The following is a 57671-nucleotide window of genomic DNA, read 5'->3' as shown; positions in this document are numbered from 1 at the left end:
CAAATTGATTTTCCAGAATAGTTTCCAGATTTTCCTGATAGAAGATTTTTCTTTTTGTGACAATATAATTAGTCTTAGAAATTTCACGTTTTTCTTCGTCGCTATTATAAGTATATATTTTTCGTTGTGGTTCCTGCAAAGCCAATAATACAGCTAATTGACCATAATCATTAGACAAATGAGCAATTTTGGCTTTCGCCGAAATGTGCTGGTTTAAGCGATAATAGTTTTCAAGATTGTTCTTTAAATCATTTTTGACACCTTTTGTGACCTCAATTTCTTTATAGTCGTAACTATGAAGAAGCATTTTTTTGAAATATTTCGGTCCCTCAATTTCCTGACGGATTTCCTGAAATTTAGATTTAAAGAAAGCACTTATTTCCTTCGTTCTTTCGGCATAATTTTTTCCGAAAGAAAGATTCTCAGGCGTAATTCTTTCTAAAATAGAAACCGTAATACTGCCATCATGAATTATAAAATCACCTTTTGGAAGTGTTTCTGAAGCACCGTGAATCAGAACCGGAAGAATGTCTAAATTAAATTCTTCGGCAAGATAAAAAGCACCTTTGTGAAAGCGTTTGATCTGATTACTTTCGGAACGCGTTCCCTCTGGAAAAATCATCAACGAATAACCTTCATTTACTTTTTGGCGTAAATGTTCAACGCCATTTTCGAGTCCTTCAGAAACGGGATAGAAACCTGCTTTTTTTACCGTTGCACCAAAAATAGGAGAATTATAAACCCAGTCATTTACCAGAAAAATGATTTTTGGGCTCAACATTCCGATTGACAAAATATCTAAAAATGAAGAATGATTGGCAATTAAAATGGCTGGTTTTTCAAAATCTTCGTTGTACTTATTGATTACTTTCTTAGTTATAAACGGATTTGTATATAATACAGATTTCATGAATTTTGAAATGCAATATCTAAATCCTTTCATTTTTGTTTTTTCACTTAGCGGAATTATCGGCATGATAATTAAACTGAAAAGAGACATTAAAATACCACCAAGTCCGTAATAAGAAAAGGATAAAACACCATGTATAAACGATCTCAATTCAAAAGGTGCATTTCCGTTTTTTGGTCGGTTCGATAAAAATAATTTAAAGAGAATCGGGTAGAAAATAAACGTAATAATCAGCGCTGCAAAAACCCCAATTAAGGAAATGGATGAAATAGATCGCAACGCTGGATGTCTCGCAAAAATCATGGCACCAATTCCTAAAATGGTCGTAATTACTGCCAGAATAATTGAAGTTCTGTAAATGGCAATTTCGTTTTTTCCGGTGGTATATTCTTTTTGAAGCGCACTTGTCATGAAAATACTAAAATCGACACCGTGACCAAAAATCAAAGTGCAGACAATCATGCTGAAAATATTCAATTGAATACCAAAGATTCCCATAATTCCTGCCGTAACAATTCCGGTTAAAGCAATCGGAATACAACTGACAATAACTAATTCTACTCTTCTAAAAAAGAAGAATAAAATGAGAATTACAGCCACAAAAGAATAATTGACAAGCGAATTGAAATCAGTTTTTAAAGTGCTGAAAAAGGTTTCATTCATTTGCTGACGGTCAATTGCAATCAGATTATTTTTGGCTGAAGCCGATTTTACAAAAGAATCACGTTGTTGCGGCGTAACTTTTACTAAAGTCGAAATCGTGAAAAAGCCATTTTTTTCGGTTACAAATTCTTTCAGTTGCAAAGCCTGGATTTTTAGATAATCTTCTGCATTAATCGGTTTAAAATTAAAATCCAGATGATCAAAAAAAATTGAATATGTTGTTGGTTTAAAACCGAGTTTGGAGCCTTCAGCAATTAATTCAGATTTTAAAAGATGTTTTTTATTAGCATCCCAAAACGAATTCCATCTGTCAATTTTCTGTTTTTGTTCCTTCTGCGAAAGCATAATTCCACCAACAGAACTGAAGTTTAATATTTTATTTTGTTGTTTTTCTTTTGATAAATCGGTAAAAAGCTGACTATTATTTTGTAAAACTTCCTCCATAGTATTTCCGTATGAAGCAACATAAATAGTTTTTGAGGTTAAACTCGTGCTTTCTTCCAGTTCTTTTTCGGCGGCTTTGATTTCTTTTGGAACAAAATTCAATTGCGATAAATCATTATTGAAGCCAACATTATTATAAGTAAAACAACAAATAATCGTGATTAAAACACAAAATCCAATTAAGAATTTATTGTTGTGAAAAGAGAAATGAGCCAGTTTATCAATGACATTTTTCTTATGTTCAAAATTATTTTCTTTTGGTTTGTACAAATGCGGAACAATCAAAAGTGAGAAAAATGCCGAAGCCATCACAATTACAGCAGCAAAAATCCCTAAATCGTTCAACGCATCAGATTTCACAAAAAGCAAACACAAAAAGGCAACAGCAGTTGTTGAGCTGCTCATAATTACCGGCATTGTAATGTCTTTGTACAACGTTTTTACATCGCTGTTGTGTTTGTAATGCGTGAGGATATGTATGGAATAATCGATTGTGATTCCTAATAAAATAGAACCAATCCCTAATGAAATGGCTGAAATTTGTTCTTTCACAAAATATAAAAACGCCACGGCAAACAAAGCGCCAAATACTGTTGGGAGAAAAATAATAAGCGGAATCAATACTTTTCGATAGAACAAAATCAGGATCAACATCAGCGTAATCATCGCAATTGTTGTTGTTAAAATAATATCGCTTTTAATTTGATTGGCATTTGCAACGGCAATCAAAGCAGAACCAAAATAACTAATCGAAGTTTTGGCTTTAAATTTCTGATTTAGATTATCTTGAATCGATTTAAGTTTTTGGGCAAAAAGGGTATTTTTTGCGGTTTCACTCGATGGAAGATTTGAGGTAATAAAAAGCAATAATTTCTTTTTGTCTTTGGTCATTACAAAACCGTTATCCAGCGTAAAATCGTCACCTATATTTAATTGCTGTAATTTTTTTAAAGCGATAAAAGAAATTCCAAGTGGATCTTGCAGAATAAAATCTTTGGTGATAAATCCTGATGGCGAAATAATCGATTTGTAATTCCCCTGAACGGTTGCGGCAATACTATCTTTTTGAAGTTTATCCTGAATGACAGCATAATCTTTGTTTTCCAGAAAAAGAGGTAGATTATTGTAAACAAAATCAATCGTTTCCTGAATGTTTTCTTCGTCAACTTTTCCCTGAATTCCAGTTACGTAAGGTTTGCAGGATTTGGCAACACTGTCAGAAAAAGCAGTTGCCATTTCTTTTAAATCTTCGTCAGTTCCGTTTTTTTCGAGTTTGAAAATAACGGTTATTTTATCGGCAAAATTTAGTTGTTTGAGCACTTTTGCCGTGACGTCACTTTTATCGTTTGTTGGAATAAGTTTGGTTATGTCTTCTTCAAACTTAATTTGCGAAGCAAAGAATCCAAACACAAAAAGCATCAGAATAGCCAACGCAACCGAAAGAGATTTTCTGCGGTTTACAAATAAGTGAATGGCATAGAAATATTGATGCATGCTTATGTTTTTTTGCCACGAATTACACGAATTTTCACGAATTTTATTTCAAATTAGGTAAAACTTTCTATTCTGTGGTAGATTTAAATTTAATTATTTTAACAATACTCAACGATGAACTTACCCCAATTAATTAGTGAAAATTCGTGTAATTCGTGGCGAAAAATATTTAGTTTGTTTTGTTTTTATTGGACGTAAAAGCGGTTAAAAGCAAATAACTTAATAGACCAACTGATAGCGCTAAAACGGATGCTAAAATAAGACTTCCCACGATATATTGTGTTGCATTTTTTTGAATATCGTCGAGCGTAATCGAACTGTCTAAAATCAAAGGCGCTTCGTTGGACACAAAATAGCTTCCCATTTTTAAAGAACCATAAATTACAAACGGAATAAAAGGAGGAAAGCTCACATTTGACGCCAGATAAGCAATGACTTTATTGAGTTTGAACAAAGCAGCAAAAGTAAAAAGTAATATTGTTTGAAATCCCCAAAACGGAGAAATTCCGATGAAAATTCCTAAAGCAATTGCGGCTGATTTTTTGAAATTAGAATCACTGCTTTCTAAAATATCCTCGAGAAAGAATTTCTTAAATCCTTTTTTTTTTGCTTTTCTAAGATAATCTCTAGGCTTGATATATAATAAGGCATTAATGACCAAAACGGTATTTAGAATACTGATTCGCGTAAAATCTTTAAACGGACGAAAATGAGAAATGCGTTCTACAGGATCATATAAAATTTGAATCGGAATGTTTTTAACGACAATTCCTTTCCAGGCAGAACGAACAATTACTTCAATTTCAAATTCAAATTTGTTCGTATAAAATTGCTTCGGAATCAAATTTAGAGGATATAATCTAAATCCTGATTGTGTATCATCCAGTTTAATTCCGGTTTCGAACTTGAACCAAAAGTTTGAAAATTTATTTCCAAAACTGCTTTTCTTTGGCACATTTTCCTGTGTCATATTACGGCTTCCAATCAATAAAGAATTTGGTTCTTTTTGAATTTCGGCAATAAAGCTTGGAATATCAGAAGCAAAATGTTGTCCGTCAGAATCAATTGTGATCGCATATTCAAAATGCATTTCGATTGCTTTTCTAAAACCATTTCTAAGCGCTCGCCCTTTTCCTAAGTTTTTAGGATGATGAATTTGTGTGAGTTGCGAATATTGCTGCAAAATCTCAAAAGTTTCATCGGTCGATCCATCATTGACTATAATGACATTTGTAGTGAAATCTAAAATAGAATCCAGCACTTTTTTTAGCGTTTTGTGATTGTTGTATGTGGGAACAATTACGCAAAAATGGGTCGAATCGAGCAATTCCTGCTGTGATAAAATAGGTTTCATTTGGAGTTTTTCTACCTTACTTTACGAATTGTTTCTCTTTTTCAGAGAAGCTTTTCGATTGTAAAATAAAGTCTTTTAAGTATTCTTTTAAACTAGCATTTTGTTCATCATAATGTTCTGTAATATATTTTTTGTCTTCTTTGATGTTCTTTTTATAACCTGTAATTCCGGGAACATTTTCCTGAATACTTAACCGGATCATTCTAATTTCGATATTGTTAGGCTCACTTTTTATGGTCGATTCCAGAAGAGTTGCACCTTCTTTAAAACGATCCATTTTATCTTTTAACTTTTTCTCAAACTTCGAATTCAATAGAATCGAAGCAGCTTTGTAAGCCACTAAAACTTTTGCATCATTGTCTGAAACATCAGCCAGTTTTGCCGAAAATTCTTTAGCATTACTTTCTGATTTTGTAACGCTCGAATACATTTTTCTGACGGTCGCCAAATCCGGAGATCCTCCAAAATTAATCCACAAGAATAATGATAGTAGCAATTTCATAATTATATTTTTTTGTACACATTGCTTAATTTCAAAGCAACCGTGTCGTTAAAATAAGTTGTGTTTTTTACTTTAACCAAATCATCTTCGGTAATTGTTATATCCAATTCTAAACGCAATTCCGGAGTAGCTTCGGGATTAATCAGCGCCATAAATTTTACATTGGCAAGGGTTTGAATCATCAAAGTACTTTTGGTAATTGCTTCTGTAAGTTCTTTAATAATCTGAATCATGCAAACTCCCGGCATAATAGGATTTCCCGGAAAATGACCTTTGAAAACTTCATGTTTTTCATTGATCAAAATCGTGATGTTATATTTAGAATCTCCCGTTTTTTCTTCCGAAAGGACTTTATAGAAATCTTTTAAAACCATATTTTTTATTTTTTTTCTCCAAAAGAATAAGAAAGCCCTACCTGAAAATTGACATTGGTATTATAATCTCCAAATAAGTAATGATCATTACGATCATTGTAATAATAATCACTGTCCAGTATATCAAATAAACCCTTTTTTAATCGGGCTTCAATGGTGAGACCTGACGGCAACTTATAAGCAATACCAGTAATAAACGCTAAATCATTATATTCTTTTCTTTTGACTAGATTGTCGCCTACCAAGACATCTAAAGCAGGTCCAAACTGTATTTGAATACCAGGTCCAAATGTAAATTTGTTAATAAGCGCAAATGACAAATAATCCAAATGCAGATCCCGAATTTCCATTCTTTCTGTTCCTGTATTTGGGTCGGAATAATTTCTTCTTACATTATTAGAGCCTTGTCTGGTATATGTTATTTCAGGCTGCAACGCATAATGTTTCTTTATATTTATTTCTCCAAAACCACCAACATAGAAATCAGTTTTATAAGAAGCGTGCATTTCTGAGATTGTAGAAAAATTAAAACCTCCTCTCAAACCAGGCTTAAAACTAACTTGTGCTTGTACTTGATGTAGCATGAAAAACACTACTATGGCGATGTATATTTTTTTTGAATTCAATCTATTTTATTTTACTTTAAAAGTATAACTGATACCAATTTGAAAAACCTGATTTAGAATAACGTCATTATAGTAATAACCGTTATTATCATTGTTAATTCCATCGTAACCATAGATGTCAATTAAACCTTGTTTAATTCTGGCTTCAAATGTTAATCCGTTTGGCAATGTATAACCAACACCTCCAACAAAGGCAAGATCAAAATCTTCAGGATTGCTGTTGATATAATTATCAGAAATTTTTAAATCTACAGATGGACCTCCTAAAATGTGAAAACCTTTACCGCCAATATTAAATTTTGCTACTGCACCAAGTGTCAGGTAGTTTAATTCATAATTTACATAACGATAATTAAAGCCGTTTCCAAGATATTCCCTTCCTTGATCACCTTGTCTTGAATACGTTATCTCAGGCTGTAACGAAAAATATTTATTAAATTTAATGTTTACTAATCCACCAATATAAAAATCTGTTTTAGATTTATTATCATCAATATTGGTTAATGTTGAAACGTTTAAACCTCCACGAATTCCAGGGCTTACTCTTACTTGTGCATTTGATGTTATAATTCCGATAAATAATATAAAGGCAATTACGGTTAATTTTTTCATTTTTAATTTGATTTAAGTTTAGCTTTAGATTAAGTTTTACTCTGATTTAAAATAATTTAACTCAATTTTTAACTTGATATTCTGATGAATAATCTGAATTTTATCGGCAAAAATATTGTTTTCTGAACTAAAAAGCAGTGTTATTTTTTCTTTTGTTTTAGATGCATTAACAACCTTCTCTAATTTCGATCCGTTTTTAGAAATAAAAAGATAATTATCACGGTTTCCATCTTTCGATTTGTAAATGTTATCAGATTCATTTTCAAATTGTTCCTGAATCAAATATTCTTTTTTAAGAAGCAAGCGAAAATCTTCTGTTAATGTATTAATCAAAATCTTCCGATCTAATTCTGACACGATCGAGTTGACTTTAAAAGTTTTTTCAGAAATTTCAAAATCTAACAATTTGTTACCAAATTCGGTTGTAAAAACAACGCGATGTGTGGTATCATTTATTTTCTTGGCGATAAAAATTCCGGATATTTCGTGACCATAAACCGTGATATTTGTTTTATAAACATAATCCGTTTTTGAATCTGTAAAATAGGGAACCTGATAAGACGTTTTGTCTAGTTTTTTAAGAGTATAATTTTTTGTGACCGAGCCACAAGAAACTAAAACGAATGCCAAAAGGCAATTAATTAGTAAAAACTGAATCGTCGATTTTTGCATTGATCACTTTATTTTTAAGTACAATTCTGGTATAATCTTCAGATGATTCCAGTAGTTTAACCTGTACAACTGTAGCTTCTTCTTTATCAAAAGTCAGTTCTATTTGTTTGATGTATTTTTTCAGAGTAGCATCTTTTGGAACAAATTTTGCCAGATTTTGACCTTTCAATTTAAAGTACGAAATCGTAAATTCTTTATCGTCAAACATATTTCCGCTTACACTGCCAACGATCAATTTATTAATGCGGCCAAAGATTTTACTGTTTCCAATATCAACCGCACTTTTCTTTCCTTCGTCGTTAATCAGGATTTTTCCGTTTTTAAAAACAATACTATAATTGTATGGTTTCTTGTATTGCCATTGCAATAAATTTGGTTCTTTAAAAATCATTTTACCCGAAGTTTCAATGTCTTTCGATAAAAAATCTAAATGTTTGTATTGAACAAAATCAGTACTTAAGGTTTTGATTTTTTTGGAAACCACATTTACATCTTGTTTGAAAGCAGCAATTTCTGCATCAGACATTTTTTGTTCCTGAGCAAACAAGTTGCCTGAAATAAATAGAATTAGTAAGGCTATTTTAGTTTTCATAGATTGTTAAAAGTTGTTTAGCAAGACCTAACAGATTTTAAAACCTGTTAGGTCTAACCAGATGAATTTCTGTTTGATCAGCGTTCAATTTCATAAGCTTTAAGATTCAAAAGTTCTTCAATCGAAATCACTTCATAATTGTTTTGCTGTAAAAATTGCAAAAACTGTTCCAATACTAAAACCGAGTGTAATCCCGTATCGTGCAAAAGTACAATTCCACCTGGAGAAACATGTTTTATAATTCGATTGAAAATTAAATTTTGATTTCTTGTTCCGCCGTCAAGCGAACGAATATTCCAGCCAATAACTTTGTGACCGGTGATTTTTAAAGCTCTACGAATCGATGGCGTCGTAACTCCGTAAGGCGGACGAAAAAAGTTGACTTTTTTTGAGGTGAATTTTTCTAAAAGAAGATCTGTTTTTTGAAGTTCTTCGGTAATTTTTTTGGCATTATAAAAATCAAAAAACTTAGAATGATTATAAGAATGATTTCCAACCAAATGATCTTCGGCAATAATTTTTTGAACAATTTCAGGATGCGTTTCAATGTTTTTTCCAATGCAGAAAAAAGTAGCTTTTGCATTGTATTTTTTTAGTAATTCTAAAACCTCCAAAGTATAAACGCTCGGACCGTCATCAAAAGTAATGGCAATTCTTTTTGCTGTTTCTAAGGGATTATTGCTGTAAGCTTTGACATGATAATTAGAAGAAATTAAGGACGAACCTATAGCGTTAATTCCCAACCAAATCAAAATAACCGCTACAAACCACCAAATATTTATCGCGATATAAAAGTTCAGAAGAAGTAATAAAAGCAATAAAAAGATAAAAAAAAGTGATATGTTTTTATGCGTTATCATTTTGAAAGTAACGTAAAACTATGATTTTTCCCATTTAATTGATTGTACAATAAAATGGTATTGTAAGCTGGTTTTTCAACCGAATTTACTTTTATGATTTCTGGAATTTCCTGAGTCCTGATTACTTTTGAAGCCATCCATAAAGCAAAAGCTGAAGCCGTATCATATTCGCCACTCAAATGTTTGTAATACAACTGAGGCGTTTTTGCAAAAGCATTTTCAGCCAAAGAGGTATAATAAGAATCAAAAGTGATGTTTCCATTTAAACCAAAAACCACAGCGTCAACATCTGAAATTTGTAAATTATTGGCGTTTAAAAAAGTAATTATCTCCGTTTCAATTTCGTTTTCTTCTAAAGTGTTTTTAATTTCAACATCTAAAATCTGCGCATAAGTAGTGTCTTTTTTTTCATTTTCTAAAACAAAAAAACTGGCACCTTCACCAAAAACAGTTCCAGTTGAAGTTGGATTTAAAACATCATAAGGCTGTTCACCATCTTGTTTGATACGTCCTGCCAATTTAAAAAGCGATGTCGTATAATCACCATTTTCATCAATTCCGCCAACTAAAATAGAATTGGCTTCGTTTTCTTCGATTTGCATTTTAGCATCCAAAATCGCCGATTCAAAAGAAACAGCTCCGTTGACATACGTAAAATTATAGCCTTTGCATTGTAATGATAAGGCAATTTGAGCGCCAACAGTATTATGAGTGGACTGAATAAAAGAAGTTGGCGTTAAGAACTCTTCGTTGTTATCAAGAATATTTTTTAGGAATTTTTCAGAATCTTCAATACACCCCAAACCGGTTCCGGTAATGATCGCATCTACATTTTCAAGACGAGCATCTTTTAAGGCTAATGCCGAAGCTACAATTCCGTTTTTCACTCCTTTTGCCATTCTTCGAATTGCAGTGGGCGTAATAAAATCTTTGTAAACCGGAGCAAGTACTGAAAGAATAGTTTCATTTTGATTGTACACCGCTTCTTCCAAAAAAACAGTATCAAATGTTTTTTGAGCCGAAATACAACCTACTCCATTTATATATGTTTTTTTCATTCTAGCTTTTCGAAAATATAAGTGTCGAACAATTTCCTCCAAAACCAAAAGAGTTGGATAAAACGTGTTCGATATTTTTCATTTTTAAAGAAGTTTGTGGCTTCAGATCAAATTCTTCCATTGGTGTTTCAAAATTCAGATTGGGATAAACCACACTATTCTGAATTGCCAAGACACTGTAAATGGCTTCAATTGCTGCTGCCGCTGCCAAAGTGTGTCCCGTATAAGGTTTGGTCGAACTAAAATCGGGAACTTTTAAATCTTCATAAATTCGGAGTAAAGCTCTTCCTTCAGATAAATCATTGTTGGGAGTTGCCGTTCCGTGAACGTTGATATAATCGATTTCATTTGGTTTTAAACCCGAAACTTCAAAGGCTTTTTTCATTGCCAAATAAGCGCCATCACCATTCTCTGAAGAGGCAGTTTGATGAAAAGCATCATTTGCATTTCCATAACCGGAAACGCGAGCCAAAACTTTTTTGTTTTGTTTTTCAACGATTTCATCAGATTCTAAAACCAAATATGCAGCAGCTTCGCCAAGGTTAAGACCTTTTCGGTTATTGTCAAAAGGTTTGTTGTAATCGTCAGATAAAATCATCAAAGTCTTGAATCCGTTGATCGTAAATTTTGCCAAAGCATCCGTTCCGCCCACGATAACGCGATCCAGTTTTCCGTTTTTAATCAGTCGCGCGCCCAACATAATCGAGTTCGCTGCCGATGAACAAGCAGTGCTTATAGTCGTAACCATTCCTTTTAAACCCAATTCTTCAGCAATCTTGTCGGCAACATCGCCGCCGTCATGACAACTAATATATTTGGTGAGTTCAGGATCTTTAAAATAATCGTAATAATGCTTTTCGGTCATGTCCATTCCGCCAACGCTTGTTGCCGAGATAAGCCCGGTTCTAAATTCGTTTATCGATGTAATTCCGGCATTTTTCACAGCTTGTTTGGCTGCAAAAGCACCAATCATAGCTGTTCTCGAAAAGTTATTGTCTTCAGGAAGTTCCAATTCATTAACTAATTCAGCATTGGTTTTTTTAATTTCACCAACCTTAATAACATCCGCATGAACGGTCGAAATGTTTTCGATACGGGTTATACCAATTTTATTTTCGATTAACGAAATAAAATTTTCCTCGACTGAATTTCCAATCGAAGAGATAATTCCCATTCCCGTTATTGCAACACCTTTCATTTTTAGACTTCTTAGATTATTAGACTTGCTTAGATTTTAGACTTCTTAGATTGTTGGACTTTTTAATTCTTGTCTAAGAAGTCTAAAATCTAAGCAAGTCTAAGGCAGTCTTACTTTGTTCTGTTTGCGCTAATATAAGCAGCCATAGTTTCAATAGATTGAAAAATGGATTTTCCTTCTTTTGGGTCAACCAGTTTAATTCCGTAATCTTTATCAAGAATCACGATCAATTCAAGTGCATCAATCGAGTCTAAACCCAAACCGTCTCCAAATAAAGGATCGTTATCAGCAATGTCTTCGATTGCGATATCTTCAAGATTTAGAGTGGTAATGATTTTGTTTTTTAATTCTTCTTTTAATGCTTCCATGATTATTTATTATATAATGTATTGATATTCTCGTTTGTATATTTTGCGCTTTCTTCTCTGCTAATAGTGCAAAGAAACGCTTTGTAATTGTCATTAAAAAATTCTACCCAACCACAAAGAACCGTATCTGCTTTGTTTGAATTCAGCAAAATATTAGAATAATTTGACATGAATTCCGTGTTGAAAGCATCAAATATAAAGAAAGAATTTTCACTTTTCAGCTGATGACGAATACTTATTTCGCCCAAACAAATATTTGGCAATGTATAAACGAAAACTGCCGGACTTGGATAATAGTTTTCTTTGTCCGAAATAGATTCCTGATACTTAACATCAGTATCTAAACTTGATGATTTATTGGCCAAAACCAAAGCAATATTATTTTCTTGTTCAGTCGAAGTTATCGGACTCAAAAGTAATTCAGATCCCAAAAAAGCCAATTTGCTCAAAGCGTCCATTTTAAAAAACTTCGGATATTGAATGTCAAAACTACGATACGCTTGTTTGGAGAAATCACCAAAATCGGTTGGTTCAATTTTGAATACAGAAGTTCCGTTCAAAACAATTTCGTTGTTTTGAATGGTAATGTAATCTTGTATGTATGTTTTTTGAGTCATTGTTTTAACGTTCTCGATAATATTTTACAATTCTAAAGAATAATAATATGATAGATATTGGAATTAATAGCATTACCATTAAAAAACCTCCACCAGGATTACATATATCGCCTGGAAATAATTCATTTACAAGAAAGACAGATAAAATATATATTATAAAAAATAAAATTGTCGTTTTTATTTTGTTGAAAGGATTTCCCATTTGTCAATTTATTTTTTTGAACTTGTAAATTTTCCTTACAAGTAGGTTTTATGAAACCCAAGTATTTTCAATTTTTATAATATGCCATTTTCCAGATCTGTTTTCAATTATAATTAAAAAACCTCTTCCGCACTTTCCTCCTCCGCAAGAAGCATCGGCAGATAAAACCCCTAAAGTTTTGGTTTTATTAAACTGAATTCTCGAAACTCCAATAGAGCCAACTGGCATAGAACTTTTTGTGTCATTTAAATCCCAAAGATCTACAGGAGGAAATTTTGATAGATATTGGAAATTAAATTTTTTATTGTTTTTAAAAGGAATTAAGTCAAATTTAAAACCTTCAACTTCTTTTGATTTATCATAAACACATTTTAATTTTTTACAATCTTCGATGAATTGTTCTTTATCAAATCCGCTTATTTTTTCAACTAAATTATCTACACCAAGTAAAATTTTAGCGGTATCTTTTTTGATACTATCTTGCTCACGCCAATATTTTTTTAATTCAGCATGATGACCAATTGTATCTTCTTTATTGGTTTTAAAATCAAGTCTTGGAGGCGGAGGACCAAGAATTATTCTTCGATCCATATATATAGAATCTACAATTTCTACAAAAACATTGTTTAACACGTTTTTTTCAAATCGTAGTTCATCTGCTTTCTCAGTTTCCTTTTGTTTGCATCCAAAAAGAGAAAGAAAAATTATGGTTATGAATATGAATTTTGATAATTTATAAGTAAAATTTGTTGATTTTATTTTGAATACAGAGGATCCGTTCAAAACAATTTCGTTGTTTTGGATGGTGATATAGGATTGTATGTATGTTTTTTGAGTCATTTTTTTTATAACTTTGTCAAGATATGAAATTTTACGAAAAATATCCGCAATTGAAACAGAAGAGCTTTTTATCAAAAGTGCTTGCTGATACCGTATTTTCTACAATGTCATTAGAGGATCAACAAGTTCCAAAAACTAAAGTTGTAAAAATTGTTGAAGGAGTTTTAAAAGAAAAAGAATTAAAAGGAAATCAGTTCTTCACTAATTAATTCTGTTAACATTTTAAAATTTCCATTATCTGCTGCTTTCATTGCACTGATATAAAATTTTCTACTTTCACCTTCTCTGTAGTGTAATTGCAGAGGCTGATAACCAAATTTCAAGGCAACAATATTCATTAAGATTCTTCCTGTTCTTCCATTCCCATTATTAAATGGATGAATTTTTATGAATTCGTAATGAGCATAAACAAGACAATCTATTTGTTCGTTACGAGTTTTAGATATAGATAATTTAAAGTTTAAATTGTCCAGAAACTGATACATTGCCTGTAATATCATAGTTGGTTTGGGAGGCAAAAGTTGACCTACTGAAACTTCAGTTTTTCGCCATTTTCCAGCCCAATCATAAAGTTTGCCAAAAGCGATTTTATGGATTTCTAAAATGAGCATTGTTGAAATTTCAATGTCGATATCTAGCTCGAAAACATAAAGTTCAGCATTGGTAATACCCGTTGCTTCACATTCATTGATTTGATTTTTGTCAGTCAAACCAAGTAAATTATCATCAGGAAATGGTGTCCAGTTTGTTTGATTGTCCATATTACTTTATTTTTTCAAAAATAACAGCCGTATTACAACCTCCAAAACCAGAAGCCGTTTTCAGGAAATAATTAATAGTTGCCTCTTCATTTTTCTCAATAACATTAATCGTTTCGCTTACGCCAATTTCATCAAAACCTTTTGATTCAAAAAGCATATTTTGATTTGCGGATTCAATTGCAATTACGGTTTCTAATAATCCCGAAGCGCCCAATGTATGACCGTAAAAACCTTTTAAACTATTTACGGGAACGTTTTGTAAATCTAAACGATTTAGAGCAATTGCTTCCATTTCGTCATTGAATGGAGTTGCGGTTCCGTGAGCTGAAATATAATCGATTTGATCTGAATTTATTTGCGCTTCTTTCATCGCATTTTGAATACTTCTAAACAAACCTTCGCCTGTTCTTGAAGGTCCGGAAATATGATTGGCGTCGTTTATCGAACTATCTCCAATTACTTTTATTTTAGCGTTTTTGGCTTCCGCCGAAACTAAAACGGCTGCTGTGGCTTCGCCCAAACTTACACCGGTTCTGTTTTTAGAATACGGTTTACACGGTAAATCACTCATCGCTTGAAAAGCATTAAATCCAGACAAAACAAACTCAGAAACTTCGTCACCCGCAATTACAAAAACATCATCACAAAGTTCCGACTGAATTATTCTTTTGGCTACTGAAATTGCTAAAATTCCGGAAACGCAAGCATTTGAAACTACAATTGGCTGTGTTTTGAATCCGAAGAAATCAGAAATATTTTGAGCCAAAACATCTAAATGTGCATTATTAAAACTTTCCTCTGAAGTATTTTTTAATGCTGTAACATTTCCTTTTGTGGTCGAAAGTATAAAAGCAGTTTTTGAATTTAATTCAATTTGGGGTTTTTTGATAATTGGCTCTAAAGCCAAAATCATCATTTTTTCTAAACGGGAATAGTTGCCGTCAGTGCTGATTTTCTCAAAAGCACTGTTTATTTTTTCATCATTAATAATTGAAGCATAAAAGGGCATTGGCATCAAAGAAAGGTCTTCATGCAATTGAATACCGGATTCACCACGAACAATGGAGTCGATGTTTGTTTCAACATCAAAACCTAAAGGCGTGATACAATTGGTTTCATTTATGTATACTTCTCTTGTCATTTTATCTTTTTTACTCCTAATGCTTAATCTGAAAAAAAAGAGCACGCAGATTTTGCAGATTTAAGCGGATTTATGCAGATTTTTTTTATTCCTGCAAGGTTTTCAAAACCTTGTAGACATGTCTTTTATTTTCTAATTCGTGAAAATTGGTGTAATTCGTGTTTTACATTAATAACCCCACTTTTCGTTTCCATTCTTCATAGAAAGGAGGATTTGTTAGCATTAGATTTCCTTCTTTATCCAGAAATACCTGAACTGTTTCGCCAGTACAGGCAACTTCGCCTTTTTCGTCAATTATTCTAAAACGATAAATCATTTTGGCAGCGGGAGTATCAACAACTGTTGTTTCGATTGTTACAACATCGCCATAGCGCAAAGACAGTTTATGTTCGCATTTTGATTTTACGATTGGCGTTGTAAATCCGGTTTTTGCAATATCCAGATAGGTAAGTCCGTGTTGACGGCCAAACGCTTCTCGTCCATCTTCAAAATAGGTAATATAGTAGCCGTGCCAAACAATCCCAAGTGGATCAGTTTCGTTAAAACGAATTCTGATTTCATGCGTGACCGTTAATTCAGTTGCTTCGTTAAACTGTTCTTTTCTTTTTGTCATAGAATAATGCAATGCAGGTTGTAATTATAAAGAACAAAAATAGCAAACTTATTTTTGGGATGATTTCCAGGAAAGAAACGTTACGTAATAAAACATCGTAAAAAGCTTCTAAGGCCCAATTCATAGGCGATGATTTTGCGATGAGTTGCATGATCTTTGGCATTGCAAAAACGGGAACCCAAACTCCACCAATTGCTGCTAAGATGATTACGCTTGTCGCACCAAAAGGAGCTGATTGTTCTTGTGTACTTGCAATAGTTCCCAATAAAATTCCGAAGCCTATAGCTGCAAATCCTGAAAATAGAGCGACAACACTCATTAGAAATAAATGACCTTCGACATTTAAGGAAGGCAAACCAATATGTGGAAATAAAAATATCGCAACTGCAACCATCATATAAAACTGAATCATACAAATAGCTGAATAGGTAACGGTTTTCCCGATAATGACAACCAGATTTGAAACCGGATTGGTCAATAATCGAACAAATGTTCCTTGCGATTTTTCTTTTACAATATTAATGGACAAAGGAATCACGATAAAAAATATTGCAAAAAGTGTCCACGCCGGAACGTTATGCTGTACCGAATTTGGTAAGACTTCTTTGTTGTTTACTTTCGGAATAATTTCTTTGAAAGTAATAAAACTCTTTTGTTCGAATTTGGTATTTTCTTCGCCTAATTGATTTTGAAAAGTGGTATAAATTGACTTTGTTTCGATTTGCGAAATCATTTTGTCAATCGAACTCATTACGGAGCTTTTGAAACTAAGCTGTACTGCCGGATCAAAATATAATTTCACCTCTTTTTGCTGAATTATTTTTGAAGTTTCCGGTTTTGCAATAGTATCAGAAAAGCCCATTTTGCTTACAATGTTTTCTACATTCTGATCAATTTTAGCTTGTAAATCGGTACTTAGATTTTTTGGGATTACGATTGCCAGTTGAAATTTTCCTTTGTAAACATTTTCTCTGGCAACTTCTTCTGTAATGGGTTTGCCGTCAATTTGTGTGACAACGGTAAATAACTGACTTTTTTCTAAATTATCAAAAACAGTTTTAGAAACAGAACCTTTGTCATTATCGACCAATAGAATCTGAATTTTATTTTCGCTAACGGCTTTAAAAGTGCTGTCTTGTATCAATGTTACGGTGATAACCAGAACCAAAGGCATTATAAATAAAATGACTAAACCTCCTAAATCTCGTTTGAGCAGGAGAAATTCTTTTACGATCGACATCCAAATTTTATATATCATCTCTCAGGTCTTTACCGGTTAATGAAATAAAAACATCTTCAAGATTTCTCGCTTTTTCGGTAGAAGCGATTAAACCTGATGGAGTGCCTTGCGCATAAATTTTACCTTGATCAAGAATAGCAATTGTGGTACAGAAATCTTCGGCTTCAGCCAAATGATGTGAGGTATAAATAATAGTAGTTCCGTTTTGATTTAGAAGTTTAAGATAATCTATAATAGCATTTTTAGATTGTACGTCAACACCAACGGTTGGTTCGTCCAGAAACAAAACTTTTGGATTGTGCAGGATTCCGGCAATCAAATTTACTCTGCGTTTCATTCCGCCGGAGAAAGTTTCAATGCGTTTGTCAGCAAATTTTAATAAACCCAAAAGATCCAAAGTTTCAATTACTTTGTCTTTTAACTCAGAACCTTTTAATCCGTACATACTTCCAAAGTAATGCAAATTTTCGCGGGCAGTCAACGTAGGATATAAGGCATATTCCTGAGGAACAACTCCTATAATTTTTTTGATTTTTGAAGAATGGCCGGCATAGTTCAAACCATCAATGGTGAAATGTCCTGAACTTGGTTTTATCAATCCACACAACATGGAAATCAGAGTGGTTTTTCCGGCACCATTTGGACCTAATAAACCAAAAATTTCACCTTGATTTATATCCAACGAAACATCATTCAAAGAATACATTTCTGCATTTTTGTACTTTTTCGAAAGGGATTCTATTTTTATAACAGTTTGCAAAATATGTTTAGCTAATTGCTTTTTTTAGTTTTTTGAAAAAGATTTCTTCACGATTGGCAATGTCCAGAAGTTCATCGGCAATGGAATTGTAAGCATCTTCTTTGGCACTTCGGTTTTTATAGATACGGGAAGCTTCAACGGCAAAATCTCTCCAGGAATCTCCAATTTGAGTCATTTCTTTAGAAAGAGTTTTCAATTCTTCATTATTCAGAATAACCGAAGCTTCTTGTAAAAAGGCGGCATATATAAAACGGAAACCTCCGCCACCAGTTCCTATTTCTTCCTGCATACGAACCATTTGTGCGAGGTAATGATTGGCTTTTCTAACACCGTGTTTTAGTGGCCATTTTCTAATTTGTCGGGATACGAATTTAATTCCGCGAACGCCAACAATCGGCATTGGCGCAAGCATATCGCGACACGTATTTTTGATTCCTTTAATAATGGCACTTTTAAAATCAACGTCTTTTGGAATCTGAATCGGATAATACATTTGACCTCTTGGCGCAAACGCACCTTTGGCAAAACGAACTTTATCTAATTCGTCATGTGTCAATGTCGTAACGGTTTCCATCACCGGATCGCTGATTAAATAATCGGTTTCGGTTTTTCCGTAAACGACTAAATTGTGCGCGTTGAAATGGAAACGATATTCATCCGGAAAATAACTTAAATGGTAAACACCAACTTGTAATCCGGTTGGAATATTATTTTTTAAATTTTCATCCAGCGCTTTATTTGCATTTACGGTCGAAGAAAATTTTTGTCTTTTTATTTTTAAATTTAAACGATTGGCAACTTTATTAAAAATTTGTCCAGGCAAAGTTCTATAACTGATTGCCGGCGCATGATTTACTTTTATAAAGGGCAAATACACGAAAAAAAGCCCGGAACCAATACCAAAAACCATTGGTTCGCTGATATTCAATCCGTTGTTTTTTAGCAGATTTGAAGCCACTCCGTTTTCACAATGAGCAGATTGATGGTGTGTAAAACTAGTTTGCATTAATCGTTTTTAATATTTTTTAATTCGGCTATTGAAATCTCAAAAGCGTCGGCATATTTCTGTAAAATTTTGTCGCTCAATTTAGCAAAAACGGTTGGTTTAAAATGTCTTTTTACGCGCCATTTCCACATCTCAACATAACCGGCAAGAATGGTAAGATCCATTTTATTGAGTTCCATATAATAACAAATCGGACTTAATTCACCAATCTGAACTTTAAGTTTGGCTTCTTCGGCACGTTCTTTTATATCATCAATTGCGTTGGAGAGTGCAATGGCTTTAGGTTCCCAACCCGTACTTAAAGCGGTTGTGTAATCGCCATTTTCATCAGTAGCATAAACAAGTTCTTTGAGGTTCTTTTTGCTTAAATTTCCATCGTGCTGAGGTACATTTTCTTTTTCCATGACGGTTTTATTTTCGATCAGAATTATGTTATCGTCGAAATTGTTTTCTGAATGAACAAATTAATTTCGCATTCTAAAAGTATTTTGTCTTCGAGTAAGCTTTGGCAGCTCATCGTGCATAAAGTATAATCATCGCCAATAAATTTCGAAACCAAATTTGCTTTGGTTGTAATTGTATCGCCGGTTTTTGGCAGCGAATGTATTTTCAGATTTTTTAAAGCACTGATAAAACCAATTACATTTACGTTTTCATTTTCTGTTCCGTCTTCTTCAAAAAAATACTTTTTGGCTACAATTGCAGAGCAGGTTTGTGCTGTATTTTCGATTAAACCGGCTTCGATAAAAATGTTATCGTCAACAAAAATATTGTCTTCTTTTATCAGGAACGTCGTTTCTACAAAATTCGAATCTATATCCAAAATTAAATTTACCATGAGCATTGGTGCTCGGTGCGGAAGATAATTTTGTATGTCAACTCCGATTTTCATATGTATATTATTTTGCCAAAACGGTTTTCATTTGTCCGCGGGCAATTTCTTCATTATTTAAAGTAGTCACAATATCAACCAAAGTTATTCCGGCAAATTCCTGCAGGATTGTCACGGCTGATCGAATGGTATCGTCGACTTTTGGAAACTTTTTTATTTCAATATCTTTAAGAGAACCAATATAACCTGTTGGAGCTGTTTCGTTTTTCAAAAAAAACTCATATCCGGTATGCAACGCCACAGATTGTGCCATGTGCTCAATTATTCCTGCTTCTAAAAAAGAATTATGATCAACAAAGATATTGTCGTTCTGGATTTTTAAACCTGAAACCAATGATGTTTCGGTATAAGAATACATTTTATCTACCATAACAAAAGGAAACTTTTGCGGCAATAAATTTTCGACTGCTTCTTTATTTAAAAGAGGTATTGTTTCCATTAGCAAACGGTTAAATAAGCATAGGCAAAAGAGAATCTTCCACTTTCCGGAACTGATAATAAAATGTGGTCTCCTTTTTTTAATTTACCTGAATACATTAATTCTTCAAGTGCGATATATATAGAAGCTGAACCAACATTACCAACACTTAAAAGGTTCATAAACCATTTTTCGTCGGTAATTACGATTCCTTTTTCGTTTAATCCATTTTTTAGTCCTTCTACAAAAAAGTTAGAAGAAACGTGTGGTAAAAAATAATCAACCTCTTCTGCCGTAATATTGTGCTTTGCCATCGCATCGCTCATACTTTCGACACCTTTAGGCAGAATAAATTCGTCTAATATTTTTACATCCTGCTTTACAGCAAATACAGATTCGTTTAACCATTGCTCCGGATTGTAATCGCTCCAGGCTTTGATTTCACCATTTTCTAATTTATCTCCACCTGCATACATACAAGTTTCTAATTCAAATGCATAGGAATAGGCTTCCATCCACTCGATTTTTAATGAAATTTCGCCGCTTGGTTTGTTTTCCAATAAAAAGGCTCCGGCTCCATCAGATAACATCCAACGTAAAAAATCTTTTTTGAAGGCGATTATAGGCTGCTCTTCAAGATTTTTTAAATTGATTACTTCGTGATTGTATTTTGGAGAAGAAAGCCAGGTCGAAACTTTTTCTGATCCTGTGCAAATAGCGTTTTTTGAGTTTCCTGATTTTATAGAAAGAAAGCCATATTTCAGCGCATTCATTCCGGAACAGCAAATTCCCATCGAAGAATTTAATTCTACGGATCTATTTTTTAGTAAACCGTGAACCATTGCGGCATGTGACGGTGCCAAAACATCAGGCGATGAGGTTCCGCAGGAAAGTACTTCGAGATCCTGATCTGTAAAATTCTCATCAAATAATTGTGCAACGGCATTGCGTGTTAACTCAGCGTTACTATGTGTGCTTTTTCCGTTTTTATCTACGGCGTAATATCGGCTTGTAATTTTATTATTACGCAAAATAATACGTCTCGCCTTTGAGGCAGTATCATTTATCAGGCCTAAATAGTTTTCCATTTCATCATTTGAAACGGCTTCATTTGGCAAATATTTTGCGGCTTTGGTAATATATACGTCAAACATAATTAAATTTCGTCTTCTAAACTCCTTGATAATATTGAGTTTCTTTTTTTATGGTTTTGAACTTGAATGGATAGGTAATAAGATGCAATATATATACTATTGGCGAGATTAGCCATATAGCGAGGAATAAATAAACATAAAATATTTTAAGAAGCGTTTTCCTGTTTTTTTGATTTTTATGAATGATATTAGACCATTTATCAAAAATTTTGTTCGCTGTTTTATCTACGGTAACTAAATATGGGCTGATTTTTACGGCGCCTATCTCTGCTAATTTTGGCTGTAAATCGTCTAATTTGTTCTGTTTAAATTGAGAAAGGATGATTTCTCCAAATTTATCTGATTCCTGAATGTCTTTGTCAGAAACTCCGGGTAATGGAAAAAATCCGAGATATCTTTTCTTTACTCCGGAAAACATCCAGTTTACAATTGTGATTACGCTGATTAAATTTCCAACACGATCAACCAATGCGACATTTCCAACCAGTTTTGCATTAGCTTCACGCAATAAAACTTTAATCTTTTCCTGCGCCATAATCCACATATTGCGAGAACCATTTATAGTTATAACAGGTGTGTTGTTTAATATTGTTTTGGCTTCGGTACTTTTTAGAAATGAATTGATTGGAATTGAAGGAGATAAAAACCAAACTTGATAATGAAACAGAATTAAGTCAAATTTCGTATTTAAAATTTCGTCAGAAATGGGTTTAAGCTTTGTCGGAATCTGTAAAAAAGATTCAGGAAAAGCATCAAAAAAAGAATCCTTATTCCATGGAAATGGGAATGGTTTTTCTAATTGTATTTCATGAAAAGTTACATTTATATCCTCTGAATTTAAGAATGGTTTTGCGACATTTTCCGCAATCGATTCTAATTGTCCCGATTGGGAATAAAAAATAACGAGAACATTTTTCATTGGGTTTGATGGCTTTGGTTGCAAACAAAAATAAGTAAATTTATTTAAACGAATTTTCTTGTTTAAGATAAGTTATAAAGCTGTAACAAGGGTTGGTTTTTTTGCCACGAATTACACGAATTTCCACTAATTTTTTTAATCTGTATAGTATTTCCAAAAAAAATTAAACGCAAACCAATTAGTGAAAATTAGTGTAATTCGTGGCGAACTTTTTTATACTTTTAAATCATTCCAGAAGTCGAAATAATTGAACCATTGTAAGGGATATTTTTGCAGAATACTTTCTACACTTTTTACATATTCTTTCAGTAGAGCTTTTTCGTCACGATGCTTTACGGTTGCTTCTCTGGCGTATAGATGATAATGTAAGTTGGGTTCTTTCATTACATACACAAAAACAACAGGAACTTTTAGGCGCGATGCAATTAGAAACGGACCTGCGGGAAAGTTAGCTTCTTTACCCAGAATTTCTTCAGAAAGAGATTTTGTTCCTTCAAAATAACGATCTCCGGTAAAACAAACCAATTCATTATTGGTCAAAGCTGCATTGATCTCAAAAATATGGGAGAGATCATCTCTGATAATTATAAATTTTACGGTTGGTTTTTGGGTAACGGTTTCCAGATAATTTTTTATAGCAGAATGTTCGAGATCTGTAGTAACCAAATTGATTTGAAAATCGAGATCGATATCGCCCAAAAAGTGTTCAGCGATTTCAAAATTTCCCATGTGAGCGCTAATTAAAACGCCACCCTTTTTTTCGGCTAAAAGGTTTTTCAGAATATCAATTCCGTCAAACTCATAGGTGAATTTATTTCGCATTCCTGCCGAAATGGAAACTTTATCAATGATGGTTTGTCCAAAAGTGTAATAACTTTTGAAGACCATTTTTTTTGATTTAAACCAGGAGTAGTTCAGTCTTTCTTTAAAATAATAAAAAATAGCCTGCTTGCTTTTCTTGAGAAATAAAAAGTAATAGGTAGCGACAAAATAAAGTAAGGCATAAGCAGACTTGACACCCGCTTTTTGTATTAAAAAAACGAATATTCTATAGCCTAAAACTGTACCTTTTGATTTGCCATCCCATTGACTCATTAAGCAGCTTTAGCTTTTAGTTTGGTTTCGATCAGGTCATAAAAATTTTGAAAAGTAGCAATGCCAACAAAATCAGCTTCAACTAGTTTTACACCAAAGTTAGATTCAATAGAAACTACTAAATCAACATAATCTAAACTATCTAATCCAAGCGTGTCTTTTAAATTAGCATCTGGTTCAATATCATCATTGTCTACTTCAAATTCATCAACCAAAAAACCATTAATTCTTGCTATAATCTCTTCTTTATTCATCGTTCAATTTAAACTTTTTAACCACCAACGCCGAGTTGGTTCCTCCGAACCCGAAGGAATTGGACAAAAATATGTCAAATTTTTTGTTTAAAGTAGTTTTGACCAAATTTAATTTAGAAGCATCTTCATCAGGATTTTCTAAATTGATGTTTGGAGCAATGAAATCGTTCTGCATCATTAAGATAGAATAGATTACCTCGCTCGCACCTGCCATCCAACATTCGTGGCCTGTCATTGATTTTGTAGAACTTACATAAGGGTTTTTCTCACCAAAAACTTCAAAAATAGCTTTTGCTTCATTTTCGTCACCAACCGGAGTTGAAGTTGCGTGCGCATTTATGTAATCAATGTCGGTTGCTTTTAATTGTGCGTCGTCAAGCGCCCGTTGCATGGCTATAGACGGACCTTCGACATTTGGCGTTGAGATATGACCTCCGTTTGAAGAGAATCCATAACCTACAACTTCGGCAATAATATTGGCGCCTCTTGCAATTGCTGATTCATAGCTTTCCAAAATTAACGTCGCACCGCCACCACTCGGAATTAATCCGTCGCGATCAGCATCAAATGGACGTGAGGCTTTTTCAGGTTCGTTTTCTCTATTCGAAAAAACGCCTAAGCCATCAAAACTGCTCATCGCATATTTGTTGATTTCCTGAGCTCCGCCGGTAATTACAATATCCTGAAATCCGCTTTTTATTAAAAAATAAGCTAATCCAATAGAATGTGAACCACTTGCACAAGCGGCACTTATGGTAAGATTGATTCCGCGAAGCTTAAAAATCGTAGATAAATTCATCGTTACCGTAGAATTCATTGATTTAAAAATCGCTCCCGAACCTATTAATGCAGTGTCTTTTTTCTCCCTTACAATATCTGTAGCGTCAATAATAGCTTTTGAAACACTATCATTTCCGTACATGATTCCCACTTCGCGATTGTCAAAAAAAGCATCGTCGATATTGGCATTTTTCAATGCTTCGATCGTTGCCATATAAGCATATTCGGTTTCTTCACCAATGCTCATACGTTGTCTGCGGGTCAGTAAGTTTTTTAAATCAGCTTTCGGAACCATTCCTGTTAAGGCTGATTGGAAACCAAATTCTTTTCTTTCGGCGTCAAACTTAATACCGGATTTTCCGTTGTATAACGATTCTTTTACTTCATCTAAAGAAGTTCCGATGCAAGAATAAATTCCCATTCCAGTAATTACAACTCTCTTATTCATCATCTTTCAAAGTAATTTTAGTTCGTTGTGTATTTTGTAAAACATTTAAACGAAGTGACAAAGTTTTTTTAAATCTATTCTTTTATTTTTTAATCTCGCAAAGACGCAAAGTCGCTAAGTTTTTTTCTTCCTAAGTCTTTTAATAAAACTTTGCGACTTTGCGTCTTTGCGTGCAATTTTAGACGTTTTAAAAAAAAAACTTAAAATAGTCTCGCAAACATAGAAACTATTAAGAATATATTCCTCCGTTTATGTTGATAATCTCTCCTGTAATATAGCTTGATTTTTTAGAAATCAAAAAGCTTACCAAATCTGCTACTTCCTCGGCTTCGCCAAAACGATTTACCGGAATTAGTTTTAGTAATTCTTTTTCGTCCAATTGGCTGGTCATATCCGTTCTGATAAAACCCGGAGCAACAGCGTTTACAGTAATATTTCTTTTGGCAACTTCTTGTGCCAATGCTTTTGTAGCAGCAACAATCGCGCCTTTTGCTGCCGAATAATTCGTTTGTCCAGCCGTTCCTTTTACTCCGGAAACGGAAACCATATTTACGATTCGGCCATACTTATTGCGTAACATTTTTTGAATAAAAAATTGTGTCACATTAAAAAATCCGTTCAGACTTGTATTTACAACTCCGTTCCAGTCTTCGGGAGTCATCCACATAAAAAGACCGTCTTTTGTAATTCCGGCATTGTTTACAATAGCTTCAACGATGGCTTCAGGATTGGCCTCCTGCCATTTTGTTAAAGTTGCTTGTACTTCTTCATAATTAGACACATCAAAACCTAAAATTTCTCCGGTTCCTCCTAATTTTTGTACTTCCTGAAGTGTTGCTTCGGCAGCTGTTTTATTCGAATGATAATTAATCAGAATATGATAATTGGCTTCAATGGCTAATTTTTTACAAATAGCACTTCCAATTCCTCTTGAACCGCCTGTTACTAATACACATTTCATTTATGTAGATTTTGTTTTTTTTTAGATAAATAAATGTTTATTTCTTCTTTTTAGTTACTGTTTTTGTTGCAGGTTTAGCTTCTGTTTTTGGTTTTTCAGCAGCGATTTCAGTTGTCTGAGTTTTTTCAGTTTTCGAAAATAATTCAGCGTTTTCAAACCATTGATTGCTTAATACTGTTCCGTCTGGTTTAAGAAATCCCCATTTTCCTTCATTTTTTACTCTTGCAACACCACCAATAAAACCTTTATCTTGTTGAATAAACATGGCAATAATTCCGTTTGCTGTAATTCCGTATTGAGTTGGAATTATTAACTTTCCTGATTCATTGATGAATCCCCAGTTTTTTTCTTTTACAGGAGCTAATCCGTTTGTACTAAAAACTTCGGCATCACTATAAGTTGGTTCAATTACAAATTCTGCTTTTGGATTAATATATCCCCATTTAGATCCAACGCAAACCGGCGCTAAATTTTTCGAGAAAGCTTTTGCTTTATCATATATAGGAGTAATTATCCAGTTTCCTTTTAAGTCAATGAATCCAATTTTTCCATTCTTTTTGGCAAATGTCAAATCCTGTGTATCAAAATCCCAGATTTTTTCGGCACCATCAACCGGAATAAAACTACCTGCGCTTACAATTCCAAACGTTTTATCTTTTCTTGCCCAAGATGTGTTTTTAAAATAATTTCCTATTTCGTCATACGCAGGTTCTATTAATTCTTTTCCCGAAGTATTAATAATTCCCCATTTTTTATTGCTTCCTACTCTTGCAAAACCATTTTCAAAAGGTTTGATTACGTCGTATTTTGGTTCTAAAACAACTTCCATTTTGGAGTTGATTAATCCAATTTTGTTGTTTTGTTTTATGAAAGCAACGCCGTTATCAAAATCATATAATTTTTCAGAAGTCGGTGCTTTCTGAATTTCCCCTTTAGTATTGATATAAACCCACTCTTTATCGTTTTTTACAATTGCAATTCCACTGTTAAACTCTTTAGCATCAGTAAAAGTTGCCGGAATTACCCAGCTTCCTTTTGTATCAATAAAACCCCATTTTCCACCATTTTCTACAGCAGCTAATCCTTCAGAAAAGCTTTTGGCAGATTTATATTGAGGCTCAATTTTAAAGTTTCCGTCTTTGGAAATATATCCAATTTTTGAATCCTTTTTAACTAACGCCAATTCTTGACTATTAACAAATTGAATACAGAATACTAATAAAAAAATAAGTGGTTTTTTCATGATTTTAAGGTTCAATATTAATAATGTGAAATAAAGTCTTAACTATTAATCAGATAATCTTTTACTTTTTGAACAAACGGATACATTACCTGATCTTCTTTAAATTCCGGAATTATGTTTCTAATATCATCATACCAGTTTTTGGTTACTGACGAAACTTTGTCTTTTTGTTGTAAATAATCAATTGCCTGAACAATTGTGATCATTTCGATGCTTAAAACTTCAAATGCATTTTCGATAACTTTTGAGGTAATTACCGCTGCATTTGTTCCCATGCTTACAATATCCTGATTGTCATTGTTGTTCGGGATACTATGAACATACATTGGGTTTGATAACATCTGACTTTCGGCAGTTGTTGAGGTTGCAGTAAACTGAACGCCCTGCATTCCGAAATTAAATCCTAATGTTCCTAAATTTACAAATGGAGGAAGTATTTCGTTGATTTTTGAATTCAATAAATAATTCAATTGACGTTCTGCCAACATGGTTAATTTGGTAATAACAATTTTCAGCTTATCCATTTCAAGCGAAATATAATCACCGTGGAAGTTACCTCCGTGATAAACGTGTTTGTTTTTTACATCTATAATAGGATTGTCGTTTGCCGAGTTAAATTCGTCTTCCAGAATAGAAGCAACATTGTTTATGGTCTCTAAAACCGGACCTAAAATTTGAGGCACGCAACGTAACGAATAATATTCCTGAACTTTTTCTTTAAAGATTTCTTCAGTGTTTTCACCGGAATATAAATGGTCTTCTCTTTTACGGATCAACGTACTGTCCGAAAGATTTTGTCTCATTCTTGCAGCTACTTCGCGTTGACCTTTATGACGTTTGGTTTGGTTTAATTCTTCAGAGAAATGATCGTCATAAGCCTGAACTAATTCGTTGATGGCACAAGAACATTTTAGCGACCAATCCAGTAATTTATTAGCGTGATGAACATTTACAACTCCAATTCCGGTCATTACAGACGTACCGTTTATTAAAGCCAGTCCTTCTCTGATTTCTACCTGAATTGGTTTTAAACCTTCGATTTCAAAAACTTCGGGAGTTGGTCTTCGGTCTCCTTTATAAAAAACTTCGCCTTCGCCAATTAAGACTAAAGCCAGGTGTGATAATTGTACTAAATCTCCGCTGGCTCCAACGCCGCCGTGCTCAAAAATAAGAGGTGTAATATCTCTGTTGATCAATTCTGCCATCAGGTGAATTACAGAAGGATGAACTCCTGAATGGCCTAATGACAAAGTATTTAAACGAGCCAAAATTGCTGCTTTTGCACAAACTGCACTTAATGGTTTTCCGGTTCCTGAAGAGTGGCTTCTGATTAAATTATATTGTAGTTGAATTTGATCAGATTCTTTAATTCTATATTGAGCCATTGGCCCAAAACCTGTGTTTACGCCATATATAATTTTGTTTCCTGAAAATTCCTTCAGGAAATTAAAGCTTTCATTTACTCGATTTAGGACTACATCGCTGATTGCAACTTTGTTATTTCCAAAAATAATGGATTCGAATTCTCCTAAACTTAAATATTCATTAATTGTATTCATTAAATCGGTTTTGATTGTGCTAATTTAATTTTATTAATCAAAATARATGTAGTTATTTTGATGAACGCAAATGTAAGTTAATAATCAATAACATTCTTATTATGACAAAGGAGTTTGTGGATGTTTTAGTGATAGGTGCAGGACCTTCGGGATGCGTTTCGGCATCGTATCTTCATAACAATAATGTTAAGATTAAAGTAGTAGAGAAGACAAAATTTCCAAGACTTGTAGTCGGCGAAAGCCTTATACCGCGAGTTATGGATCATTTTGCTGAGGCTGAACTTTTTGAGAGTCTTGATGCAATGAATTTTGAGAAAAAACTTGGAGCACGTTTTATCAGAGGAGAAGAAATCTGTGTTTTTGATTTTAGTCAGAAATTTGGAGAAGGCTGGGATTGGACGTGGCAGGTCCCGCGCGCTGATTTTGACAACACAATGGCGCAGGAAGTGATTAGAAAAGGTATTGATCTGGAATTTGAATCAGAGGTTGTGGAAGTTTCCTTTGAAGGCAAAAACTCTAAAACTATCGTAAAAGATAAGGATGGAAATTTAAAAGAAATCCACGCCAAGTTTATAATTGATTCCAGCGGATATGGCAGAGTTTTGCCAAGACTTTTAGATCTTGATACGCCGTCAAAATTGGATCCACATTCGTCGATATTCACACATGTAAAAGATATAAACAGAGAAGAAGGTGAAGAAGGAACCCAGATTTCATTTGATATTCTGGAAACCGAAGTTTGGTTATGGGTAATTCCATTTTCGAACGGAAATACTAGTTTAGGAGTTGTAGGTCCAACGGATTTTATTAATTCACTTTCTGAAAATAAAGACAATGCTGAAGCTCTAAGAAATGCCATTCAAATGTCGGATTATTATATAAAAAGATTCAAAGGAACTGAGTTTTTGTTTGAACCTGTAAAACTGGAAAACTACTCAAGAGCTGTAAAAAGAATGTATGGTGATGGTTTTGCTCTAACAGGAAATAGCTCTGAATTCTTAGATCCTGTTTTTTCATCCGGAGTTGCTTTTGCTACAGAATCAGGAATGCTGGCAGCTAAACTATATATTAAGGAGTCACAAGGAATCGAAGTAGATTGGGAAGTTGAATTTACAGAATACATGAAACGCGGAATTGCTGTTTTTACCACTTACGTGAAAGAATGGTACACAGGAAACCTTCAAACCTTGTTTTTTCATCAACCCGAAAATCCGGATGTAAAAGAAAAAATATGCTCGGTTTTGGCGGGTTATGTCTGGAATGAAGAAAATCCGTTTGTCAAGAAACACGATCATGTGATAAAGAATATGGCGTATTTGCTAAATATGCAAAAAGAACAAAGCCCTGAATAATCAGGGCTTTATTTTTAAATATTATTATAATAATTTTAAAAAAAAATATTCTATAGGAATGTCTGCTTGGTAGAATTGAATTTGAATTGCGGTTATACATCGTTCCGTAGGAACGTTTGATTTATGCAAATGTGTTATTTCTACCGATGAGATATTCCTATGGAATATTAAATAATTTTTATTTGAATGCTTTTTTAATAATCATTTTTGATAATGTTTTGGCTGTTTTAGCATATCCTTCTCCAATTCTTGTTTCATTGCTAAAGGTATTTCCCCATTGATCTCCGGGAGCTTCTTCGCTGTTAATTTCTAATAATACTTTTGATTTGTCAGTTGAATCAACAAATTTTAAATTGGTAGTAACTTTTGCTTCTTGTTTCATGATTCCGGCATCCCAACCCGGATAATTCCAAATGGTTTTTACAATTAATTTATAAGGTGTATTTAATCATGTTAACTTTTTCGTTTTTTTTTAACATGAGAATTTTAACATGTTAAGTTTTTTGAGTTTTTTTTACATGACTCTAAAAACGTGTTATAAATATTTAATTATTTAAACTTGAACTCTTGCGGCGCATTATGCAGAAAATCATATAAGGCTGTATTAATGTAAAAATTTTCTTTTCCTATTTTATGTAGTGTTACTAATTTAAGTTCTATAAGTTGGTCTAAATATCTTGACGCTGTTTGTCTGGTAACATTCAAATCTTGTACTAGAAAATCAATTTTAGTATAAGGATGTTTAAATAAATTATTAATTAAATCCTGAGAATATATTTTTGGTAAATTGTTTCGGATTTTTTGTTTGTAATCCATCATTAGTTTTTTAATTCCTCTGATTATACCAGTAGTTTGAATAGATGTCTGTTCTATAGCCTCGAGCATAAATAAAATCCATGGTTCCCAATTCTGAGTAATTCGAGTTTCTTGTAATAAATGATAGTAACTTCCTTTGTTTTGATTTATATATCTGCTTAAATAAAGAATAGGTAAGTGGAGTAAATCTTCTTTTACGAGATATAAAATATTGATTATTCTTCCGGTCCTTCCGTTACCATCATAAAATGGATGAATACTTTCAAACTGATGATGGATTATTGCCATTTTTACTAATGGATCAATATCAGTCAAACTATTATCATTTATAAAGTTTTCTAAATTACCCATTAATAAAATAATCTCATCATGACCTTGAGGTGGAGTATAAACAGTTTCACCAGTTTCGCCATTTTTAAGTGCAGTGCCAGGAAGTTTCCTAAAACCTGATTTAGTTTTTTCAAGGATGCTTTGTATTTCTATAATTTGGTTGCAGGTAATAAGTTGTTTTTCACGAACAATAGCGAATCCTTCTTTTAAAGCTGTGGCATAATTATAAACTTCTTTGGCTGCTGAACTAGCAAATTGTTGTGCTATGTTGTCACTACTGAATAATTCATCGTCTGTTGTAATGATATTTTCAATGGCGGAACTGTCCTTCGCTTCTTGTAAAGAAAGTGTATTTAAGATAATAACTTCATTTGGAATAGTTTCAGCAACTCCATTGAGTTCCGCAAGTGCCTTGTGTGCCAATGCTAATTTTTTAAGTACTACCTTACTTTCTACTTCTTGTTGTAAAGGCAATGATGGAAGGGTATACTCGCTCATTTAGCTTAATTTTTTATTATGAATTTTAAGTTGATTCTTACTTAATATTGTTGAAATCAATTTTTAAAACAGATTTTTTTTAGAGTTGTAAATCTAAGTAAATTTTTACAATATTGGCTTTGCCTTCCAAGGTCTTCCATTTGAAATAATGAAATTTTATGTGTTATGGCTTTAAATATATTTTTCGGGTATTAAACTCTAAAATTAAGTAAGTCTTTCCTCCAGTAGATCTTTCCAAGTTATAAAACCTTTCTTTTGATCTGAATAGTCATGAAGAATTCGACTAAAATTATCTGATGGATTTTCCATAAAAGCTTGACGTCCTTTATTTCTTATGATATTTAAGTATTTGTCAACTTGCTTTAATTTATCAGGCAGTGATTTTTTATCATTGTCAAAATGCCAAATATAAGTTGCTTCCTCAGTGTTTAATGTTTCTAAAACAATGTGAAAACCTGTTTTTCCTGCGAGAAGAAATACAAATGAAAAAGGACTTAATACGAATCGAATTTTGAGGATAGTCCGTTGGTGATGATCGGCTAAATATTGTAAATGTTTCTGATGTTTGTATTTTTGATTCTGTAAAAAATCATTTAATAATTCGTCTCCGGAATCATAAAGATTTATGTTGCTTTTATTTTGTAATTCGTTTATATCTAATAAGGAATTCTCTTCTTCTACAGAATTTGTCTTATTTAGGAAAACCTTTGAAACAAATTTAAATATTACACTTTCAATCAACTCTTTATTTATCTTTTTTAAATCATTGGAAAATGCTGACTGTGAAATTAGTTTTCCGTCTTCGAATTCCGCATGAATCGTAACTGTAATATTTTTAGTTTTAAGAGTTTTAGAAAAGTAGGATTTCAAAACTTCAAATTCAGGTCTGATTTCAAGATTTTCAATATCAAATACAAGTTCAGTTTTCATTTCCGGAACATTATATTTAAAAATGATGCTTCCGTATCGGAATTCAAGGTTTTCAAAGCCAATTTTTACTTTTCTATCAATAATAAAATTACTTTCCGAAAGAGTTTCTTCGTCAGGTTCATCAAATAGGGTTGCCTGCTTATCAATCTTCCTGTAATATACATTTCTTTTTAGAAACATTTTATTTAGATAATCGATCTTAATATCACGATAATCATAAATAGTTGGAATAATTTCAGAACGCTGTACTCTGCCAATATATTGAATCAATTTTCCTTCAAAGGAAAAAGGATAAACTAAAAAGAGACAATTGGCATTTTGCAAATCACTTCCCTCTCCAAAGAATTGTCCTGTCGTAATTAATATTTGGTAATTTTCTTCTTTCAGCAATTTCCATTTAGAGTTTCTGCTGCTTTCAGAATCTTCTCCACTTAACGTAACCACTTCGTAAGATTGTTTTAAGTATTGATACATAGAGTCAATATGTTCTTTACGCTCTGTGATAATAACAATTTTCTTGTCTGATTTTAATTCATTTGTAATATCGTGAAGAATTATTTTGTTTCTGGTAGAATCATGAGTTAGAATTTTTGATAATGTTTCAAATTTGTCTGTTTTTGAATTAAAGGGCACATCAAGGTCTGTATTTCTAATAACGATTTTTGGCTTTTTAGCAGTACTTATTTCGTTGAGCTTTATTTCAGCAATTACTTCGCCCATATGGATAGAAATCAATTTGCTGTCGTTGTACTTTCTGAAAGGAGTTGCTGTTAAACCATAAAAATAAAATGAATGAAGTTTTGAAACTGTATTCCTAAATGTTTCAGCAGGAATATGATGGCATTCATCTATAATAATAGTTCCAAAAGAATTTAAAAGTTTTTCACCATTAGTTTTTTCTAATTCTTTTGATAAACTTTGAATCATGGCAACTGTTATTTGTTTTCCAACTTTGACTTTGCCCTGTCCGATTTTTCCAATTTCATTTTTTGGAATTCCTAAAAAAGTCTCTATTCTCTCTATCCATTGGTCAGCAATTTGTTTGCGATGTGTAATAATTAAGGATGGTTGTTTTTTATCGGCAATAATTTTTAGTCCAAGAATTGTTTTTCCAGAACCTGGTGGAGCAACAATAACACCGAGATCTTTTTTTGCAATAGTATTAATTGCTATTTGTTGGTGTTCTCGGAGTTGTGCATTGAATAAAAAAGAAACTTCGTTTAGTTTTTTTCTTTCATCTTTAAAATCGAATTCGATTTTATTTTCTCGGCAAAATCGAATTATTTTTCCAATAAACCCTTTCGGAATTGTTACTTCATTTTCATTTTCTTCAATCAGTTTGAAATAACGTTCTTTCCCGAAAGTACTTTTACCCATTTTCTTTTTTATGATAAATTCAGAATTCAAGAAGTTTAATTCTTCTTTAAGAAAATTTATAAGTAAAGTTGGAATAGCGTTGCGATTCATTTTCACAACATTGTTCCATCGTATGGTTAATCCTTTATTATATAATGCAGGTACAATGGAATCTGGAATGTTCTGTGATATATTTTGAGTATTGTATAATTCATTAAGTTGTATTGTGGAAATCTTTCGGATATTTTGAAAAAAATCCCATTGATCTGGTATTGGTTCTAGGTTTTCAATATTAATAAAACAACTATTCCCGTTTTCAAATGTTCTCTTATAAAGAGGAAGTGCTATTAGGTTTCCAAATCCTTTACCAGACAGGAAATCTTGATTAGGAAACATTCTGTCAAAGCTTGAACTTTTATCAAATAAAGAAAAGACACCGGTTTCTAATAATATAGAAATAAATATTTGCCTGCTTTTTAGGGCAGGATAAGGCTGTTCAAAAAATATCCAAACATGCCCTCCTTTTCCTGATCGAGAACGTTCTAAATATGCAGGTATGTCTTTTTCATTACAAGCACTTATAAATTTTTTACAGTCATTGATCCAGTCGACTTTATCAAAATCAGCAACAATAAACCAAGATGTATTGTCTTTGAGTAAAGGATAAACTCCAATATGTTGTTCTCCGTTTAAATGTTTTTCAATTTCTTTTTCTGTAAAAGGTAAGTATTCTTTATCTGTATAGGTTTGAAAAGAACCTCCCTTAATTTTATGAGCTCTGTACTGATATGGATCATAAAAATACGCAGGCATATAGCCATTTTTATTTCCTTTTTCCCATCTAACAGCAAATACATCTTCTCTTCCTTTGAAAAGAGATTTGAAAAGTTGAATGTTATTTATTGAAACTAGAGACATAGTTTTATTGTTGGGTTAAACTATTTAAGTCAATTACAAATATATTAAAGGTAAAGTGAGAATTTTATTTCTCTCCTTTTAATTTAATATACATTCTAAATCTCAAAGGAATAATAATTTTTAAATAAATTGAATATTTAATTTTATCTTAGAATGGGAGATATTTTTTTGTTTAAATATGATGGAAATATAGTACTAACCTGTGACATTTTTTATTTGCTTTAGTAACTGGAATAAAACTTGAAACTGTTTCTGCTGTAGCGAATATGTAGTGTTTCGATTATTTACTAAATAAAAGGAGGATACCAATTTGATATCCTCCTTTTTTATAAACCGGTCTTTTAAGAATATTATTTTTCTTTTAATAATTTTTCTAAATATTCATTCTTCTCTTTTTCGGCTTGAACTAAACGTTCGAACAACTCAACTACTTTATCCAAAGGATTAAAAGTGCAACCATAATTTACTGCTGAAGAATTATCTACGTGATACGTATTACCTATAATATTTAAAACAGCTTCTTCTGAAAAATTCTTAATTCCTTCAACAGAAACGCCTAATACTTTAGCAATTGCCTGAAGTTTTTCTTCATCTATAGTTTCACTATTTTCAATAGCGGATATAGCTTGCTGGTTTGTTCCTAAAGCTTGTGCCAAAGCTTCTTGTTTCATGTCTCGAAGTTCACGAATACGGCTAATTTTTCGCCCTATATGATTTGGTTTTGTTGCTGTGCTCATAATTCAAAGGTATTTAAAATTCTTTTACAAAATAGAAATTAGTAAAAAACAAGACTTTTTGGTGAGCTACTGTTTCTGTTTAAATCGCGATAATTTCTTTGGATAAATGTAAGTCTAATCTTCGGAAACAAAAAAAAAGACTATCAAAAAAATGATAGTCTTTAATTCTTCAAAAAATATATAGTAAAAAATTATACTACCAGAATTTAACGTATAAAGCCACAATTACCAATAATGTAATTACGATTAAAACTGTAGTTTGTGGTTTTACTTTAAACATTTCAGAGTCTATTTCAAACGCTTTAGGATTTACTTTTGGTCCTGCAAAACTGATTCCAATCATCGCCAACATTGTAAAGAAGAATGATAATCCCATACAAATATGGAAAGGAATTTCGAATGCCCCTTTTCCGTTAGGATAAGCTGTGTATAATAAAGTTTCGTTTCCGAATAACATTGGAGCATATTCGTTGAATAATACAGATAAAACAAATCCTAAAATTACACCCACAATAGCTGCAGTTCCAGTTGTTCTTTTCCAGAACATACCAAGGAAGAACATGGCAAAAACCCCAGGGCTTATAAATCCTGTATATTTTTGGATGTATGTAAATCCACCAACTCCACCAATTCCTAAAATATCATTCCATGTAAATAAAACAGCTAAAAGCATTGCAGCAAAAACGGCAATTCTACCAATGTTTACTTGTTGTTTTTCGCCCGCTTCTTTCTGGATGTATTTTTTATGAATATCTAAAGTATAAATTGTAGAAATACTGTTTACTTTTCCGGCTAATGAAGCCACAATTGCAGCAGTTAAAGCTGCTACAGAAAGTCCTTTTAATCCTGTTGGCAAGAAAGTCAATACAGCTGAATAAGCTCCGTCTTTTCCTCCAACCAATTGAGGTAAATGTCCGTTTTGGTATAAAACATACGCAGCAATACCAGGTAACATTACGATTAATGGCATTAATAATTTAAGCATACCAGCAAACAAAATACCAGTACGAGCTGTTTGTAAATCAGCACCTAAAGCTCTTTGTGTAATGTATTGGTTACAACCCCAGTAGTTTAAGTTAATGATCCATATACCTGCAAGGTAAGACATTAAACCCGGGAAAGTTAAATATTTATCGATATCAAGTTGAGATGAAGTTGCAGTAGGTTTTGGAATAATCATTTTGAAATGCTCAGGAGCTTCTCTCATTAAAACTTTAAAACCTTCAATTGCATTTTCGCCTACTCCAAAATATTGTCCAACAGTTGTTAGTGCGATGTATGAAGTTACCAAACCTCCAATAATCAAAACGGCAACCTGAATAACGTCAGTATAAGCCACAACTTTCATTCCTCCAAGAGAAATAAACAAAGCAAAAACAGCCAATCCAATCATGATAACGTGCAGATATTCTCCACCTGCTAAACCATTAATAGCAACCGCTCCTAAATATAAAATAGAAGTTAAGTTTACAAAAACATATAAAAACAACCAGAAAACTGCCATAATCAATGCAGTCGATTCATTATAACGTGTTTTTAAGAATTGCGGCATTGTATAAATCTTATTTTTAAGATATACAGGAATGAACCAAACTGCTACAATAATAAGGGCAATTGCAGCCAACCACTCATAAGCAGCAACAGCGATTCCTAAAAAGAAACCTTCACCACTCATTCCGATAAATTGTTCAGCTGAAATATTTGATGCAATCAGAGAAGCTCCAATAGCCCACCAGGTTAAATTTCCTTCAGCCAAAAAGTAAGCTTTAGCATCGTGTTCGTCTTTTTTACGTTTACGGTAGATTGAGTAACCGTAGGCAGAAACTACGATAAAATAAATAATAAAAACCGCATAATCTGCGAAAGCGAGGTTCTGGTTCATTGTTAGTAGTATTTTAAAAATTAGTATAGATGATAGTTTTTCTTAATTGTGGTTTTTAAATTATTTGATTAGTAAAATTCCGAAACCATGTTTTTGTTATTCACTGGTGGTTTTAAATGTGATATGTGTTTTTATTCTGTTATTTTTTTATGAAAAGAAGAACGAAAAGTCAAAAGTAAAATAAAAAATGAGAACTACACTATTTACAAATGTGTTTTTTACATTTATAATTGAATTATTCTGTTAAATTTTAAAATACCTTTCGGGAAAGCCTTTTTTTATTTGATTTTGCCTTCCTTTTTATAATGAACGTCTGATTGTTGTCTCAAAATTTCGGCACTTTTTTCAGGAGTGATATCTCTCTGCGATTCTCCTAACATTTCGTAACCAACCATAAATTTTTTAACCGTTGCAGATCGCAATAATGGCGGATAAAAATGCATGTGAAAGTGCCATTCCGGATGTTCTAACCCATCTGTTGGAGACTGGTGAATTCCTGATGAATACGGGAACGAAGTACTAAATAAGTTATCGTATTTTGTCGTTAATTGCTTTAATATTTTAGCATAAGCGGTAACTTCTTCAGCATTAAAATCAGTGATTTTGCTGATCGCTTTTTTGCTTACAATCATAGTTTCGTAAGGCCAGATTGCCCAAAAAGGAACCAATGCTACAAAATGATCGTTTTCGATTACAATACGGTCTCCAACTTTTAATTCTGCTTTTAAATAGTCTTCAAGAAGCGTTTTGTTGTTTTTATCGAAATAATATTTTAAGCTATTTTGTGTTTTTTCTACCTGAGTTGGCAATGATGATTGTGCCCAGATTTGTCCATGCGGATGTGGATTACTACAACCCATAACGCTTCCTTTGTTTTCAAAAATCTGAACGTGATTGATATATTTGATATTTCCTAAATCAGTATATTCTTTTTGCCAGGTTCTGATAATATTTTCAATTCCGTCGATATCCATTTCCGGTAATGTAAGATCATGTCTTGGAGAAAAACAAACTACTCTTGAAATTCCCTGTTCCGGTTTTGCTTTAAAAAAAGTATGTTTGATATCTTCTTCAAAAATAATTTCGTCCTGCTTCATGGCAGCAAAGTCATTTTCAAAAACAAAGCTGCTATCATAATTAGGATTGTTTACGCCATTGGCGCGCACATTTCCCGGACACAGATAACAAGTTGCATCGTATTTTGGTAAAGATTCAGTTGAAATTGTTTCGTTTTGTCCTTGCCATGGACGTTTCGCGCGATGAGGTGATACTAAAACCCATTCGTTTAGTAGTGGATTAAAACGTCTGTGAGGATCCTCGTTAATGTCAAAGTTTTTCATTTTTGTTCTGGTGGTTTTTAAAGTAGTGTTGTTCCGTTTGAGATTTTTACATCATAAAATTTTAATTCAATCCCAAATGTATCTAAATAAAGATTTGAAAACTTACTTTTTACCTCATTTTCATGCCCTTTTTTTATTAAATTGATGGTGCATCCGCCAAAACCTCCGCCCATCAAACGCGAACCGATAATCTTATCGTCAGATTTTGCGGTATCTACAAGCATATCCAGCTCCTCACAGCTTACTTCATACTCTTGTGATAATCCATAATGTGTCTCAAAAAGCAATTGTCCTAAAATTTCTATATTTCCGTTGTCCAAAGCCTCACATGCTTTAGTTACGCGGCTAATTTCTTTTACAACATAGTGTACTCTTTTAAATACAGTTGCATTAAATTTATCCTGAATGCTCAAAAGTTGTTCTTCTGTACAATCTCTAAAACTCTTTACTTCAGGAAAGTGATTTTTAATAATCGACAATCCTTCTTCACACTCAATTCTTCTCGTATTATATTCAGATGTAAAAAGAGAATGTTTTACATTACTGTCAAATAAAACCAAAGAATAATCTTTAAAATCAGCATTGTGATATTCAAATTCAAGCGTGTTACAATCTAGTTTTATTACCTTATTATCCAGACCATGAACACTTGAAAACTGGTCCATAATACCGCAATTAATACCAACCCAATGTTCTGCTTTTTGTCCTAATAAAGCAATATCAACTTTTTCAATTGTTAAATCAAAAAGCTCTTTTATGCCGAAAATTGTTCCGCACTCCAAAGCTGCCGAAGAGGACAACCCGGAACCAACCGGAATATTACTGCTAAAAACACAATTGAAACCTTCAAAAGAAAATCCATTATCCTGTAATTGTTTTATAACGCCACGGATATAATTTGTCCAGACAACATCGCTTAATTGAATTTCCTGTGTTAAGTCGATTTCGAATTCTTCATTTAAATCAATAGCGATTATTTTAGATTTTTTGGTTTCGTTTTTCTCAAAAGCAAAACAAATTACTTTGTCAATTGCCGCCGGTAAAACATAACCATCATTATAATCAATATGCTCTCCAATAATATTAATTCTTCCGGGAGAAAGTACAATTTTTTGAGGAGCAGATCCAAATGATTTCTCAAAAAATGCTGTTGTGTTTTGTATTAAAATATCATTCATTATAGTCTAATTGTAATAGTGTTGTCTGGTCGTTTTTGCAAACCGTTTTTTAGAATTACTACTTTATATTTTCGAATTTATAAACTGTTTTTTGGTTGTATTCAGCTCCTTTTTTCAAAACTGAATTCGGAAAATGAGCATGATTTGGTGCATCTGGAAAATTTTGTGTTTCAAAACAAATTCCGCTTGACGCGTGATACGTTACATTTTCTTTTCCTTTCAGAACATCAAAACAATTTCCACCTACATATATGTGTACACTTGGCTGATCAGTGTAAACACTCATTTGTAAATTATTTTTGATGCTGAATAATTTTGCAACAACTTCATTTGAAGGCTCAATTACAAAAGAATTATCGATAGAAACGGGACATTTTTTTGCAGTTCTAAAATCAAAATCATGATTAGAAAGAGCCGTGAAATTTCCAGTTGGAATATTCTCCTTATTCGTTTCTAAAACCTTATCAGAATTGATAAACATTTCCTGATCTAAAACAGAACCATCGTGACCATCAAGATTAAAATAACTGTGATGTGTCAAATTAACCACCGTATCTTCTGTAGAAGTTGCTTTATAATTAAGTTGCAATTCGTTTTCTTCAGTAAGTGTATAAGTTAAATCTACTTGTAATTCTCCAGGGTAATTTTCGTCCAAATTAGGACTTAAAAGGCTGAATGTTATCGACGGGTTTTCATCAGAAGTTATATTGGTAACATTCCATATTTTTTGTCCAAACCCAGCATTTCCACCATGTAAAGCATTACCATTAGTATTGGTGTTTAACTGAAATGTTTTACCATTTAAAGAAAAAACACCTTTATTTATTCTTCCCGCATAACGACCAACAGTTGTCCCTAAATAAGGAGCACTTGGCAAATTATAAGAAGCCAGATAAGAAGTTCCTGAATCAAATCCTAAAACAACATCTACCAGTTTTCCACTAGCAACAGGAATTTGTAACGAAGTAACAGTTGCTCCAAAATTGGTAATTTGAACTTTCATTCCGTTTTTGTTCGATAATTCAAAAGCGAGAATTTCTTTGTTATCAGATGATAAACCAAATGATTTAGAAATAGTTTTCTCTTGAAAATGCGATATATGTTTTATTTCCATGCTATTTTTGCAAAAAATGAAATCCAAAAGTAGAAACATTATTCGCATTAGCATACCAGTACCTACCAGTTTTTTGTATATTGCGTCAAAATCTATTTTTTTATGAATATTATTTCTATTCAAAACAACATTGGATTGCCAAAATATAAGCAGATAATTCTCTCAATAGAAAAGGCAATCGAAGAAGAAAAACTAGTTAAGGGAGATCGGCTTCCGTCTGTGAATAAAGTCTGTTTGGCTTTTTCATTATCTCGTGATACCGTTTTGTTAGGTTATGATGAGCTCAAAAAACGCGGAATTATTTATGCCATTCCAGGCAAAGGATATTACGTTAAAAGCGTTGAAATCACCATAAAACAAAAGATTTTTTTACTTTTTGATGAGTTAAATATTTTTAAGGAAGACATTTATAATTCGTTTTTAAAAAATATTGGAAAAAATGTACAAGTCGATATTTTCTTTCATCACTTCAATGTTCAGGTATTTCAAAAACTAATAAATGACAGTAACGGAAATTATACCAAATACATAATTATGCCAACCAATTTGGCTGGTGTGGCTGATATTTTAAAAACCCTACCAGTAAACGAGGTAATTATTTTAGATCAGACCAATCCTGATTTAAAATTATATCCCGCTATTTATCAAAATCACCAGAAAGATATTTTTGAAGGTTTGTATAAAGGAAAAACGAAACTGAACAAATACGAAAAACTAATTTTAATCTTTCCCGGCTTTAGAGAACCTCTTGGAATGAAACTGGGATTTGAGAATTTTTGCACCGAAAATAATTTTGAATATGAAATCATAACGGAGTTTGCAGATCGTGAAATTACGTTAGGAGATCTTTATATTATTCCGAATGACAGAGATTTGGTCCGCGTAATTGAAAGCGCCAGAGATCAACATTTAAAACTTGGTGTTGATTTTGGAATTATCTCGTATAATGAAACTCCACTTAAAAAAATCGTAGCAAACGGAATTACAACAATTTCTACGCATTTTGAAACGATGGGAAAAATTTTGGCCGAGATGGTTCTTAAAGGAAATAAAGAACAAATCGAAAATAAGTTTTCTTTGATTATTCGAAATTCATTGTAAAAAGACGTACTGCTGTGTGTGTCTACAATTTCCTTTATGTTAAAATATTTTGGTTTTTTACCAACGAAATATATGCGCAATATTTATCTGTAGAGACGCACAGCAGTGCGTCTAACCCAAGGATTGTATCATTGCAGATTTTCAATTGGAACGTGAGACGCAGTGCTGTGCGTCTCTACAATCTCCTTTATGTTAATTTTTTTGTTTTTGTGGAATTATTTTACATACATTTGTAAATGTAAATTTTACACTTATTATTTAATTTGTTTCTGATTTGAATTTATAGAATTGTTTCTATTTGAAATTCAGGGCAAACAAATAAAATTACGCTATTAAACCAACCAAAAGATTTCAAATTTTTACTTAGAAATGAACAACAAAATAGACCAATTATCTGCAGATAATATACGTGCTTTAGCCATTTCGATGGTCGAAAAAGCAAATTCAGGCCATCCGGGAGGATCAATGGGTGGCGCCGATTTCATGCATATTTTATATTCTGAATATCTAAAATATGATCCAACAGATATGCATTGGATTTTTAGAGACCGATTTTTTATGGATGCCGGACATCTTTCGGCTTTAATGTATGCCCAATATTATTTGTTGGGAAATTACGAAAAATCAGATTTAAAGAATTTCAGACAATGGGGTTCAGTAACGCCGGGACATCCTGAAATTGATGTAAAAAGAGGGGTCGAAAATACTTCAGGACCATTAGGGCAAGGACACGCAATGGGTGTTGGAGCAGCAATTGCTGCCAAATTTTTATCAGCAAGATTTGAGAATTTATTCGATCATAAAATTTACGGATTTATAACTGATGGCGGAGTTCAGGAAGAAATCTCGCAAGGTGCCGGACGTATTGCAGGACATTTAGGATTGAACAATTTTATCATGTTTTATGATTCTAATGATGTTCAGCTTTCGTCAATGACAGATGAGGTTACGACTGAAAATACTGCCATGAAATACGAATCATGGGGATGGAAAGTAATCACTATTGACGGACATAATCATACCCATATTCGTTCGGCGTTAAACGCAGCACATGCCGAATTAGAACGACCGACCCTGATTATTGGAAGAACTATTATGGGAAAAGGCTGCGTTACCGCCGATGGAACGATGTATGAAGGGCAATGCGAATTGCACGGAAAACCTATCGGAGCAACAAAAGCAGATTTTAAAAAAACATTATTAAATCTTGGAGCAAATCCCGAAGATTCATTTGCAATTTATGAAGAAGTTGCAACACATTATAAAACTATTTTAGAACAAAAAACAAAAGAAGCATCAGAAAGAAAAGTGCAGATTTTGGCTTGGGAAAATCAAAATCCAAAATTGGCCGAAAAGATAAAGCAGTTTTTTAGTGGAGATTTACCAGCTTTAGACTTCAGTTCAATTGTTCAAAAAGCAAATGCGGCAACACGCGATGCTTCGGCGGCAGTTTTAGGATATTTGGCGGAAAATGTAGAGAACATGATTGTTTCTTCTGCTGATTTATCCAATAGTGATAAAACAGATGGTTTCCTGAAAAAATCATCTGTTTTGCAAAAGAATAATTTCAACGGTGGTTTTCTACAAGCAGGTGTTGCCGAATTAACAATGGCAGCAATCGCCAATGGAATCGCTCTTCACGGTGGCGTAATTCCGGTTGTAGCAACATTTTTTGTGTTTTCAGATTATATGAAACCAGCCATTCGTTTGGCAGCAATTCAGGAATTACCGGTAAAATATGTCTGGACGCATGATTCTTTCCGCGTAGGCGAAGATGGACCAACGCACCAACCAATTGAGCAGGAAGCTCAGATAAGATTACTGGAAAAAATCAAAAACCATTCAGGTGATCAAAGTTTATTGGCTTTGCGTCCGGCCGATGCTGTTGAAACTTCTGTAGCCTGGCAAATGGCATTAGAAAACAAAAAAACTCCAACTGGATTAATTCTTTCCAGACAAGATATCAAGGATCTTCCAACAAAAGGGAGTTCTAGATTTGTTGAAGCGACTCAGGCTAAAAAAGGAGGTTATCTGGTAAAAGAAACTCAAAATCCAAACATTACTTTGATTGCAAACGGATCTGAAGTGGCAACTCTGATTGAAGCTGCAAATGAATTGGAACAAATTGTTAAGATTAAAATAAATGTAGCTTCCATTATTTCTGAAGGACTTTTCAGATCGCAGCCAAAAGAATATCAGGAAAGTATTATTCCAAATGATGCATTGGTTTTTGGACTTACGGCGGGACTTCCTGTTAATTTTGAAAGTCTGGTTGGAAGCAGAGGTGAAGTATTTGGATTGGATCATTTTGGATATTCTGCTCCTGCTTCGGTTTTAGATCAGAAATTTGGATTTACCAGTAAAAATGCCTGTGAGGAAATCCTTAAATATTTAGAAAAAAATAATTATAACATATCAAAATAATAGAAAGAATGAAATTTTTTATAGATACAGCAAACTTAAAAGATATTAAAGAAGCCAATGATTTAGGGGTTTTAGATGGAGTAACCACAAACCCCTCATTGATGGCAAAAGAAGGAATTACAGGAGCACAAAATATTTTAGATCATTATATTAAAATTTGCGAATTGGTAGAAGGCGATGTAAGTGCTGAGGTGATTTCCACAGATTTTGAAGGAATGGTTGCCGAAGGTGAAAAATTGGCAGCATTGCATCCGCAGATTGTGGTGAAAATCCCGATGATAAAAGACGGTGTAAAAGCAATCAGATATTTTTCAAATAAAGGAATCAGAACCAATTGTACGCTTGTGTTTTCTGTTGGTCAGGCTTTATTGGCAGCAAAAGCGGGAGCAACTTATGTATCGCCATTTATTGGTCGTTTGGATGATGTTTCGACAGACGGAATGGTTTTGATTGAAGATATCAGACTGATTTACGACAATTATGGTTTCGAAACTCAGATTTTGGCTGCTTCAGTTCGTAATGTTATGCACATTATTAATTGTGCCAAAACTGGATCTGATGTTATCACCGGACCATTGAGCGCAATCGAAGGTTTATTAAAACATCCTTTAACGGATATTGGTTTAGCTACATTTCTTGCTGATTACCAAAAAGGAAATAGTTAGCTTTTTTGGCCCACGGATTAAACGGATTTGCCCAGTTTTTTTTCACGCAGATTTTGCAGATTGTTGCAGATTTTTTAATAATTAGATGTGCTCAAATCAGTAAAATCTGCGTGAAAAACTTTATAGGTTTTTCAATTAACATAAAATCTGTGTTAACCTGTAACCCGCCAAATCCTTGGGCAATCTGAATATTTTTTTAGTTTTTTAATAGTAGTTTTATTGAAGAAAAAACCCTGAAAGTTTGTGGCTTTCAGGGTTTTGTTTTTTTATTGTTGAGCAGTTTTCTCTCGCAGATTTTGCAGATTCAGCAGATCTTTTTTTTAACTTTTAAATCTGCCTGATCTGCAAAATCTGCGAGAAAATATTATAGAGTTTTCCAGTTAAAAAGAAAATCTGTGTTAACCTGTAACCCCCCAAATCTGTGGGCAATGTGAATGTTTTTTTAGTTTTTTAATAGTAGTTTTATTGAAGAAAAAACCCTGAGAGTTTGTGGCTTTCAGGGTTTGTTTTTTTATTGTTGAGCAGTTTTCTCTCGCAGATTTTGCAGATTCAGCTGATCTTTTTTTTAACTTTTAAATCCGCACAATCTGCTAAATCTGCGAGAGAAAATTATAGAGTTTTCCAGTTAAAAGAAAATCTGTGTCAACCTGTTTAATCCGTAAAACCCGTGGGCTAAAACTTTCTTTATAGATTTAGAACAAAATCATTTAGTAATTTTTCTTCGTATTTTTCTTTGTTGAAGGTGTACAAATAAGACCCTTTTCGAGAAGACTGCATGTCTTTTTCCTCCAGTTTATTCAGAATTTCTAATGAATTGATTTTACTGATGAAGTTTCTTTTGTCTAATTCCTTGCTTAAAATTGCTTCATATAATTCTAACAATTGACGCATAGTGAATTTTTCAGGCAGCAATTCAAATCCAATAGGTTTTATTGAAGTTCTGTAGCGCAATCTTCTAATGGCATGTTCTACCATTTCGTTATGGTCAAAGATTAAATTTGGAGCATCGGCAACACTAAACCATTGCGCATGGTAATTTTTGATTAGTTCGGCATTATGGTTTTCGATATTAATCAAAGCATAATAAGAAACTGAAATGGTTCTTTCGACAGGATCACGATCAATTTCACTATAAGCATATAACTGCTCCATATAAATATCGTTCAACCCGGTATAGGTATTCAAAATTCTGATAGCAGCGTTATCTAATACTTCGTCTCGTTTTAAGAAGCCACCAATTAAGGACCATTTTCCTTTTTCGGGTTCAAAATCTCTTTTGATCAAAAGTATTTTTAATCCTTCATTGTCGAATCCAAAAATGATGCAATCTACTGCTAATAAAGCTTTGTCTGCAGAGCTATAACTGTTTAGCATATGTTTGTTTTTATTGGTAAATATATAAACTTCCTAATTCGTTTCATAATTTTATTAATGTATATTATACACTTAAGTTAATAAGGAGATAAATTAGTGTTAAAGAAAACAGGTTTTTATTTGGGAAAAAATTTCAAGTTTCCCTTTTTCAATCGTTTTCGTGACGAAATTAAGTTGTTTTTTATAATAAAAGGTTAAAGGAAAGCGAAAATTTATCGAAGTAAACAAGATTTTTTTTACAATAATATTCTTTTTTTGGTAGTGAAACAGTTATTAAAGTCTTCATTTCTACCTTTTTTGATTTTTTTTCTAAAGTTCCAATTTTTGATTAAAAAGTTGCTTTTTAGCTAAAAGTGTTGATTTTACACAAATTACATTCAAAAAAGACTATTTTTTTGAAAAAACATTAAACTTTAAATGTTGTTTTTACACTTAATTTACAGGATACGTTTTTTTTGACACTTTTTTTTGCTATATTAATTTGTTTTTAAGGTTTTTTTTTAGTTAAATTTACAAATGTAAAATTAACACTTATAATTATACACTAACTAACTTAAATAAACCAGTATGATAACAAACCAACGATTATTTTTTTATTGCAATTTTTTATTGCCAAAAAAAGAATGGCTTTTAGCATTACTAATGCTATTATTTTCTGCTAATCAAATGTCGGCTCAAGGCAAAGTGATTAGTGGAGTTGTTACCTCGGCATCAGACAAATTGCCTTTGCCGGGAGTGAATATTATGATAAAGGGAACAAAAACAGTTGCAGTAACTGGTTTTGATGGAGAATATTCGATTAAAGCATCCCCAAACGATGTTTTAGTTTTTTCATTTATAGGATTTCAAAATAAAGAATTAGCAGTAGGAAATCAATCGAAGGTAGACGCTACATTAAGTGAAGATACCAATAAACTGAACGAAGTAGTAGTTATTGGTTACGGTACACAAAAGAAATCTGATTTAACAGGATCTGTAAGTGTCGTAAACATGGAATCTGCCAAAAAAACAGTTACCTATGATGCTGCAAAAATGCTTCAGGGGCAAGTTCCCGGAGTAACGGTACAATCATCAGGAGAACCTGGAGGTTTTGTAAATATCAAAATTAGAGGTATAACTTCATTTACAAATAACAATCCTCTTTTTGTTATTGACGGTATTATGGTTGATGCTCCTTACGATTTTGCACCGGGAGAAATTGAATCTATGCAGGTTTTAAAAGATGCATCTTCGGCAGCTATTTACGGTGTTCGTGGAGCAAATGGAGTTGTAATCATTACGACCAAAAAAGGAAAAGCAGGTAAAACAGAAGTTAAATTCAAATCAATTGTAGGACTTCAGAATGTAGCTAAAAAATGGGATGTAACAGACCGTTTGGGTTATCAGCAAATTACTAGCGAAGCAGAAAGAAACAGAGATATCAGAGCTGGTGTTCCGGTAAGTATCGCTCCGGGTAATGATCCTACAAGCTCATCTTATATTACAAATGTAAATACAGACTGGCAAAAAGAGGCACTGCAAACTGGTGTTGTACAAAATCAGGCATTGACATTTACAGGTGGCGCAGAAAGTATTGCTTATAGCTTTAATATTGATTATTTCAAGAATACAAGTTATGTAAAAACGCCGCAAGATTATGAGAGATTATCAACGAATTTGAATCTGAATGGTAAAAAAGGAAAATTCAAATATGGAGCAAAAATCGCTTATACACAATCAGACAAAGAGATTTTTAACGAATACAATGCAGGACAAACTGTAATTAGTGACATTTTGGGCGCTGTACCAACCATGCCTGTTTATGATTCTAACAGACTTGGAGGCTATGGCGGTACAGATAACCTGACACAAAGAGCAATTTCGATGAACCCAATTGGGTACAACAATTTGATTACTAACAACGGAAAAAGAAACCGTTTTATTGGAGATGTATGGGGAGAAATTGAGATTGTAAAAGGTCTTAAATATAAATTGGATGTGAGTTATGACAGAACAGACTGGACTAACAGAAAATTTATTCCGCCAAGTGATTTAGGATGGTATTATATTACGACAAATGATGAAGCTTCTTTAGATGTAGAAAATGGAAATGAGTTAAGAACATTCTTGAATAATTTATTGACTTATGAAATTTCATTTGGAAAACATAAAATTGATGCTCTTGCAGGTTGGATTCAGGAAAAGAGAGATTATCACAGATATAACTCAAGAGGCGTAGGTTATACACCGGGAGAAATTCCGATGTTACAATATGCTGATGCAAGAAATGCAAGCGAATATAAATTTACGATTACAGGAATATCATACATCAGCAGATTAAATTATGCTTATGATGACAGATATTTATTGCAGGCTAATTTCAGACAAGACAGAACGTCTCTTTTTAGTGAAATTAATAATTCTGCAAATTTCTACTCCTTCTCAGGAGGTTGGAAGATTAGCAACGAAAAGTTCCTGCATTTGCCATCATGGGTAAGCAATATTAAACTTAGAGGTGGTTACGGTACAATAGGTAATAATACAATTCCACAGTACTTTTTTGCTTCCACAGTAAACAGTTTTGCCGGATATGATTTTAATAATGAGCTTGCTTCAGGAACAACGGTGGTTGCGGCACTTGACCCAAATGTACATTGGGAAAAAACAACCAGTAAAAACATCGCATTGGAGTTAGGATTTTTTAATAATGACTTACAATTTACGGCAGAGTATTTTAGAAAAAAAGTTACAGATATGTTGGTAGGAGTTCCATTGCCATTTTCTACAGGAGCTTTTCCGGCAAATATTACGACAAATGCGGGAGATATGGAAAATCATGGTTTTGAATTTACGGCATCTTATAGCAATCACCATAATAAATTCAAATATGATATCTCAGGAAACTTTGGAACGCTAAAAAATGAGGTGACAAGAATTGGAGCTACAGGAAACCCTCTTTATGATGCGGTATCAAAAACACAAGTAGGAAGATCTGTAGGAGAACTTTTTGCTTGGGAAGCTGTTGGAATTTTTCAAAACGCAGCCGAAGTTGCAGCTTCTCCAAAACAAACAGGAGCAGCTCCTGGAGACGTAAAATTTAAAGATGTAAATGGTGACGGAATCATTACAGATGCTGACAGAACTTTTCAAGGGGTAACAATTCCTAAATATGGTTTCGGAATGAATTTTAGTGCTTCTTATGAGAATTTTGATTTCTCAATGTTCTGGCAAGGTAGCGGTGGAAATAAAGTTTTCAATGCCATGTACCGCAATTTGATGGCTGGACAATACGGAAATCACAGTACGGATGAACTTAATTACTGGACTCCAACAAATACAAATACAAATGTTCCGGCACCGGTTATTGGTGATCCTAACGGAAATGGCAGAGATTCAAACAGATTCATTCAAAGCGGTGATTATGTGAGATTGCAAACCATGGAAATTGGTTTCAATATTCCGATGAAAGATAAATTTATCCAAAAAGCAAGAGTATATCTTAATGGTCAAAACTTATGGACTATTACTAAATATACTGGATATGATCCTGACTTTAATAGCAACGGATTATTAGCAAGAGGATATGATGCAGGATCTTTTCCAAATCCAAGAACTATTTCTTTAGGAGTAGAGGTAAATTTCTAAACCGGTTTAACCAACAAAAAACGTATTAAAATGAAATATAAAATATTTAACTATATAGCAGTTTTCTTTTCACTGGCTGTTGCAACAACAAGCTGTGTTGATAATGAAGATTTGACTCAGATTGACCCAAATAATAATGCAGTTGATTCATTTTGGAAAACAGATGAAGATGCACTTCAAGGTGTAAATGCTGCTTACGGAAGTTTATTGACTGATGGAACGTACATGAGAAGTACACCATTATTATTAGACGCAAGATCTGATGACGCACGTACAAACAGCCCTTGGGGTTCCATGTACAATGCAGGACATTTTAACTCAAATGTGGCCGATGCTTCGATTTACGGATGGGCTTTTGAAACTTATTACCAAGGAATTTATCGCGCTAATCAGGTTTTAACAAACGTACCAAATATTGAATTTGCAGATCAGGCACTTAAAAACAGAATATTAGGACAAGCATATTTCTTAAGAGGATTGTATTTATTTCATGCCGTGAACATGTTCAAAAATGTTCCTTTACCTACAGAATTAGCCGTTTATTATCCTCAAAAAACACAAGCAGAAGGTTGGGCACAAGTCATTGCTGATTTTAAAGCTGCAGCCGAATTATTGCCAGTTTCTTATAGTGGTGTTTCAGGTCTTGATGCAGGTCAAAAAGGGCGTGCTACAAAAGGTGCAGCATTAGGATACTTAGGAAAATCGTATTTGTTTACCAAAGATTTTACGAATGCAAAAACGACATTCAAACAAGTTATCGATTTAGGAGTTTACTCTTTAGTTTCTAATTATCGTGACAATTTTACCACAGCAAACGAAAACAATTCAGAATCTCTTTTTGAAGTACAATTTAGCAGAGATGCAGGTGGAGTTGATTTAGGTTGGGGAGGAGCTCCTGCTTCAGGTTGGGGAAAAACTTCGGCAAGAGCAATTACGTATGCGCCAAGAGCTTTTGGATGGACAGATGTTCAGCCTTCATGGGCATTATTTAATGAATTTCATGATGAAAAAACTAAAACAGGAACTCTTGATCCTCGTTTAGATGCTACAATATTTTATAACAAACCAGGCGGAATGAAATTATACGGACAAGATTTCGCGACTTTTTATGCTTCAAGTCCGGGAGATTTAAATGATATATTCTGTAGAAAATACCAAAATTCTGATGGAGAATTTGCAAACGAATACGATTGGCGTTCTGGTATCAACGAACGTTTATTAAGATACGCAGATGTTCTTTTAATGTATGCCGAAACTTTAAACGAAACAGGTGATACTCCGGGAGCATACGGATACATTCAAATGGTAAGAAACAGAGTTGGATTACCGGATTTAGCAACAACAAAACCGGGAATGACCCAAGATCAAATGAGAGAACAAATTGGTCACGAAAGATTCTTGGAATTCCCACTTGAAGGTCACCGTTTTGATGATATTCGTCGTTGGGGATGGTTGCAGGATGCTACAAAATTAGCTTGGCTAAAAGCAAGAGATGCAGAGTTTAATTCTTATACACCAGGAAGAGAATATTACCCAATTCCGCAATTAGAAATGGATAATAATCCGGGAACAGTACAGAATGACAGTTATTAAGTTTTCAGTCCCAGTCTGCAGTTTTCAGTCCCAGTCGCAGTTGCGGTGTAGACTGAAAACTGCGACTGAAAACTGAAAGCAAGAGCAGTAATTTAAACAGTAACTAAAAATTATAACAAATGAAAACAATTACAAATTTGGTTTTATTAGCAGTATTATTAGTAAGTTGTCAAAATGAAGATGTAGTTACTCCAAGCGGAGAAACTAATGCTGTCACTCAAAATTCTCAGGTTAAAGTTTCAACAGCCAAAACAGTTACAGGAACAGTTGCGTCACACGATCCAAGTACGATTGTAAAAAGCGGCGTCAATTATTATGTCTTTACAACAGGAGATAATATCCCGATGACCTATTCAACAAATTTAACAACTTGGACATGGGGAACATCAGTATTTACATCTACTCCAAGTTGGATCACAGGATATGTACCAGGTTTTGTAAAAACTTTCTGGGCACCAGATGTAGCGTGGTTCAACAATAGATGGAATATGTATTATTCTTGTTCAACTTTTGGTTCTGCCACATCAGCGATAGGATTAGTAACAGCGCCTTCAATTTCGCAGAGTGCAGGAACAACATGGACAGACAGAGGTGTTGTGGTTTCATCATCTTCTTCATCAGATGTAAATGCAATTGATCCGTCCATATTAGTAGACGGAAGCAACGTTTATATGGCTTACGGTTCGTGGCATGCCGGAATTGGAGTAATCCAAATTAATCCTTCAACAGGAAAAACAACAGGAAGCAAAACCATCGTAGCAGGCGGAAGCAGTGCAAGTTGGGAAGCTCCTTGTTTAATCAAAGAAGGAAGTTATTATTATATGTTCGTCAACCGAGGCAATTGCTGCAACGGAGTAAACAGCACTTATTATATTGTAGTAGGTCGTTCAACAAGTTCGTTTGGGCCATTTGTGGATAAAAACGGAACATCCTTAACAAGTGGAGGCGGAACAACAGTTTTGGCAACACAAGGAAATTATATTGGACCAGGGCATTTGTCCAGAATTGTAGGAACTCAAAAAGGATCTGTTCATTATTATGATGGAGCCGATAACGGAAATCCAAAACTTGAAATTGTATATTTTACATGGTCATCAGGATGGCCAACATTATCTTATTAAAATTACTATTCAGAGGAAAGTTTTATGAAACTTTCCTCTTTATCACTTATAAATATATTATGAAAAAAGCACTTTTAATCACCTTTCTTATTACCATTTGTAGTCAGGTAAATTTCGCTCAAGGCGGAGTTACTGTAGTTACCGTAAAAAATAATGCAGACGCTCCAATAATCAACAAAAACATCTACGGACATTTTGCAGAACATTTAGGACGTTCTATTTATGGAGGTTTTTTTGTGGGAGATACATCAAAAATACCCAATACAAAAGGAGTTAGAAATGATATTATTAAAGCTTTAAAAGAATTAAAAATTCCAAATTTAAGATGGCCTGGCGGATGTTTTGCAGATACCTATCATTGGAAAGACGGAATTGGACCACAACCGGAAAGACCAACAATTGTAAACAAATGGTGGGGCGGTACAACAGAAGATAATAGTTTCGGGACACATGATTTCCTGAATATGTGTGAGCTTCTTGGAGCCGAACCTTATTTGTCAGGAAACGTAGGAAGCGGAACCGTTCAGGAATTGGCAGATTGGGTTCAATACACCAATTTCAGCGGAAAAAGCCCAATGAGTGATTTGCGTAAAAAAAACGGAAGAAAAGAACCTTGGAAAGTTAAATTCTGGGGAATTGGAAATGAAGCCTGGGGTTGCGGAGGAAATATGACAGCAGAATATTATGCTAATGAATACCGTAAATACGCCACTTTTATGTCGGATTGGGAAAATACAGGTGGAATCACTCGTATTGCATCCGGATCAAATAGTGCCGATTATAATTGGACGGAAGTCTTAATGAAAAACATTCCAATCAATATGTTAGGCGGATTAGGCGTTCACCATTATGCCGTAATTGATTGGGGTAAAAAAGGTGATGGAGTAAACTTTACAGAAGACGGATATTTCCATACGATGCAATCCGCTTTAAAAATGGAAGAATTGGTTACCAAACATTCTGCTATCATGGATAAATATGATCCGGAGAAAAAAGTAGCCATGATTGTAGACGAATGGGGAGCTTGGTATGAAGTAGAACAAGGAACAAATCCAGGATTTCTATACCAACAAAATACAATGAGAGATGCAGTATTAGCAGGAGCAACATTGAATATCTTCAACAATCACGCTGACAGAGTTCGTATGGCAAATTTGGCGCAATGTGTAAATGTTTTGCAAGCTGTAATCCTTACGGATAAAGCAAAAATGATTACAACGCCAACGTATCACGTAATGAAATTGTACAGCGTTCATCAGGATGCTAAATTATTGCCAATAAGTTTTCAATCGCCATTGTACACCTTTAATGGAGAAACACTTCCTGCAATCTCAGCTTCGGCATCAAAAGATAAAAACGGAGCAGTTCATATTTCATTAGTAAATGTGGATGCAAAGAATAAAAACAAAATAGAAATTGATGTAAATGATTTGGGCGTTAAAAACTTCACAGGAACAATTATCACATCGGCAAAATTGCAGGATTACAATTCATTCGATACACCAAATAAAATTGTGCCAACAGTTTTTAAAGGTTTCGAAAACAAAAAAGGAAAACTTGAAATCACGATCCCTCCTTTCTCAGTAGTAGTATTAGAAGGAAAATAAAAGACAAGAAAAATGAAAAAATCAAATTCCATTTTAAAAATAGCTTCGTACATCGGACTTTTTTTAGTTGTAATTACAGCCGTAAGTTGTTCGAAAGATGATCCGGCAACAAAAGAAACTACTACTCCGCCAGTAGTAGTAGTTCCGCCAGTAGTCACGCCCGTTTTTCCCGGACCAACTTACGCAGATAATTATACGGCAATATCGGGTTGGGGAAGTCGGGCACAATGGAATTTAGCCAATGTGCACGATCCATCTGTCGAAAAATGTGGCGAATACTATTATATGTATCAAACCGATGCCTCTTATGGAAATGCAACTGATGGACACGGACATTTTTTTTACAGAAGATCAAAAGATTTAGTCAATTGGGAATTTATGGGATCATCAATGACCGAAGCTCCGGCTTGGGTAAAAGATTCCTTGAATAATAAAAGAGCCAGAATGTCTCCGGCTTTAGCACCAATTACAAATCCCAATTATGGATATTGGGCGCCTTGCGTTCGTAAAGTTGGTAACATTTACAGAATGTATTACAGCATCGTGGTGACAAACCCAATTGTAGGAACAGATACCAATACTTCATGGACAGAACGCGCTTTCATTGGCTTAGCCGAAACAGATGATTTGGCTTCAAATAATTGGACAGACAAAGGAATGGTAGTTTGCTCTGAACCGGATGGTGTAAAAAGTTATGTTAGAAACGGAGGAAATGATTGGGATGCTTATTTTAAATTCAACGCGATTGATCCAAGTTTTATTCAGACTCCAGAAGGTGACCAATACCTAATTTATGGTTCATGGCATTCCGGAATCGCAGCTTTAAAACTGAATCCAACAACTGGAAAACCGGATAAATTAAAAACGATTGACGATTATGGAGTACGAATTGCAGGACGCGGAAACGTAAATACAAACCGTTGGCAAGCACTCGAAGGACCGGAAATTATCTACAATCCGGATACACAATATTACTATTTGTTTCTGGCTTACGATGAATTATCAGTTGCATACAATACACGTGTAGCACGTTCAAAAAGTATTTTAGGACCTTATCAAACCATAAGTGGAATGAGTATTACAAGCGGAGCAGAGTGTTTCCCAATGGTAACACATCCATATTCGTTTAAAAATCACACGGGTTGGGTTGGAATTTCGCATTGCGGTATATTTCAAAATCCCGAAACCAAGCAATGGTATTACTCTTCTCAGGCTCGTTTGCCGGAAGGGGTTGCCGGAATTGCGGTTTCAAATGCTGTAATGATGGGACACGTTCGTGCCATTCAATGGACAGAAGATGGATGGCCGGTTATTGATCCTGAACGTTATGCAGCCGTACCAGCCACAACAATTGTCGAAGGAAGTTTTGTTGGAACCTGGGAACAAATCACAATGAACTATCAATACAAAACCATTCAAAAATCAGTAACACTTTATTTAACTGCAGATAAAAAAGTGAGCGGAGATGCAAACGGTACCTGGTCATACGACAGCACCAAAAAAATCCTGACCATAAACGGAGTAAAGTGCAATGTGTCTGATGCCTGGGATTGGGAATTAGCAACGAGAAAAGTAACGCTGAGTTATTCAGGTTTAACGTCAGGAGGATTACCAGTTTGGGGCAAGAAGGTGAATTAAATTTCAATTTTTTAAATCCCAAATTCCAAACATTAAATAATAGCCGCAGATTAAAGTGTTAAAAAGATTAAAAATCTGCCTGATCTGCAAAATCTGCGAGAAAAAATATTTTAACACATAGAAACATAGCTTAACAAATCGTAAAAGACGTTTCACTCCAAATAAAACACATAGCTATGTGTATTAATGCTAAGTGAAACGCCTTTTTTCAACATCAAAAAAATCTATGTTTCTATGTGTTAAAATAATTACCACTCCCGATAGCTATCGGGATAAAAGATTAAAATCTGCTTAAATCAGCAAAATCTGCGTGGAAAAATATTTAACGCATAGAAACTATGTTTTAAAAATAAATCATAATGAAAAATATAATTACGACCGTATCACTTTTAGTTTTGTTTGCATGCTGTCAAACAGTTCATAGCCAAATTGATCCCACGAAATTCAATAACCCGATCATCAAAGATCAATATACAGGTGATCCTGCAGCATTGGTTTATAAAGACAAAGTCTATTTATACGCTGGTCATGACGAAGCACCAAAAGATTTCAACTTCTATAAAATGAATGAATGGGTCGTGTATTCTTCATCAGATATGAAAAAATGGGAATCGCATCCGGTGCCGTTAAAAGTAACCGATTTTAAATGGGCAAAAGGCGATGCATGGGCTTCGCAGGTAATTGAAAGAAACGGAAAATTCTATTGGTATGTAACCGTTCATCACGGAACAATTGATGGAAAATCAATTGGAATTGCAGTTTCTAATAGTCCAACCGGACCTTTTAAAGATGCTTTAGGAAAAGCCCTGATCACAAATGACATGACAAAATTTACCGATATAAGCTGGGACGATATCGATCCAACAGTTTATATCGATACGAATGGACAAGCGTATTTGTTTTGGGGAAATACCTCTTGTCATTATGCCAAATTAAAAGAAAATATGATTGAAATTGACGGTCCAATTCAGCATATCGATTTACCACATTATACAGAAGCACCGTGGATTCACAAACACAAAAACTGGTATTATTTATCATACGCCTATGAGTTTCCTGAAAAAATTGCCTATGCCATGAGTAAATCAATTACAGGTCCTTGGGAATTCAAAGGAATCTTAAATGAATTAGCCGGAAACAGCAACACAAACCATCAATCGATAATTGATTTTAAAGGACAATCGTATTTTATTTATCACAATGGAGCATCAATTCCAAACGGAGGAAGTTTCAGAAGATCAGTTTGTGTAGACAAATTATATTATAACAAAGATGGAACTATGAAACGAGTGGTTATGACGTCTGAAGGGATTCAGTAGTTTTTTAGTTTGCAGTCACAGTTTTCAGTTTACAACTTATATGATTTAGAAAAGGCACAGTTTTCAGCCCAAAACTTAAATTACTTACATCACTTATATGGTAAAAAAAACATTCAATTATGAA

At 33.5% G+C, this 57671-nt stretch carries 52 protein-coding genes (2 of these 52 only partly in view); 12 read left to right on the top strand and 40 right to left on the bottom strand.

The features are described 5' to 3' along the window. The 14 genes from EAH81_RS03825 to EAH81_RS27805 form a co-directional block, all read right to left on the bottom strand. Positions 1-3511 carry the 5' portion of a 1-acyl-sn-glycerol-3-phosphate acyltransferase gene (locus tag EAH81_RS03825; protein ID WP_140503939.1) on the bottom strand. 170 nt of this gene lie to the left of the window's left edge, so the window shows 3511 of its 3681 coding nt (coding positions 1-3511); it begins with the start codon at positions 3509-3511; the stop codon falls past the left edge of the window. Positions 3512-3680: 169 nt separating this feature from the next. Beyond that, the gene (locus EAH81_RS03820) at positions 3681-4865 is read right to left on the bottom strand and encodes a DUF2062 domain-containing protein (protein ID WP_140503937.1); all 1185 of its coding nucleotides are present in this window, start codon (positions 4863-4865) and stop codon (positions 3681-3683) included. A 16-nt stretch (positions 4866-4881) separates the two neighbouring features. Next, a complete protein-coding gene (locus tag EAH81_RS03815) occupies positions 4882-5367 on the bottom strand; it encodes a hypothetical protein (RefSeq protein ID WP_140503935.1) in 486 nt (161 codons plus the stop codon). A gap of 2 nt (positions 5368-5369) precedes the next feature. After that, complete coding sequence (locus tag EAH81_RS03810) at positions 5370-5741, bottom strand: 3-hydroxyacyl-ACP dehydratase (RefSeq protein WP_099710183.1); 372 nt, start codon at positions 5739-5741, stop codon at positions 5370-5372. 5 nt (positions 5742-5746) lie between these two features. After that, positions 5747-6334 carry an outer membrane beta-barrel protein gene (locus tag EAH81_RS03805; protein ID WP_410501097.1) on the bottom strand — a complete coding sequence of 196 codons (588 nt, stop codon included), beginning with the start codon at positions 6332-6334 and terminating at the stop codon, positions 5747-5749. A 39-nt stretch (positions 6335-6373) separates the two neighbouring features. After that, complete coding sequence (locus tag EAH81_RS03800) at positions 6374-6979, bottom strand: porin family protein (protein WP_140503931.1); 606 nt, start codon at positions 6977-6979, stop codon at positions 6374-6376. A gap of 36 nt (positions 6980-7015) precedes the next feature. Further along, positions 7016-7651, bottom strand: a complete 636-nt coding sequence (locus tag EAH81_RS03795) for a hypothetical protein (RefSeq protein ID WP_140503929.1) — start codon at positions 7649-7651, stop codon at positions 7016-7018. Beyond that, positions 7617-8243, bottom strand: a complete 627-nt coding sequence (locus EAH81_RS03790; protein WP_140503927.1) for an outer membrane lipoprotein carrier protein LolA — start codon at positions 8241-8243, stop codon at positions 7617-7619. The genes EAH81_RS03795 and EAH81_RS03790 overlap by 35 nt, the downstream gene beginning before the upstream one ends. A 77-nt stretch (positions 8244-8320) precedes the next feature. Continuing rightward, positions 8321-9103: a polysaccharide deacetylase family protein gene (locus EAH81_RS03785; RefSeq protein ID WP_140503925.1), complete on the bottom strand. Its 783-nt coding sequence runs from the start codon at positions 9101-9103 to the stop codon at positions 8321-8323. Beyond that, entirely contained in the window at positions 9100-10161 is a 1062-nt protein-coding gene (locus EAH81_RS03780) for a beta-ketoacyl synthase N-terminal-like domain-containing protein (RefSeq protein ID WP_140503923.1), read from the bottom strand. The genes EAH81_RS03785 and EAH81_RS03780 overlap by 4 nt, the downstream gene beginning before the upstream one ends. A 1-nt stretch (position 10162) precedes the next feature. Next, positions 10163-11359 carry a beta-ketoacyl-[acyl-carrier-protein] synthase family protein gene (locus tag EAH81_RS03775; RefSeq protein ID WP_140503920.1) on the bottom strand — a complete coding sequence of 399 codons (1197 nt, stop codon included), beginning with the start codon at positions 11357-11359 and terminating at the stop codon, positions 10163-10165. 110 nt (positions 11360-11469) lie between these two features. Beyond that, positions 11470-11727 carry a phosphopantetheine-binding protein gene (locus tag EAH81_RS03770; RefSeq protein ID WP_026727250.1) on the bottom strand — a complete coding sequence of 86 codons (258 nt, stop codon included), beginning with the start codon at positions 11725-11727 and terminating at the stop codon, positions 11470-11472. Between the two features lie 2 nt (positions 11728-11729). After that, on the bottom strand, positions 11730-12344 hold the full coding sequence (locus EAH81_RS03765; protein WP_140503918.1) for a 3-oxoacyl-ACP synthase: 615 nt from the start codon (positions 12342-12344) through the stop codon (positions 11730-11732). Positions 12345-12594: 250 nt separating this feature from the next. Beyond that, the gene (locus EAH81_RS27805; RefSeq protein WP_241676502.1) at positions 12595-13386 is read right to left on the bottom strand and encodes a hypothetical protein; all 792 of its coding nucleotides are present in this window, start codon (positions 13384-13386) and stop codon (positions 12595-12597) included. A gap of 23 nt (positions 13387-13409) precedes the next feature. On the opposite strand from EAH81_RS27805, the gene EAH81_RS03755 reads away from it, so the two are divergent. Further along, positions 13410-13595 carry a hypothetical protein gene (locus EAH81_RS03755; RefSeq protein WP_140503916.1) on the top strand — a complete coding sequence of 62 codons (186 nt, stop codon included), beginning with the start codon at positions 13410-13412 and terminating at the stop codon, positions 13593-13595. Here the strand turns inward: EAH81_RS03755 and EAH81_RS03750 are convergent. The 17 genes from EAH81_RS03750 to hutH form a co-directional block, all read right to left on the bottom strand. Beyond that, positions 13566-14147 (bottom strand): Fic/DOC family protein, encoded by a 582-nt coding sequence (locus EAH81_RS03750; RefSeq protein WP_140503914.1) that lies wholly within the window; start codon positions 14145-14147, stop codon positions 13566-13568. The two genes, EAH81_RS03755 and EAH81_RS03750, sit on opposite strands and share 30 nt — an antisense overlap. Position 14148: 1 nt before the next feature. Continuing rightward, the gene (locus EAH81_RS03745; protein WP_140503912.1) at positions 14149-15288 is read right to left on the bottom strand and encodes a beta-ketoacyl synthase N-terminal-like domain-containing protein; all 1140 of its coding nucleotides are present in this window, start codon (positions 15286-15288) and stop codon (positions 14149-14151) included. A 163-nt stretch (positions 15289-15451) separates the two neighbouring features. Continuing rightward, complete coding sequence (locus tag EAH81_RS03740; RefSeq protein ID WP_140503910.1) at positions 15452-15901, bottom strand: acyl-CoA thioesterase; 450 nt, start codon at positions 15899-15901, stop codon at positions 15452-15454. Beyond that, a complete protein-coding gene (locus tag EAH81_RS03735) occupies positions 15876-17159 on the bottom strand; it encodes an ABC transporter permease (protein ID WP_170214119.1) in 1284 nt (427 codons plus the stop codon). The genes EAH81_RS03740 and EAH81_RS03735 overlap by 26 nt, the downstream gene beginning before the upstream one ends. After that, positions 17149-17847 (bottom strand): ABC transporter ATP-binding protein, encoded by a 699-nt coding sequence (locus EAH81_RS03730; RefSeq protein WP_170214122.1) that lies wholly within the window; start codon positions 17845-17847, stop codon positions 17149-17151. Before EAH81_RS03730 ends, EAH81_RS03735 begins: the two co-directional genes overlap by 11 nt. 61 nt (positions 17848-17908) lie before the next feature. After that, a complete protein-coding gene (locus EAH81_RS03725; protein WP_140503906.1) occupies positions 17909-18907 on the bottom strand; it encodes a BtrH N-terminal domain-containing protein in 999 nt (332 codons plus the stop codon). Further along, positions 18907-19311: a hypothetical protein gene (locus EAH81_RS03720; protein WP_140503901.1), complete on the bottom strand. Its 405-nt coding sequence runs from the start codon at positions 19309-19311 to the stop codon at positions 18907-18909. The genes EAH81_RS03725 and EAH81_RS03720 overlap by 1 nt, the downstream gene beginning before the upstream one ends. Positions 19312-19334: 23 nt before the next feature. After that, complete coding sequence (locus EAH81_RS03715; RefSeq protein ID WP_140503899.1) at positions 19335-19799, bottom strand: ABC transporter permease; 465 nt, start codon at positions 19797-19799, stop codon at positions 19335-19337. Positions 19800-19806: 7 nt separating this feature from the next. Next, the gene (locus EAH81_RS03710; protein ID WP_140503896.1) at positions 19807-20238 is read right to left on the bottom strand and encodes a hypothetical protein; all 432 of its coding nucleotides are present in this window, start codon (positions 20236-20238) and stop codon (positions 19807-19809) included. Beyond that, positions 20238-21371 carry a beta-ketoacyl-ACP synthase III gene (locus tag EAH81_RS03705; RefSeq protein WP_140503894.1) on the bottom strand — a complete coding sequence of 378 codons (1134 nt, stop codon included), beginning with the start codon at positions 21369-21371 and terminating at the stop codon, positions 20238-20240. The genes EAH81_RS03710 and EAH81_RS03705 overlap by 1 nt, the downstream gene beginning before the upstream one ends. Positions 21372-21387: 16 nt before the next feature. After that, positions 21388-22290: a dialkylrecorsinol condensing enzyme DarA gene (locus EAH81_RS03700; protein WP_140503891.1), complete on the bottom strand. Its 903-nt coding sequence runs from the start codon at positions 22288-22290 to the stop codon at positions 21388-21390. Positions 22291-22503: 213 nt separating this feature from the next. Beyond that, a complete protein-coding gene (locus EAH81_RS03695; protein WP_140503889.1) occupies positions 22504-23385 on the bottom strand; it encodes a lipid A biosynthesis acyltransferase in 882 nt (293 codons plus the stop codon). Then, positions 23385-23639, bottom strand: a complete 255-nt coding sequence (locus EAH81_RS03690; protein WP_140503887.1) for an acyl carrier protein — start codon at positions 23637-23639, stop codon at positions 23385-23387. The genes EAH81_RS03695 and EAH81_RS03690 overlap by 1 nt, the downstream gene beginning before the upstream one ends. Beyond that, entirely contained in the window at positions 23632-24867 is a 1236-nt protein-coding gene (locus EAH81_RS03685) for a beta-ketoacyl-[acyl-carrier-protein] synthase family protein (protein WP_140504173.1), read from the bottom strand. Before EAH81_RS03685 ends, EAH81_RS03690 begins: the two co-directional genes overlap by 8 nt. A gap of 229 nt (positions 24868-25096) precedes the next feature. Beyond that, complete coding sequence (gene fabG / locus EAH81_RS03680; protein ID WP_140503884.1) at positions 25097-25828, bottom strand: 3-oxoacyl-ACP reductase FabG; 732 nt, start codon at positions 25826-25828, stop codon at positions 25097-25099. Between the two features lie 37 nt (positions 25829-25865). Continuing rightward, the gene (locus EAH81_RS03675) at positions 25866-27071 is read right to left on the bottom strand and encodes a WG repeat-containing protein (protein WP_140503881.1); all 1206 of its coding nucleotides are present in this window, start codon (positions 27069-27071) and stop codon (positions 25866-25868) included. A gap of 38 nt (positions 27072-27109) precedes the next feature. Further along, a complete protein-coding gene (gene hutH / locus EAH81_RS03670) occupies positions 27110-28630 on the bottom strand; it encodes a histidine ammonia-lyase (RefSeq protein WP_140503879.1) in 1521 nt (506 codons plus the stop codon). A 101-nt stretch (positions 28631-28731) separates the two neighbouring features. On the opposite strand from hutH, the gene EAH81_RS03665 reads away from it, so the two are divergent. Next, on the top strand, positions 28732-29982 hold the full coding sequence (locus EAH81_RS03665) for an NAD(P)/FAD-dependent oxidoreductase (protein WP_140503876.1): 1251 nt from the start codon (positions 28732-28734) through the stop codon (positions 29980-29982). A gap of 178 nt (positions 29983-30160) precedes the next feature. Here EAH81_RS03665 and EAH81_RS03660 read toward each other — a convergent pair whose 3' ends face one another. The 8 genes from EAH81_RS03660 to EAH81_RS03625 all read right to left on the bottom strand — a co-directional run bounded on the left by EAH81_RS03660 (position 30161) and on the right by EAH81_RS03625 (position 41081). Continuing rightward, a complete protein-coding gene (locus tag EAH81_RS03660; RefSeq protein ID WP_241676501.1) occupies positions 30161-30364 on the bottom strand; it encodes a hypothetical protein in 204 nt (67 codons plus the stop codon). Between the two features lie 167 nt (positions 30365-30531). Then, positions 30532-31626 (bottom strand): Fic family protein, encoded by a 1095-nt coding sequence (locus EAH81_RS03655; RefSeq protein WP_140503874.1) that lies wholly within the window; start codon positions 31624-31626, stop codon positions 30532-30534. 204 nt (positions 31627-31830) lie between these two features. Then, on the bottom strand, positions 31831-34830 hold the full coding sequence (locus EAH81_RS03650; RefSeq protein ID WP_241676500.1) for a DEAD/DEAH box helicase: 3000 nt from the start codon (positions 34828-34830) through the stop codon (positions 31831-31833). Between the two features lie 350 nt (positions 34831-35180). Beyond that, positions 35181-35567, bottom strand: a complete 387-nt coding sequence (locus EAH81_RS03645) for a helix-turn-helix domain-containing protein (protein WP_140503872.1) — start codon at positions 35565-35567, stop codon at positions 35181-35183. A gap of 196 nt (positions 35568-35763) precedes the next feature. Further along, entirely contained in the window at positions 35764-37449 is a 1686-nt protein-coding gene (locus EAH81_RS03640; protein ID WP_140503869.1) for a sodium/sugar symporter, read from the bottom strand. 278 nt (positions 37450-37727) lie between these two features. Beyond that, a complete protein-coding gene (locus EAH81_RS03635) occupies positions 37728-38789 on the bottom strand; it encodes a UDP-glucose--hexose-1-phosphate uridylyltransferase (RefSeq protein WP_140503867.1) in 1062 nt (353 codons plus the stop codon). Positions 38790-38806: 17 nt separating this feature from the next. Then, positions 38807-39967 carry a galactokinase gene (gene galK, locus EAH81_RS03630; protein WP_140503865.1) on the bottom strand — a complete coding sequence of 387 codons (1161 nt, stop codon included), beginning with the start codon at positions 39965-39967 and terminating at the stop codon, positions 38807-38809. A gap of 58 nt (positions 39968-40025) precedes the next feature. After that, a complete protein-coding gene (locus EAH81_RS03625; protein WP_140503862.1) occupies positions 40026-41081 on the bottom strand; it encodes an aldose epimerase family protein in 1056 nt (351 codons plus the stop codon). A gap of 102 nt (positions 41082-41183) precedes the next feature. Here EAH81_RS03625 and EAH81_RS03620 point away from each other — a divergent pair, with 102 nt between their 5' ends. From EAH81_RS03620 to fsa, 3 genes are all read left to right on the top strand, one after another. Beyond that, complete coding sequence (locus EAH81_RS03620) at positions 41184-42182, top strand: GntR family transcriptional regulator (protein WP_140503859.1); 999 nt, start codon at positions 41184-41186, stop codon at positions 42180-42182. Between the two features lie 369 nt (positions 42183-42551). Continuing rightward, on the top strand, positions 42552-44606 hold the full coding sequence (locus EAH81_RS03615; protein ID WP_140503856.1) for a transketolase family protein: 2055 nt from the start codon (positions 42552-42554) through the stop codon (positions 44604-44606). Between the two features lie 8 nt (positions 44607-44614). Then, the gene (gene fsa / locus EAH81_RS03610; RefSeq protein WP_140503854.1) at positions 44615-45271 is read left to right on the top strand and encodes a fructose-6-phosphate aldolase; all 657 of its coding nucleotides are present in this window, start codon (positions 44615-44617) and stop codon (positions 45269-45271) included. A 684-nt stretch (positions 45272-45955) separates the two neighbouring features. On the opposite strand, the gene EAH81_RS03605 is transcribed toward fsa, so the two are convergent. Then, positions 45956-46645, bottom strand: a complete 690-nt coding sequence (locus EAH81_RS03605; protein WP_140503851.1) for an NUDIX hydrolase — start codon at positions 46643-46645, stop codon at positions 45956-45958. 567 nt (positions 46646-47212) lie between these two features. Between EAH81_RS03605 and EAH81_RS03600 the strand changes: the two genes are divergently transcribed. The 7 genes from EAH81_RS03600 to EAH81_RS03570 all read left to right on the top strand — a co-directional run. Continuing rightward, a complete protein-coding gene (locus tag EAH81_RS03600) occupies positions 47213-50269 on the top strand; it encodes a SusC/RagA family TonB-linked outer membrane protein (RefSeq protein ID WP_140503848.1) in 3057 nt (1018 codons plus the stop codon). Positions 50270-50299: 30 nt separating this feature from the next. Further along, complete coding sequence (locus EAH81_RS03595; RefSeq protein ID WP_140503845.1) at positions 50300-51862, top strand: RagB/SusD family nutrient uptake outer membrane protein; 1563 nt, start codon at positions 50300-50302, stop codon at positions 51860-51862. 119 nt (positions 51863-51981) lie between these two features. Next, complete coding sequence (locus EAH81_RS03590) at positions 51982-52983, top strand: arabinan endo-1,5-alpha-L-arabinosidase (protein WP_140503843.1); 1002 nt, start codon at positions 51982-51984, stop codon at positions 52981-52983. Between the two features lie 59 nt (positions 52984-53042). Next, entirely contained in the window at positions 53043-54590 is a 1548-nt protein-coding gene (locus tag EAH81_RS03585) for an alpha-N-arabinofuranosidase (protein ID WP_140503841.1), read from the top strand. Between the two features lie 12 nt (positions 54591-54602). After that, a complete protein-coding gene (locus tag EAH81_RS03580; protein ID WP_140503839.1) occupies positions 54603-56228 on the top strand; it encodes an arabinan endo-1,5-alpha-L-arabinosidase in 1626 nt (541 codons plus the stop codon). 359 nt (positions 56229-56587) lie between these two features. After that, on the top strand, positions 56588-57547 hold the full coding sequence (locus tag EAH81_RS03575; protein ID WP_140503837.1) for a glycoside hydrolase family 43 protein: 960 nt from the start codon (positions 56588-56590) through the stop codon (positions 57545-57547). 119 nt (positions 57548-57666) lie between these two features. Next, positions 57667-57671, top strand: partial view of an arabinan endo-1,5-alpha-L-arabinosidase gene (locus EAH81_RS03570; protein WP_140503834.1) — the 5' end (the start) only. Its footprint extends 979 nt past the window's final position; 5 of the gene's 984 nt are visible here — the first part of the coding sequence; the start codon lies at positions 57667-57669; its stop codon lies off the right edge, out of view.

It is taken from the genome of Flavobacterium pectinovorum (assembly GCF_006438875.1).
Classification (GTDB): Bacteria; Bacteroidota; Bacteroidia; order Flavobacteriales; family Flavobacteriaceae; genus Flavobacterium; species Flavobacterium pectinovorum_A.
The sequence above is the reverse complement of the archived record's forward strand: the minus strand, read 5'-3'. Positions and strand labels throughout refer to the sequence as shown.

What these genes read in the sequence shown, in the direction of transcription:
- EAH81_RS03820 (WP_140503937.1), bottom strand. Translation starts at nt 4,865, where the DNA reads ATGAAACCTATTTTATCACAGCAGGAATTGCTCGATTCGACCCATTTT.
- EAH81_RS03815 (WP_140503935.1), bottom strand. Translation starts at nt 5,367, where the DNA reads ATGAAATTGCTACTATCATTATTCTTGTGGATTAATTTTGGAGGATCT.
- EAH81_RS03810 (WP_099710183.1), bottom strand. Translation starts at nt 5,741, where the DNA reads ATGGTTTTAAAAGATTTCTATAAAGTCCTTTCGGAAGAAAAAACGGGA.
- EAH81_RS03800 (WP_140503931.1), bottom strand. Translation starts at nt 6,979, where the DNA reads ATGAAAAAATTAACCGTAATTGCCTTTATATTATTTATCGGAATTATA.
- EAH81_RS03795 (WP_140503929.1), bottom strand. Translation starts at nt 7,651, where the DNA reads ATGCAAAAATCGACGATTCAGTTTTTACTAATTAATTGCCTTTTGGCA.
- EAH81_RS03790 (WP_140503927.1), bottom strand. Translation starts at nt 8,243, where the DNA reads ATGAAAACTAAAATAGCCTTACTAATTCTATTTATTTCAGGCAACTTG.
- EAH81_RS03785 (WP_140503925.1), bottom strand. Translation starts at nt 9,103, where the DNA reads ATGATAACGCATAAAAACATATCACTTTTTTTTATCTTTTTATTGCTT.
- EAH81_RS03780 (WP_140503923.1), bottom strand. Translation starts at nt 10,161, where the DNA reads ATGAAAAAAACATATATAAATGGAGTAGGTTGTATTTCGGCTCAAAAA.
- EAH81_RS03775 (WP_140503920.1), bottom strand. Translation starts at nt 11,359, where the DNA reads ATGAAAGGTGTTGCAATAACGGGAATGGGAATTATCTCTTCGATTGGA.
- EAH81_RS03770 (WP_026727250.1), bottom strand. Translation starts at nt 11,727, where the DNA reads ATGGAAGCATTAAAAGAAGAATTAAAAAACAAAATCATTACCACTCTA.
- EAH81_RS03765 (WP_140503918.1), bottom strand. Translation starts at nt 12,344, where the DNA reads ATGACTCAAAAAACATACATACAAGATTACATTACCATTCAAAACAAC.
- EAH81_RS27805 (WP_241676502.1), bottom strand. Translation starts at nt 13,386, where the DNA reads ATGACTCAAAAAACATACATACAATCCTATATCACCATCCAAAACAAC.
- EAH81_RS03755 (WP_140503916.1), top strand. Translation starts at nt 13,410, where the DNA reads ATGAAATTTTACGAAAAATATCCGCAATTGAAACAGAAGAGCTTTTTA.
- EAH81_RS03750 (WP_140503914.1), bottom strand. Translation starts at nt 14,147, where the DNA reads ATGGACAATCAAACAAACTGGACACCATTTCCTGATGATAATTTACTT.
- EAH81_RS03745 (WP_140503912.1), bottom strand. Translation starts at nt 15,288, where the DNA reads ATGACAAGAGAAGTATACATAAATGAAACCAATTGTATCACGCCTTTA.
- EAH81_RS03740 (WP_140503910.1), bottom strand. Translation starts at nt 15,901, where the DNA reads ATGACAAAAAGAAAAGAACAGTTTAACGAAGCAACTGAATTAACGGTC.
- EAH81_RS03735 (WP_170214119.1), bottom strand. Translation starts at nt 17,159, where the DNA reads ATGATATATAAAATTTGGATGTCGATCGTAAAAGAATTTCTCCTGCTC.
- EAH81_RS03730 (WP_170214122.1), bottom strand. Translation starts at nt 17,847, where the DNA reads ATGTATTCTTTGAATGATGTTTCGTTGGATATAAATCAAGGTGAAATT.
- EAH81_RS03725 (WP_140503906.1), bottom strand. Translation starts at nt 18,907, where the DNA reads ATGCAAACTAGTTTTACACACCATCAATCTGCTCATTGTGAAAACGGA.
- EAH81_RS03720 (WP_140503901.1), bottom strand. Translation starts at nt 19,311, where the DNA reads ATGGAAAAAGAAAATGTACCTCAGCACGATGGAAATTTAAGCAAAAAG.
- EAH81_RS03715 (WP_140503899.1), bottom strand. Translation starts at nt 19,799, where the DNA reads ATGAAAATCGGAGTTGACATACAAAATTATCTTCCGCACCGAGCACCA.
- EAH81_RS03710 (WP_140503896.1), bottom strand. Translation starts at nt 20,238, where the DNA reads ATGGAAACAATACCTCTTTTAAATAAAGAAGCAGTCGAAAATTTATTG.
- EAH81_RS03705 (WP_140503894.1), bottom strand. Translation starts at nt 21,371, where the DNA reads ATGTTTGACGTATATATTACCAAAGCCGCAAAATATTTGCCAAATGAA.
- EAH81_RS03700 (WP_140503891.1), bottom strand. Translation starts at nt 22,290, where the DNA reads ATGAAAAATGTTCTCGTTATTTTTTATTCCCAATCGGGACAATTAGAA.
- EAH81_RS03695 (WP_140503889.1), bottom strand. Translation starts at nt 23,385, where the DNA reads ATGAGTCAATGGGATGGCAAATCAAAAGGTACAGTTTTAGGCTATAGA.
- EAH81_RS03690 (WP_140503887.1), bottom strand. Translation starts at nt 23,639, where the DNA reads ATGAATAAAGAAGAGATTATAGCAAGAATTAATGGTTTTTTGGTTGAT.
- EAH81_RS03685 (WP_140504173.1), bottom strand. Translation starts at nt 24,867, where the DNA reads ATGAATAAGAGAGTTGTAATTACTGGAATGGGAATTTATTCTTGCATC.
- fabG (WP_140503884.1), bottom strand. Translation starts at nt 25,828, where the DNA reads ATGAAATGTGTATTAGTAACAGGCGGTTCAAGAGGAATTGGAAGTGCT.
- EAH81_RS03675 (WP_140503881.1), bottom strand. Translation starts at nt 27,071, where the DNA reads ATGAAAAAACCACTTATTTTTTTATTAGTATTCTGTATTCAATTTGTT.
- hutH (WP_140503879.1), bottom strand. Translation starts at nt 28,630, where the DNA reads ATGAATACAATTAATGAATATTTAAGTTTAGGAGAATTCGAATCCATT.
- EAH81_RS03665 (WP_140503876.1), top strand. Translation starts at nt 28,732, where the DNA reads ATGACAAAGGAGTTTGTGGATGTTTTAGTGATAGGTGCAGGACCTTCG.
- EAH81_RS03660 (WP_241676501.1), bottom strand. Translation starts at nt 30,364, where the DNA reads ATGAAACAAGAAGCAAAAGTTACTACCAATTTAAAATTTGTTGATTCA.
- EAH81_RS03655 (WP_140503874.1), bottom strand. Translation starts at nt 31,626, where the DNA reads ATGAGCGAGTATACCCTTCCATCATTGCCTTTACAACAAGAAGTAGAA.
- EAH81_RS03650 (WP_241676500.1), bottom strand. Translation starts at nt 34,830, where the DNA reads ATGTCTCTAGTTTCAATAAATAACATTCAACTTTTCAAATCTCTTTTC.
- EAH81_RS03645 (WP_140503872.1), bottom strand. Translation starts at nt 35,567, where the DNA reads ATGAGCACAGCAACAAAACCAAATCATATAGGGCGAAAAATTAGCCGT.
- EAH81_RS03640 (WP_140503869.1), bottom strand. Translation starts at nt 37,449, where the DNA reads ATGAACCAGAACCTCGCTTTCGCAGATTATGCGGTTTTTATTATTTAT.
- EAH81_RS03635 (WP_140503867.1), bottom strand. Translation starts at nt 38,789, where the DNA reads ATGAAAAACTTTGACATTAACGAGGATCCTCACAGACGTTTTAATCCA.
- galK (WP_140503865.1), bottom strand. Translation starts at nt 39,967, where the DNA reads ATGAATGATATTTTAATACAAAACACAACAGCATTTTTTGAGAAATCA.
- EAH81_RS03625 (WP_140503862.1), bottom strand. Translation starts at nt 41,081, where the DNA reads ATGGAAATAAAACATATATCGCATTTTCAAGAGAAAACTATTTCTAAA.
- EAH81_RS03620 (WP_140503859.1), top strand. Translation starts at nt 41,184, where the DNA reads ATGAATATTATTTCTATTCAAAACAACATTGGATTGCCAAAATATAAG.
- EAH81_RS03615 (WP_140503856.1), top strand. Translation starts at nt 42,552, where the DNA reads ATGAACAACAAAATAGACCAATTATCTGCAGATAATATACGTGCTTTA.
- fsa (WP_140503854.1), top strand. Translation starts at nt 44,615, where the DNA reads ATGAAATTTTTTATAGATACAGCAAACTTAAAAGATATTAAAGAAGCC.
- EAH81_RS03605 (WP_140503851.1), bottom strand. Translation starts at nt 46,645, where the DNA reads ATGCTAAACAGTTATAGCTCTGCAGACAAAGCTTTATTAGCAGTAGAT.
- EAH81_RS03600 (WP_140503848.1), top strand. Translation starts at nt 47,213, where the DNA reads ATGATAACAAACCAACGATTATTTTTTTATTGCAATTTTTTATTGCCA.
- EAH81_RS03595 (WP_140503845.1), top strand. Translation starts at nt 50,300, where the DNA reads ATGAAATATAAAATATTTAACTATATAGCAGTTTTCTTTTCACTGGCT.
- EAH81_RS03590 (WP_140503843.1), top strand. Translation starts at nt 51,982, where the DNA reads ATGAAAACAATTACAAATTTGGTTTTATTAGCAGTATTATTAGTAAGT.
- EAH81_RS03585 (WP_140503841.1), top strand. Translation starts at nt 53,043, where the DNA reads ATGAAAAAAGCACTTTTAATCACCTTTCTTATTACCATTTGTAGTCAG.
- EAH81_RS03580 (WP_140503839.1), top strand. Translation starts at nt 54,603, where the DNA reads ATGAAAAAATCAAATTCCATTTTAAAAATAGCTTCGTACATCGGACTT.
- EAH81_RS03575 (WP_140503837.1), top strand. Translation starts at nt 56,588, where the DNA reads ATGAAAAATATAATTACGACCGTATCACTTTTAGTTTTGTTTGCATGC.